Origin of the sequence: Marinobacter sp. SS8-8 (assembly GCF_030540945.1) — a bacterium.
GTDB lineage: Bacteria > Pseudomonadota > Gammaproteobacteria > Pseudomonadales > Oleiphilaceae > Marinobacter.
In genome coordinates this window covers 1-53,708 of record NZ_JASSVN010000022.1, presented here as the reverse complement: position 1 = coordinate 53,708, position 53,708 = coordinate 1, and the positions used below count along the sequence as shown (strand labels likewise).

At 57.5% G+C, this 53,708-nt stretch carries 55 protein-coding genes and 1 pseudogene; 31 read left to right on the top strand and 25 right to left on the bottom strand.

Features of this window, described 5'->3' with window-relative positions; translation table 11 throughout:
* Nucleotides 1–122 precede the first annotated feature (122 nt).
* Nucleotides 123–524 (bottom strand): hypothetical protein, encoded by a 402-nt coding sequence (locus QPL96_RS17205; protein ID WP_303288544.1) that lies wholly within the window; start codon nt 522–524, stop codon nt 123–125.
* A 131-nt stretch (nt 525–655) separates the two neighbouring features.
* On the opposite strand from QPL96_RS17205, the pseudogene QPL96_RS17200 reads away from it, so the two are divergent.
* The 3 genes and pseudogenes from QPL96_RS17200 to QPL96_RS17190 form a co-directional block, all read left to right on the top strand.
* Nucleotides 656–1,123, top strand: a pseudogene (locus QPL96_RS17200) (transposase); the annotation flags it as partial.
* A 178-nt stretch (nt 1,124–1,301) separates the two neighbouring features.
* Nucleotides 1,302–1,658, top strand: a complete 357-nt coding sequence (locus tag QPL96_RS17195) for a helix-turn-helix transcriptional regulator (RefSeq protein ID WP_303288543.1) — start codon at nt 1,302–1,304, stop codon at nt 1,656–1,658.
* Complete coding sequence (locus QPL96_RS17190; RefSeq protein WP_303288542.1) at nt 1,648–2,916, top strand: type II toxin-antitoxin system HipA family toxin; 1,269 nt, start codon at nt 1,648–1,650, stop codon at nt 2,914–2,916. Before QPL96_RS17195 ends, QPL96_RS17190 begins: the two co-directional genes overlap by 11 nt.
* Nucleotides 2,917–3,528: 612 nt before the next feature.
* Here the strand turns inward: QPL96_RS17190 and QPL96_RS17185 are convergent.
* Nucleotides 3,529–4,056 carry a GNAT family N-acetyltransferase gene (locus QPL96_RS17185; RefSeq protein ID WP_303288541.1) on the bottom strand — a complete coding sequence of 176 codons (528 nt, stop codon included), beginning with the start codon at nt 4,054–4,056 and terminating at the stop codon, nt 3,529–3,531.
* The gene (locus QPL96_RS17180; protein ID WP_303288540.1) at nt 4,031–4,330 is read right to left on the bottom strand and encodes a DUF1778 domain-containing protein; all 300 of its coding nucleotides are present in this window, start codon (nt 4,328–4,330) and stop codon (nt 4,031–4,033) included. Before QPL96_RS17180 ends, QPL96_RS17185 begins: the two co-directional genes overlap by 26 nt.
* 481 nt (nt 4,331–4,811) lie before the next feature.
* Here QPL96_RS17180 and QPL96_RS17175 point away from each other — a divergent pair, with 481 nt between their 5' ends.
* The 17 genes from QPL96_RS17175 to QPL96_RS17095 all read left to right on the top strand — a co-directional run bounded on the left by QPL96_RS17175 (nt 4,812) and on the right by QPL96_RS17095 (nt 21,514).
* Entirely contained in the window at nt 4,812–6,572 is a 1,761-nt protein-coding gene (locus tag QPL96_RS17175; RefSeq protein WP_303288539.1) for a PAS domain-containing sensor histidine kinase, read from the top strand.
* Entirely contained in the window at nt 6,547–7,905 is a 1,359-nt protein-coding gene (locus tag QPL96_RS17170; RefSeq protein ID WP_303288538.1) for a sigma-54 dependent transcriptional regulator, read from the top strand. Before QPL96_RS17175 ends, QPL96_RS17170 begins: the two co-directional genes overlap by 26 nt.
* 218 nt (nt 7,906–8,123) lie before the next feature.
* Nucleotides 8,124–9,491 carry an ABC transporter substrate-binding protein gene (locus QPL96_RS17165; protein ID WP_303288537.1) on the top strand — a complete coding sequence of 456 codons (1,368 nt, stop codon included), beginning with the start codon at nt 8,124–8,126 and terminating at the stop codon, nt 9,489–9,491.
* A gap of 45 nt (nt 9,492–9,536) precedes the next feature.
* Nucleotides 9,537–10,862, top strand: coding sequence for an ABC transporter substrate-binding protein (locus QPL96_RS17160; RefSeq protein ID WP_303288536.1), 1,326 nt, complete (start codon nt 9,537–9,539; stop codon nt 10,860–10,862).
* 65 nt (nt 10,863–10,927) lie between these two features.
* Nucleotides 10,928–11,827, top strand: a complete 900-nt coding sequence (locus tag QPL96_RS17155) for a branched-chain amino acid ABC transporter permease (protein WP_303288535.1) — start codon at nt 10,928–10,930, stop codon at nt 11,825–11,827.
* Entirely contained in the window at nt 11,824–12,768 is a 945-nt protein-coding gene (locus QPL96_RS17150) for a branched-chain amino acid ABC transporter permease (protein WP_368388922.1), read from the top strand. The genes QPL96_RS17155 and QPL96_RS17150 overlap by 4 nt, the downstream gene beginning before the upstream one ends.
* On the top strand, nt 12,765–13,550 hold the full coding sequence (locus tag QPL96_RS17145; RefSeq protein WP_303288534.1) for an ABC transporter ATP-binding protein: 786 nt from the start codon (nt 12,765–12,767) through the stop codon (nt 13,548–13,550). Before QPL96_RS17150 ends, QPL96_RS17145 begins: the two co-directional genes overlap by 4 nt.
* Nucleotides 13,540–14,214, top strand: a complete 675-nt coding sequence (locus QPL96_RS17140; protein WP_303288533.1) for an ATP-binding cassette domain-containing protein — start codon at nt 13,540–13,542, stop codon at nt 14,212–14,214. Before QPL96_RS17145 ends, QPL96_RS17140 begins: the two co-directional genes overlap by 11 nt.
* A gap of 33 nt (nt 14,215–14,247) precedes the next feature.
* A complete protein-coding gene (locus QPL96_RS17135; protein ID WP_303288532.1) occupies nt 14,248–15,378 on the top strand; it encodes a zinc-dependent alcohol dehydrogenase family protein in 1,131 nt (376 codons plus the stop codon).
* A gap of 118 nt (nt 15,379–15,496) precedes the next feature.
* Nucleotides 15,497–15,916: a thioesterase family protein gene (locus QPL96_RS17130; protein WP_303288531.1), complete on the top strand. Its 420-nt coding sequence runs from the start codon at nt 15,497–15,499 to the stop codon at nt 15,914–15,916.
* 83 nt (nt 15,917–15,999) lie between these two features.
* Nucleotides 16,000–16,695, top strand: coding sequence for an ABC transporter permease (locus tag QPL96_RS17125; protein ID WP_303288530.1), 696 nt, complete (start codon nt 16,000–16,002; stop codon nt 16,693–16,695).
* Between the two features lie 55 nt (nt 16,696–16,750).
* Entirely contained in the window at nt 16,751–17,398 is a 648-nt protein-coding gene (locus QPL96_RS17120; RefSeq protein ID WP_303288529.1) for an ATP-binding cassette domain-containing protein, read from the top strand.
* 9 nt (nt 17,399–17,407) lie between these two features.
* Nucleotides 17,408–18,205 (top strand): substrate-binding domain-containing protein, encoded by a 798-nt coding sequence (locus QPL96_RS17115; RefSeq protein WP_303288528.1) that lies wholly within the window; start codon nt 17,408–17,410, stop codon nt 18,203–18,205.
* 65 nt (nt 18,206–18,270) lie between these two features.
* Nucleotides 18,271–19,140: a formate dehydrogenase accessory sulfurtransferase FdhD gene (gene fdhD, locus QPL96_RS17110; RefSeq protein ID WP_303288527.1), complete on the top strand. Its 870-nt coding sequence runs from the start codon at nt 18,271–18,273 to the stop codon at nt 19,138–19,140.
* 12 nt (nt 19,141–19,152) lie between these two features.
* The gene (mobA, locus tag QPL96_RS17105) at nt 19,153–19,740 is read left to right on the top strand and encodes a molybdenum cofactor guanylyltransferase MobA (RefSeq protein WP_303288526.1); all 588 of its coding nucleotides are present in this window, start codon (nt 19,153–19,155) and stop codon (nt 19,738–19,740) included.
* Entirely contained in the window at nt 19,737–20,240 is a 504-nt protein-coding gene (gene mobB, locus QPL96_RS17100; protein ID WP_303288525.1) for a molybdopterin-guanine dinucleotide biosynthesis protein B, read from the top strand. The genes mobA and mobB overlap by 4 nt, the downstream gene beginning before the upstream one ends.
* Entirely contained in the window at nt 20,237–21,514 is a 1,278-nt protein-coding gene (locus tag QPL96_RS17095; protein WP_303288524.1) for a molybdopterin-binding protein, read from the top strand. Before mobB ends, QPL96_RS17095 begins: the two co-directional genes overlap by 4 nt.
* On the opposite strand, the gene QPL96_RS17090 is transcribed toward QPL96_RS17095, so the two are convergent.
* Genes QPL96_RS17090 through QPL96_RS17075 form a run of 4 tightly spaced genes read right to left on the bottom strand, consistent with a single transcriptional unit; the run spans nt 21,515 to nt 25,534 of the window.
* On the bottom strand, nt 21,515–21,991 hold the full coding sequence (locus QPL96_RS17090) for a DUF6505 family protein (RefSeq protein WP_303288523.1): 477 nt from the start codon (nt 21,989–21,991) through the stop codon (nt 21,515–21,517). It abuts the gene before it with no gap.
* Entirely contained in the window at nt 21,988–22,692 is a 705-nt protein-coding gene (locus tag QPL96_RS17085; protein WP_303288522.1) for a biotin/lipoate--protein ligase family protein, read from the bottom strand. The genes QPL96_RS17090 and QPL96_RS17085 overlap by 4 nt, the downstream gene beginning before the upstream one ends.
* On the bottom strand, nt 22,689–23,537 hold the full coding sequence (locus tag QPL96_RS17080) for an Mrp/NBP35 family ATP-binding protein (RefSeq protein ID WP_303288521.1): 849 nt from the start codon (nt 23,535–23,537) through the stop codon (nt 22,689–22,691). The genes QPL96_RS17085 and QPL96_RS17080 overlap by 4 nt, the downstream gene beginning before the upstream one ends.
* Before the next feature lie 17 nt (nt 23,538–23,554).
* A complete protein-coding gene (locus QPL96_RS17075; RefSeq protein WP_303288520.1) occupies nt 23,555–25,534 on the bottom strand; it encodes a 4Fe-4S binding protein in 1,980 nt (659 codons plus the stop codon).
* Between the two features lie 141 nt (nt 25,535–25,675).
* Between QPL96_RS17075 and QPL96_RS17070 the strand changes: the two genes are divergently transcribed.
* The 9 genes from QPL96_RS17070 (at nt 25,676) to QPL96_RS17030 (ending at nt 32,998) form a co-directional block, all read left to right on the top strand.
* Entirely contained in the window at nt 25,676–26,254 is a 579-nt protein-coding gene (locus QPL96_RS17070; protein WP_303288519.1) for a DUF3305 domain-containing protein, read from the top strand.
* Nucleotides 26,254–26,853, top strand: coding sequence for a DUF3306 domain-containing protein (locus QPL96_RS17065; protein ID WP_303288518.1), 600 nt, complete (start codon nt 26,254–26,256; stop codon nt 26,851–26,853). Before QPL96_RS17070 ends, QPL96_RS17065 begins: the two co-directional genes overlap by 1 nt.
* Nucleotides 26,854–26,944: 91 nt before the next feature.
* Nucleotides 26,945–27,556: a molecular chaperone gene (locus tag QPL96_RS17060; RefSeq protein ID WP_303288517.1), complete on the top strand. Its 612-nt coding sequence runs from the start codon at nt 26,945–26,947 to the stop codon at nt 27,554–27,556.
* Between the two features lie 41 nt (nt 27,557–27,597).
* Nucleotides 27,598–27,789, top strand: coding sequence for a hypothetical protein (locus QPL96_RS17055; protein ID WP_303288516.1), 192 nt, complete (start codon nt 27,598–27,600; stop codon nt 27,787–27,789).
* An 87-nt stretch (nt 27,790–27,876) separates the two neighbouring features.
* A complete protein-coding gene (locus QPL96_RS17050) occupies nt 27,877–30,762 on the top strand; it encodes a formate dehydrogenase subunit alpha (protein WP_303288515.1) in 2,886 nt (961 codons plus the stop codon).
* A 15-nt stretch (nt 30,763–30,777) separates the two neighbouring features.
* Nucleotides 30,778–31,386, top strand: a complete 609-nt coding sequence (fdh3B, locus tag QPL96_RS17045; RefSeq protein WP_303288514.1) for a formate dehydrogenase FDH3 subunit beta — start codon at nt 30,778–30,780, stop codon at nt 31,384–31,386.
* An 85-nt stretch (nt 31,387–31,471) separates the two neighbouring features.
* Complete coding sequence (locus QPL96_RS17040; RefSeq protein ID WP_303288513.1) at nt 31,472–32,644, top strand: formate dehydrogenase subunit gamma; 1,173 nt, start codon at nt 31,472–31,474, stop codon at nt 32,642–32,644.
* Nucleotides 32,641–32,766: a hypothetical protein gene (locus tag QPL96_RS17035; protein ID WP_303288547.1), complete on the top strand. Its 126-nt coding sequence runs from the start codon at nt 32,641–32,643 to the stop codon at nt 32,764–32,766. Before QPL96_RS17040 ends, QPL96_RS17035 begins: the two co-directional genes overlap by 4 nt.
* Entirely contained in the window at nt 32,744–32,998 is a 255-nt protein-coding gene (locus tag QPL96_RS17030) for a sulfurtransferase TusA family protein (protein ID WP_303288512.1), read from the top strand. The genes QPL96_RS17035 and QPL96_RS17030 overlap by 23 nt, the downstream gene beginning before the upstream one ends.
* 138 nt (nt 32,999–33,136) lie before the next feature.
* On the opposite strand, the gene eutC is transcribed toward QPL96_RS17030, so the two are convergent.
* The 9 genes from eutC to QPL96_RS16985 all read right to left on the bottom strand — a co-directional run bounded on the left by eutC (nt 33,137) and on the right by QPL96_RS16985 (nt 43,139).
* Nucleotides 33,137–33,991 carry an ethanolamine ammonia-lyase subunit EutC gene (eutC, locus tag QPL96_RS17025; protein WP_303288511.1) on the bottom strand — a complete coding sequence of 285 codons (855 nt, stop codon included), beginning with the start codon at nt 33,989–33,991 and terminating at the stop codon, nt 33,137–33,139.
* Nucleotides 33,984–35,396 carry an ethanolamine ammonia-lyase subunit EutB gene (locus QPL96_RS17020; protein ID WP_303288510.1) on the bottom strand — a complete coding sequence of 471 codons (1,413 nt, stop codon included), beginning with the start codon at nt 35,394–35,396 and terminating at the stop codon, nt 33,984–33,986. Before QPL96_RS17020 ends, eutC begins: the two co-directional genes overlap by 8 nt.
* 280 nt (nt 35,397–35,676) lie before the next feature.
* The gene (locus QPL96_RS17015; RefSeq protein ID WP_303288509.1) at nt 35,677–35,964 is read right to left on the bottom strand and encodes a hypothetical protein; all 288 of its coding nucleotides are present in this window, start codon (nt 35,962–35,964) and stop codon (nt 35,677–35,679) included.
* Between the two features lie 157 nt (nt 35,965–36,121).
* On the bottom strand, nt 36,122–36,499 hold the full coding sequence (locus QPL96_RS17010) for a RidA family protein (protein WP_303288545.1): 378 nt from the start codon (nt 36,497–36,499) through the stop codon (nt 36,122–36,124).
* 29 nt (nt 36,500–36,528) lie between these two features.
* Entirely contained in the window at nt 36,529–37,296 is a 768-nt protein-coding gene (locus QPL96_RS17005; protein WP_303288508.1) for a DUF3726 domain-containing protein, read from the bottom strand.
* Nucleotides 37,293–39,023 carry a hypothetical protein gene (locus QPL96_RS17000; RefSeq protein WP_303288507.1) on the bottom strand — a complete coding sequence of 577 codons (1,731 nt, stop codon included), beginning with the start codon at nt 39,021–39,023 and terminating at the stop codon, nt 37,293–37,295. Before QPL96_RS17000 ends, QPL96_RS17005 begins: the two co-directional genes overlap by 4 nt.
* A 3-nt stretch (nt 39,024–39,026) precedes the next feature.
* Nucleotides 39,027–40,646: a BCCT family transporter gene (locus tag QPL96_RS16995; protein ID WP_303288506.1), complete on the bottom strand. Its 1,620-nt coding sequence runs from the start codon at nt 40,644–40,646 to the stop codon at nt 39,027–39,029.
* 37 nt (nt 40,647–40,683) lie between these two features.
* Nucleotides 40,684–41,685, bottom strand: a complete 1,002-nt coding sequence (locus tag QPL96_RS16990) for a membrane dipeptidase (protein WP_303288505.1) — start codon at nt 41,683–41,685, stop codon at nt 40,684–40,686.
* Between the two features lie 11 nt (nt 41,686–41,696).
* Nucleotides 41,697–43,139, bottom strand: a complete 1,443-nt coding sequence (locus QPL96_RS16985) for an aldehyde dehydrogenase family protein (RefSeq protein WP_303288504.1) — start codon at nt 43,137–43,139, stop codon at nt 41,697–41,699.
* A 125-nt stretch (nt 43,140–43,264) separates the two neighbouring features.
* On the opposite strand from QPL96_RS16985, the gene QPL96_RS16980 reads away from it, so the two are divergent.
* Nucleotides 43,265–44,152 carry a LysR family transcriptional regulator gene (locus QPL96_RS16980; RefSeq protein ID WP_303288503.1) on the top strand — a complete coding sequence of 296 codons (888 nt, stop codon included), beginning with the start codon at nt 43,265–43,267 and terminating at the stop codon, nt 44,150–44,152.
* Between the two features lie 144 nt (nt 44,153–44,296).
* Here QPL96_RS16980 and QPL96_RS16975 read toward each other — a convergent pair whose 3' ends face one another.
* The 6 genes from QPL96_RS16975 to QPL96_RS16950 form a co-directional block, all read right to left on the bottom strand.
* Nucleotides 44,297–46,099: a long-chain fatty acid--CoA ligase gene (locus QPL96_RS16975; RefSeq protein ID WP_303288502.1), complete on the bottom strand. Its 1,803-nt coding sequence runs from the start codon at nt 46,097–46,099 to the stop codon at nt 44,297–44,299.
* Nucleotides 46,096–46,905 (bottom strand): ABC transporter ATP-binding protein, encoded by an 810-nt coding sequence (locus tag QPL96_RS16970; RefSeq protein WP_303288501.1) that lies wholly within the window; start codon nt 46,903–46,905, stop codon nt 46,096–46,098. The genes QPL96_RS16975 and QPL96_RS16970 overlap by 4 nt, the downstream gene beginning before the upstream one ends.
* 8 nt (nt 46,906–46,913) lie before the next feature.
* Nucleotides 46,914–48,122 carry an ABC transporter substrate-binding protein gene (locus QPL96_RS16965; RefSeq protein ID WP_303288500.1) on the bottom strand — a complete coding sequence of 403 codons (1,209 nt, stop codon included), beginning with the start codon at nt 48,120–48,122 and terminating at the stop codon, nt 46,914–46,916.
* Nucleotides 48,123–48,205: 83 nt separating this feature from the next.
* On the bottom strand, nt 48,206–49,249 hold the full coding sequence (locus QPL96_RS16960; RefSeq protein ID WP_303288499.1) for a branched-chain amino acid ABC transporter permease: 1,044 nt from the start codon (nt 49,247–49,249) through the stop codon (nt 48,206–48,208).
* A 1-nt stretch (nt 49,250) separates the two neighbouring features.
* Nucleotides 49,251–50,129, bottom strand: coding sequence for a branched-chain amino acid ABC transporter permease (locus QPL96_RS16955; protein ID WP_303288498.1), 879 nt, complete (start codon nt 50,127–50,129; stop codon nt 49,251–49,253).
* On the bottom strand, nt 50,129–50,944 hold the full coding sequence (locus tag QPL96_RS16950; protein WP_303288497.1) for an ABC transporter ATP-binding protein: 816 nt from the start codon (nt 50,942–50,944) through the stop codon (nt 50,129–50,131). The genes QPL96_RS16955 and QPL96_RS16950 overlap by 1 nt, the downstream gene beginning before the upstream one ends.
* A 251-nt stretch (nt 50,945–51,195) precedes the next feature.
* Here QPL96_RS16950 and QPL96_RS16945 point away from each other — a divergent pair, with 251 nt between their 5' ends.
* Nucleotides 51,196–51,990 carry an enoyl-CoA hydratase-related protein gene (locus tag QPL96_RS16945; RefSeq protein ID WP_303288496.1) on the top strand — a complete coding sequence of 265 codons (795 nt, stop codon included), beginning with the start codon at nt 51,196–51,198 and terminating at the stop codon, nt 51,988–51,990.
* A 195-nt stretch (nt 51,991–52,185) separates the two neighbouring features.
* On the opposite strand, the gene QPL96_RS16940 is transcribed toward QPL96_RS16945, so the two are convergent.
* The 3 genes from QPL96_RS16940 to QPL96_RS16930 all read right to left on the bottom strand — a co-directional run bounded on the left by QPL96_RS16940 (nt 52,186) and on the right by QPL96_RS16930 (nt 53,429).
* On the bottom strand, nt 52,186–52,761 hold the full coding sequence (locus QPL96_RS16940) for a CopG family antitoxin (protein ID WP_303288495.1): 576 nt from the start codon (nt 52,759–52,761) through the stop codon (nt 52,186–52,188).
* 117 nt (nt 52,762–52,878) lie between these two features.
* Entirely contained in the window at nt 52,879–53,160 is a 282-nt protein-coding gene (locus tag QPL96_RS16935) for a type II toxin-antitoxin system RelE/ParE family toxin (RefSeq protein WP_303288494.1), read from the bottom strand.
* Entirely contained in the window at nt 53,157–53,429 is a 273-nt protein-coding gene (locus QPL96_RS16930; protein WP_303288493.1) for a CopG family ribbon-helix-helix protein, read from the bottom strand. Before QPL96_RS16930 ends, QPL96_RS16935 begins: the two co-directional genes overlap by 4 nt.
* Nucleotides 53,430–53,708: the final 279 nt, after the last annotated feature.

Here is a 53,708-nt window from a genome sequence, read left to right as displayed (position 1 = left end):
AAGGGTGACGCAGGCCTGCAAACTGCGATGCAGTCGGCATAAAGTCGGCGAAAATAGACAAATTGACTCACCTGGCTGGGTGGGTCACCTTGAAAACACGCCGTTTATGGACGGAAACTAAGCTAGTTTCCCCGAGCAGTGGCGTCGGCCAGGCCCCGTATGTTCAGTAAGTATGAGCGGTAGCAGACGAGCAGATCCTCTGCCGGATCGCGCTCGATCTCGGACTCAGCCAATGTGAATCCAAGATCACACCAGTAGCCGAGAAATGACCTCAACGCCTTGGATGACCGCCACAGCCTGTAGCCCTGTGCGCGTCGGGTCGACAGGAAATTGCCGAGAATCGGGCGGGTCAATGTCTCGGCATCAATGCCTTGGGTGGCGAGCCACCGACTCAGGTGAGCCATCAACTGGAGTTGGTTCGCAGCGGCGTTCGGCCGGTAGCCCTGTCGGGCCAACTCGGCAGCGAAGCCCTGGGCATAGGGTGTGAGCGGCCCGGTCATGCGGACCCGTGATGGGTTGGACATCGAGGTTTCTCCTTCCACGGTTGTTAGGATGGAGAAGAGTCGCTTGGATTATGCCGACCTCACGAGCGCGATCTCCGCCCCAGGCAAGGTTGAGCCACGCAACATCGGCATAATTCGGAGGTAGGCATAAGGTCCACAAGACGGCTAACGTGTTGGATAAATTGCCCAAATCGGTACAGCAGAAGGTGAAGTCAGCACTGCATGAGATCTATTTAGCAGAGACCCGTGACAGCGCTCACAAGGCTTTTGACAGTACCCTGCGGCGGTTCCGGGACAAATACCCAAAAGCCATGGAAAATCTGGAGAAGGACCGTGACGAGTTGCTGGCCTTCTACGATTTTCCGGCGATTCACTGGATTCACTTGCGGACCACCAACCCGATCGAATCCACCTTCGCCACAGTACGGCTGAGAACCAAACGGAGCCGATCCTGCGGCTCCCGCGACACCACGTTATCGATGGTGTTCAAACTGCTCCAGTCCGCCCAGAAACGCTGGAAGCGGATCAAGGGGTTCGACCGACTGAGGCTGGTCGTGAACAATGTACAGTTTCGGGATGGAGAACGGGTGGATGATCAATCTGACAGGAACGCTGCCTGAAGCCTCATAACCAGATTTGACAATAACTCCGCCAGAATAAGCACGCAAACATTCATCAGTGAACGATAAAGCAGCCTAAACATTCAACAGTGAATGGAAATTGTCATCAAAAGAAATAGAGACTAAAATCGTTCAACAATGAATGACAAGCTCAGCTCACGCGCCATAGGTGAATGGAATGCCCCGGAAAAAAGTCAGAAATTACAGCCTTTATACGAAAGAAGCCTGCCGCCTGCTGGGCATGCTCATTAGGAACGCACGAAAAGAAAAACGCATGTCCGTTGAAGAGCTGGCCGAGCGGGCAAGCACCTCGCCCAATTTTGTCCGCCGTGTCGAAAAAGGGGGATTAACGGGTGAAATCGGCGTGGCGTTCGAACTCGCGTTTATCGTTGGAGTGCCGCTTTTCCAGCCAGAGAATGCAGACACTCCAAACCCGAAGTATCTGAAATACAAGATCGGTGAAGCCCTTCAAAAAGAGGCACTTCTTCCACAATCCGCCCGGAAGCCAAAGGAGACCGTAAAAGATGACTTCTAAGAACTCTCGGCACGAACTCTACGTCTGGGTCTGGCTGCCCGGCGAAGTCGATCCGGTAGCGGCTGGCCGAATCTATCGGACTAAACAGGGCAGCCTGTATTTCAATTATGGCAACAGCTATTTGCAAAATCAGAAAGCAATCTCACTAAACCCGGACGAATTGCCCTTGCGAAAAGGCTCACACCGCCCAGTGAACGACATGACTATGCCAAGTTGCCTCAGAGATGGCTCGCCTGACGCCTGGGGACGCAGGGTCATCATTCATCGAATGATGGGTAGTGATGCCGACACTGCTGAATTGGATGAACTGACTTATTTAATCGAATCCGGCAGTGATCGAATCGGCGCTCTGGACTTCCAAGAATCTCCGAATACCTACGTACCAAGAGAGACTGACAGTGCGTTGATCGCAGAACTCCTGGAAGCTTCTGATCGCGTACAAAAAGGCCTCCCTCTGACGCCAGAGCTGGACCGGGCACTGAACCACGGCACGTCGATTGGCGGTGCCCGCCCAAAGGCTTTGGTGCAAGATGGCAAGAAGAAGTACGTCGCCAAGTTTTCATCAACCACGGACACCCAGAATGTCGTGAAGGCCGAATATGTGGCAATGCGTCTGGCGGAACTCGCCGGAATCAACGTCGCTCCGGTGCGGATGGAGTCGGCTGCTGGTCGGGATGTGCTGCTGGTTGAACGCTTCGACCGCATCCCCAAGGATGATCAGTTTCAACGAAAGCTCATGCTCTCTGCCCTGACTCTTTTTCAGTTGGACGAAATGTACGCCCGCTATGCCAGTTACGAGGAGCTTACGGACTTGATTCGCCAGAAATTCCACAACCCAACGCAAACCCTCCAGGAACTGTATCGTCGCATGGTGTTCAACATACTGTGCGGCAATACGGACGACCATGCTCGAAATCACGCGGCATTCTATGATGGCAATGCCCTGGAGCTCACACCCGCATACGACATCTGTCCGCAGAATCGATCAACAGGCATTGCCAGCCAGGCTATGGCACTCATTGACGGCAATAACCAAAGCACCTTGGCTCTGTGCAAGAAAGCAGCTCACAAGTTCAATCTCACCGAGGTTCAGGCCAATGAGAACATTGAATCATTGCAAGAGACGATCAGAGCTCACTGGGATCAGGCTTGTGAAGAAGCAAAAATGACCGAGCTGGAAAAGAAATTCTTCTGGAAGAGGCAATTCCTGAACCCCTCCATATACGAGGGAGGAGATCATAACGAAAATCCGCTGTAAAACGCCTCGTGCCGTGCAGCTGAACTCGAGAGAGCTACCCAGACGCCTGACCAGATGGGGCATCACGCGTTAGTACCATCGCCATATAAGGCCTTATATGGCATTCAAAGACGGCGCTCCAGCCTTCGCACCCGAGAAAACTTTACAATACTGCTCAAGGCCAGTTGGCCTGTATAAAGGCTTGCTGATCTTCGCTCTGGTCGAGCTTATCACCCTCTCCCCACCCAATAGCAATTGCAATCAAATATAGCCAAAGCCTGAATCCCCAATCGCCTGGCCGACTGTTTATTCTTTTAGTGTCGCTCCTTGCAGGCGATCTGCCCTTGTAAGCCAATATAGAGAGTTCTATTCGCCCCATCTGTCTGAGCGCCGCGGCCACCTCGTCTTTCATTTGGAGCGGATAGAAAGAAAACCCTCTTCGCCAAAAATCCCAAGCTGCTTTCCGTTCAGCAGAATCCACAGATGACGGCATAACCAGTTTCAATCGAAAACGTGGAATGGGTGGCAACCTTCAGCGGTTTACGCAAAATCACCGAAAAGCGTTCATTTTCGACCAGAATGACTGTTCACGTTAAGCCAGAATGGGTGTTCACGTTCGTCCGGAGTGGGTGTTCATAATGGGCCGGAATATGCAGCAAGGTCTACAGCCTCAATGCATTGATCGATTGGGAGCCAAAGTGCTAATGGATCGCCGTCAACATTATCGATGGGGATGAAACCATACTTTTCATAGAATCGTTTTGAATCATCGTCCTTGGCATCCACCGCGCAGCCGATTCCGCCGACAGATAGGGAGGCGTCAACAATTCGCTCTAAAGACTCAATTAGAAGATATGCACCCAAGCCATATCCTTTTGCGGAATTATCAATGGCCAGGCGAGCTAGACGATAAACAGGGGGATCTGTCGGATACCTTTTCTGAAGAGGATGCCCTTCAGGAAAGGCCACCGTACTGGGGAGGAGGGTGTAATACCCAAGAATTTCTGTTGGGTCATCCTCAATGAGGACATAGGTACGAGTTGCCATTTTTTCATTGCTCTGCCGAGCAATTTTCTTCAGAAACTCGTTTAATGCCTCTTTGCCGCAATCAAACTTCCGGCGGTTGTGTTTCTTATTAATTTCTTCTGTCTTTAAAGTCACGCGCTAACTTCCTGTGTTTAAGCGCAGCAGCCCGGAGTTCCGGGTTAATCGGCTCTGGATTGTCCAGAAGTGCCAGCATTCTATCCGCACTTTTTCGTGAGACTCGAATTTGAACAGCCTGGCGCTCGGCTTCCATCGCTTCTTTCTTGGCTGCATAAATCAGGAACTGACTTAGGCTGCGCCCCGTCAACTCCGCCGCATGCGCAATGAATTTTTGGGTTTCTTCGTCGACACGCGCCACTAAGCGTGTGTCTTTGCTTTGCATATTCATCATATTTTTTATCGATGCGTGGAACTGGACTGGTTAGGTCCCTACTGCATCGTCTCCCCTTTGGTTTACTGTATCGATCCGCATTGCCCCTATTTGTTCGGGTTACGGCGTTGTTCGGGTTACGGCGTTTAACGCATTGCCCTATTTCTAGAGTTACGTTTTTGTATCCAAAATATACCTGCTACTTAACCTATTCTATGGTGCCATAATGGCGCACACGAAAATTCGAGTCAACAATAAGTGCCAAATTGGCACACGCCTATAAGACACAACAAACGGTCGTTTTCTGGACTCTAGGTTAGTACTGTAAAAAATCCTGCTTTTATTATTCCTGAATCCGCGACTTCGCGCGGCTTGCATTGACCTCAAAGCCTGCAACAGCAGGGTCTCAGGCGGTATAATGGCACCGGCGGTACTGTGCTACGACCTACAGAATCTGGAACTATGATTGAAACTATCGCTGCCTAACAATAATGAGGTTGCCATGAAACCCAGATTCAGTCTGGTAGGCCGTTACACTTTTCTCTCGCTAACACTGATGGTTGGTTCGGTTGCGTTGCTCAGCGCGCTTTACGCCACAGTCTCGGACTTGCTGACTGAGCGTCTCGCCGGGGAGCGCCTTGAGGCCCAGGTCGCCGGCAATGTCAATCGTTTGACCAATTTTATCGAGAACCGGATCTACCAGCTTGAAACCCTGTCCACCCACCCCTCTACTCCCCTGTATCTTTCATACAACGATGCGGTGCCCGAAGGTGTCAAAGAACTGGTACGGGTGGAGGCGGATTCACCGGACCTCTACGGCGTTCTGTTTTTCGACGGCAATGAGGAACTGACCGATGTTATTCCGGGTCAGGCCGCATCTGGCAGCCCCTACTGGAGCCGTGAGAACTGGTCACTGGAGGGCCTGCCCACCGTCACTTTTGGCAGCAGTGAGATCATCGGCCCCTACCTGCCCGATGGCGACGGCCCCGCTTGGCTGTTAATCCGTCAACCTTTGAGGAACAGTGCCATTCAGGCTATTGAGGGCTCCATTGGCCTGCATGTGCGGTTAGCGTCTCTCACCGAATTGATGCGCACCGAAAACCTGGCCGGCGTTCTGAAATCCTTTTTGCGCACCCCCGCAGGCGACCTGCTCGATGCCACGGGCAACCTGCAGACAACCGCGCCGGAGGCTCTGCGTACCGGGCCGGAAGTGCTGCCCGGCTGGCGTATTGATTACGTGGTTTCCACGAGTGAAATCCTGAGCCCGTTGCGAGATGCCCAGCTCGGACTCTATGCTTTGGCCAGCGTAATGGTCCTGGGCACGGTGGCCTTATTCTGGGCACTGGCGAGGAGTCTGCGTCGGCGGGTTGCCCGGCTGACCGAAGGCGCCGAAGCCTTTGCCTCCGGTGACCTGAAATTTCGTCTGCAGGCACCAAGGAACGATAAGGATGAGATCGATGTGTTGGCACACGCCTTCAACGCCATGGCAGACCGCCTGCAAGAAATGATCCAGCGCACGGTTCAGGCGGAAAATCTCGCTGTGCTGGGGGAGTTCGCCACGGGGGTCGCCCATGAGGTGCGCAATCCGCTGGCTACCATCAAGCTGACGGTTCAGGCACTGGAAAAAGGGGAAACCGATGACCAGCGACGGGATCTGCTGATCTCCGTGGAGGATGAAATTGATCGCCTCAACCGCGTGGTCGGTAACTTGCTCGATTACGCCCGTCCGGTCGCCGGGGCCCCTGAGCAAGTCGATATCAGACGGGTATTCCGCCATACCTCCGTACTCACCACCGGGCTGGCAGAAACCCATGAGGTGACGGTAAGCGCCAGCGGCGATGCACGACAGTCCATTTACGCCAGCCCCGACCAAGTCATCCAGTGCCTGGTCAATCTGGTAGCCAATGCCATTCAGGCCTGCGAACCCGGGGGCGTCGTTCAGCTGCGGGCATTCCGCCACGGGGACCGGGTTACCGTAGATATCAACGATAATGGCTGCGGCATGCATGAAAGCGTCCTGCAGCGGGTCACGGAACCCTTCTTCACGACCCGGCAGGAAGGTATCGGCCTAGGACTGAGCATCACTCGCCAATTGATTGAGCTTAATAAGGGCGATTTGCTGATCCAGAGCACCGAGGGAGGGGGCACCACAGTTTCCGTCACCCTGCCGACAGCAAACAGTGATAACCTTTTACTACAGCAGAAAACACAAAAACAACGAACTACTGACAACCAACATGCGCTCACAGATTCTGATCGTTGATGACGAACAACGCTTTGTCCGCTCACTCACCTTCGCCCTGAACCAGGCCGGTATCCAAAGCCAGTGCGCCTACACCGGTGAAGCGGGCCTGGCAGCTCTGGCGAAAAATCTGCCAGACTTGATGCTGCTCGATTTGCGGCTTCCAGAAATGAGCGGCATGGATGTCCTGTACGAAGCTGTCCGGCTGTATCCTGAACTACCTGTGGTGATGATATCCGCCCATGGCGATACCCGGGCGGCGGTGCAGGCAGTAAAGGCCGGCGCTACCGACTACCTCACCAAACCCTTTGCACTTGACGAACTACTTCACCTGATACAGAACATCACTGAGCGCACCCGCATGCAGGAAGAGCTCACCTACCATCGCACCCGAGGGGCCTCCTCGTCCGGCCTGATAGGCTCAAGTGAGGCCATGACCCATCTTTGGCAAACGATCCAGCGCGTTGCCAGCAGCAGTGCAGGCAGAATTCTGCTGCTGGGCGAGTCTGGCACCGGCAAGGCCGTCGTGGCCCGAGCCATCCATGAACAAAGCGCGCGATCCTCCGAAGCCTTTGTTGAGATCAACTGCGCCGCACTGCCAGAACAGCTCATCGAAGCGGAATTGTTTGGTGCCGAGAAAGGGGCCTACACCGGCGCTCACCAAAAGCGCTCCGGCTTGGTGGCTATGGCCCACCGGGGCACCCTGTTTCTGGATGAAATCGGAGAATTGCCTCTCCCACTGCAGGCAAAGTTTCTGCACTTTCTGGAAAACGGTGACTACCGGCCGGTTGGCGGCGGCGGCAGCAACCATATCGCGGATGTGCGGGTCATTGCGGCCACCAATCGATCCCTTGAAGATGAAGTCCGCCAGGGTCATTTCCGGGAAGACCTCTATTTCCGGCTAAATGTCATTGCAATGACGATCCCGCCGCTTCGCGAGCGAGGCGATGACCTTCATGAATTGCTGGACGCCTTCATTGACTCACAGGCCCGGGAAGAAAGCTGCCGTCCTATCAAGATACCCCTGGAGGCCCTGAATTTAATGCTGGCCTACAGCTGGCCGGGCAATGTTCGTGAGTTACGCAATCTGGTGGAGCGCCTGACCATTCTCTACCCCGGCCAGTTGATCCAGCCGCAGCACCTTCCCGCCGAATTCCACGCAGCCAGCGTGTCTACGGGAGACAACAAGCAGTTGAGGGAATCCTCCCTTGACCAGCACCTTCAGCGTGCGGAGCGTCAGCTGGTGCTGGAGGCCCTGGAAAAAACCGACGGCCACAAGGGTAAGGCGGCCGAACAGCTGGGGCTTTCCCGGCATGCCTTCAAACGCCGTCTGCAACGCTTGGGGATTACCTGAATAATTGAGCGAAGAGCGCTCACTGCCGCCGCCCGCTCTGAGCGCTTTGCGCTCACAACGCCGCCTGATGTAGAGACGGGGAAGCCTCATTCGTCTTGCGCCCCGCCTGAATGCGCCTTTCACGTACATTGGCACCCGTTTTGCGTTCTGTCCTGCCAGTTGGTTCACAATAAAAACACATAACCACACGCCGGATATGTTCGGCTCGGGAGACTGAGTTGCCGGGACTGCTGGCCCGCTTGCGCCAAGCTCTGTTCATTGATTGCACAGCGACCTGCCTGGGCAGCTTGCCAGTCTATGCGGGTTTGGCTGCCGTTATACTGCTCGGCGTGAACTCGAGCCAGGCCGCAGTCCGGGTGCCGGCCACACCACTGGTGGGGCGGGTCGAGTTGGGTGCCGCTAAAAATGCAGCCGACGCCACGGTTGCCTGCATGTATCCCATGACCGGTCGCTCCGCCAGTTATAGCCGGGACAGCATTGTCGCCATAAAACTCGCCCTTGAAGAACTCAGCGCTGATCCTGCTGCGCCCAGGCTGCGGGTGATCGTCGACGACTCCCGCTCCAAGTCTTCGTTTGCCGTTCGCATGGCGGAAGACTTTATTCGCCAGGATAACGCCAACATCCTCTGCGGCATGGTTAGTTCGGGTGTGGGCATGGCTGTCAGCCGCCTGGCGAAACAACGAAAGATCATTCTGATCGGCACTGACCATGCCTCCTCAAGAGCAACTCTTGAGGAGGGCCACGAATACTACTTCCGGGTCTCCAGCGACACCTGGTATTCCCATGCCGCTGGCGCGCGTTACCTGCAGGAACTGCAACAGAAAACCGGTTGGAAGAAGCTGGCTTTTCTTGGGCCGGATTATGAGTATGGCAGGGTCGCCTGGCGCGACCTGCAGCAGGCGCTGGAACTGCTCGGGGTGGACTATGAGGTAACGGGCACATACTGGCCCAAGCTCTACGAGCCGGATTACTCACTTTATATCCAGGCTTTGCTTGAGTCGCAGCCGGACGTACTCGTGGTGGCTCTGTGGGGTGGCGATTTTACGGCCTTTATCGCTCAGGCCCGCACAACTCGACTGTTCCTGCAGATGCGCGTCGCCAATTTTGATGCCGGCGGCGACTACGAAACCCTGGTCAGTCTGGGCCCGGAAGCCCCGGAAGGGCTCATCCTGTCCGCCCGACACCACGTAAACTGGCCCGACACCAAACTGAACCACCAATTCGTCAACCGGTTCCACGCCCTGTCGGGACGCTATCCCAGTTACTCCGCGCAAGGGGCCTACGCAGGCATGCTCATCATAGCCAGCGCAATTCGCCAGGCCGGCAAGGCCTCCGACACAGACGCCATGATTTCGGCACTGGAAGGATTGCACATTCGTCTGCCCAAGGATCCCGAGGGTTATGTCTCCTATATCGACCCGGACACTCACCAAATCGTCCAGGCGCAAGTGATCGGCATACCGGTACCCAACACACACTATCCGCCGGCCCAAGTCATGCTGGGCAACTGGCGTATTTACGATGCTGAATCCCTGAAACCGTCCCCCGCTCTCGTCAAGAAGCGACGCGGTGAATCCGGCAACTGACCTCTGGCCAGCTGCTTTTTCACAAAAACAATGAAGGAGAAGACAATGGGACACTCCCTGCAACCCAAACCCTGGCAGCGGAAGCTCCTGGGCACCGCCACCTCGCTGGCCATAGCCTCTGTCGGTGTCATGGGCTTCACGGGTTCCGCCAGCGCCCAGGAAGACACCTTCAAGGTCGGACTGGTGACTTTTCTGTCCGGCGGTGCATCTGGCCCATTCGGGGTCCCGGCGGCGCAGGCCGCTGAGACAGTGATCAAGGCAATTAACGAGGGCACCCTGCCGGCGCCCTACAACACCAAGGGTATCAACGGACTGCAGTTGGAGTCGGTGGTCATCGACGAAGCCGGTGGCCCCACCAAACAAGTTGAGGAATACCGGAACCTGGTCCAGCGTCAGAATGTTGATGCGGTGATCGGCTATATCTCCAGTGGTGATTGCCTGGCGGTCAGCCCGGCCGCCGAAGAACTGAAGACATTTACCATCGCCTTTGACTGCGGCACGCCGCGCCTTTTCCCGGAACTGGACAACCCGCAGTACTTTTTCCGGACCGGCCTTGATGCCACCGCGGATAACGTTGCCGCCGCCCACTACCTGAAAGAAACCCGTCCGGACATCAGGCGAGTGGCCGGTATCCAGCAGAACTATGCCTGGGGTCAGGATTCCTGGAATGACTTCCGGGAGTCCATGAAGCAGTTGATGCCAGATACCGAGTTTGTGGATAACCAGACGCCCCAGATTTTCCAGGGCAGTTACGGCACCGAAATTTCCGCCCTCCAGACCCGTCGTCCCGAAATCATTCATTCCAGTATGTGGGGTGGCGACATGGAGGCGTTCGTAGCACAGGCCAATGTGCGCGGGCTTCTCGAACAGGCAACGGCTGTGCTGACTACTGGCGAATCCGGTTTTAACCGGTTTAAAAACCAGGCACCTGACGGCACGATCATCGGTGGTCGTGGCCCCTTCGGTGCGTTCATGCCAGACAACGACCTGAGTGACTGGTTCTCGAAAGCCTATGAAGCGAAGCACGGCGTACCGCCCAGCTATCCTGCGTCGAAGATGGCCCAGGCTCTGCTGGCGCTGAAGTACGCAGCTGACAATTCCGGGGCCAAGGGCAAGCCGTCGGACGAGCAGCTTGCGTCTACTCTTAAAAACGCAACCTTCGAATCCGTGAGTGGCAAGGTTCGGATGGCACTGGCCAATGGCCATCAGGCGTTGCAACCGATGTACTACGGCGAATACTACTATTCACCGGATTCCGGGCCGGAGTTGCGTAACGTTCGCTCCTATGCCGGTGAGTGTGTCTCTCCGCCCGATAATCACGATGCCCAGGAGTGGATCAAGGCAGGCTTCCCTGAAGCCAAGTGCGACTGATCCATCACTCGGGTTCCGGTGCTTATTATAAGGTACCGGAGCCCTTCCAGCAGGAGTAGACACAGATGTTAACCATCTGGGCGATTCTGATAGACGGCCTTATCTACGCGTCCTGGCTGTTTCTTGTTGCAGCTGGGCTGACCGTCATTTATGGCGTTATGCGCATCCTGAACATGGCCCACGGCAGCCTATACGCTCTCGGGGCATACGCGGCGGCTTCATCCATAGGCTGGTATTACGCCAGTGGCGGGGATCAACTGTGGATTGCCTTCGCGCTCCTTGCCGGCTGCGCCATCGCCATCGGAGCAGCAGCCGGCCTCATCATGGAACGGGGAATCCTCCGACTGATGTATGGGCGTGACGAAGTACTGATGCTGATCGTTACCTTTGCCCTGCTGTTGATCCTGGAAGACCTTATGAAACTCGTCTGGGGAACGACACCCTATTTCGCCTATCAGCCTTACACTGCCCTGGGCCGCTTCAATATTGGTGTGCTGACGGTATCCGGCTACCAGATCATGGTGATCGGCGTATCCGCAGTTGTTGGCGCCATCATGTGGTTCTGGCTGGAGCGTACGCGTACCGGAAAGATCCTTCGCTCCATTATTCATGATCGCGAAGTGTCCGAGGCCATGGGTGTGAATGTCCGCCGCATGTTTACCATGACCTTTGTGATCGGTGCCGGCCTCGGCGCGATTGCCGGTGGCTTTACCGCACCCATTATTTCGGTGGTTCCCGGCATCGGCGTTGAGGTCATTGTCGTGGCCTTCGCGGTCGTCGTTACCGGTGGGCTGGGCAGCATTACCGGTGCCGCCATCGGGGCACTGATCGTCGGTCTGGCCCGGGCGGCCTCGATCCATACCATGCCGCAACTGGAACTGTTCATCATTTATGCGGTGATGGCTGCAGTACTGATCTTCCGTCCCCACGGGCTGTTTGGCCGGGCCACGGCGAGGAAAATATGATGCGTCTGCAAAAAACAGAAATGTTGCTGATAGTGGCAGCCCTGTTGCTTGGGCTTTCATCGCTCATCAGCCCTGACTGGCTGGTCTTCACATCGACCCTGGCGATTGCCGCCGCCCTCGTCGTCATGGGTGTGGTCATGCTAATGCGGGCAGGCCTGATTTCCTTTGGCCAGGGGCTGTTCTACTCCATGGGTGGATATGCGGTCGGTCTCGGTGGACGCTTTCTCGGTGTGACCGATGCGCTGGCCCTCATTGGCATGGGCATCATCGCAACGGTTGCCCTGGCCATGGTGTTGGGGCTTTTGTTGACGCGATATCGGGAAATCTTTTTCGCCATGCTCACGCTGGCTTTTTCCATGATTCTCTACGGTATTCTCGTGAAGAGCCAGGGACTTGGCAGCACGGACGGCTTTGGCGTGGTGAAGTGGTCAATCCTGGGTTACCAACCCGGCCAGGGCCTGGAAAGCACCACAACTCTCTGGCTGGCGGTCGTCCTGGCTCTCGCCGCGGCACTGTTCCTGAACCGCTACTTCCAGTCCAGTATCGGGCTGGCTTGCGAGGCGATCCGTGAGAATGAGGTGCGCGTTGAATACATGGGGATCTCGCGGCGCCAGGTGCTGTACATCAATTACGTCATTGCTGCCGCCCTGGGGTCCGTTGGCGGTTCACTGACGGCCCTGACGGCAGGGCATGTTGATCCCACCATGGCTTACTGGACGATTTCCGGTGAGTTTGTGTTCATTGCACTGCTTGGCGGGACGGGCCACGTTGCTGCGCCGTTTATTGCTGCGTTCATCTTTATCCTGGTGAGGACCTACGCGGTCGAGCTGTTTCCCAATTCCTGGCAACTCATATTGGGCATAGTTCTGCTACTGATTATCCTGTTCCTGCCCAAAGGTATCTGGAGTCTGTTCATCCGAAAGCGGGGCGCTGAAGCATGACCGACATACTGAAGACGGAAGGCCTTTCCCGCTATTTTGGTGCCGTGGTTGCCGCTGATGATATCAATGTCACCATCACGGACGGGGAAATCGTCGGGGTCATCGGCTCGAACGGGGCGGGCAAGACCACCTTTATCAATATGGTAACCGGTTATCTGCCGCCCTCCTCCGGTGTCATCAACTTTGATGGCCAGCCCATCAGAAATCTCGGCCCCCGGAAACTTATGCGCCGTGGCTTGGCTCGCTCGTTCCAGGTTCCACAGCTTTTCCTGGAACTTTCCGTTCTGGACAATCTCGCGATCGCCCTGTCCGCTGCTGAAGGCCGGCAACTGAACATGACACGCCCGGTGCGCACGCCGGAACGTATTTCGGCAGCGGACGAGATTCTGGAGCAGATGAATATCACTCAGTACAGGGATGGAATGGTCACGGCCATGCCCCAGGGTGCCCGAAAACTGCTGGATATTGCGATTGCCATGCTGGGCGAGCCGAAGATGCTGCTGCTGGATGAGCCCACCAGCGGCGTCAGCACGGAAGAGAAGTACAATCTGATGGACACCGTAATGGAGGTGGTTCGCCGGCGGGGCCTGACCGTGCTTTTTGTCGAGCACGACATGGAGATCGTCCAGCGCTATGTTACCCGGGTTCTGGCCTTCGCCAGCGGCGTTGTCATCAAGGATGGCGTCATCGACGAGGTCCTTGCGGATGAACAGGTCCAGGAGTTGGTGACCGGTAAACGCCAGCCCCAAACCGAGCAGGGAGACGTCAGACATGAGCCTTAACATCACTCACCTTGACGTATTGATCGAAAAAATCGGTATTCTGCGGGATATAAACCTGACCATTCCCGGCGGGGAGATGGCGAACCTGATCGGCCATAACGGCGCCGGCAAGACGACGCTGATCAAGGCCATCATGGGCCTGCTGCCATCGGCCGCCGGCAAGATCGAGTTCAAGGGAGAGAACCTGACCCGCCATGCGTCCCATAGCCGCGCCAGAATGGGCATCAGCTATATGCCAGAGGATCGCCGTCTGATCCCGGAACTGACCGTTAGCGAAAATATGCTGATGCCGGCCTGGGCAAACAAAATCAAGGACGGTGAAGATCGCCTGAAATGGGTTTACTCCCTGATGCCGGAGATCGCCGATTTCGGAGAGCGCAAGGCCCTGCAGCTCTCCGGTGGTCAACAAAAACTGGTCGCCCTGGGCCGCGCCCTGATACCGGGTCGGGAGCTGATCCTGCTGGACGAGCCATTCGAAGGCGTGGCGCCGGTACTGGCCATGCGACTGACGTCTGTCATTGCAGACCTGCGCGGGGAAGGCCTGACGGTATTGATCGCAGAGTCGGACGACACCCACTCTGCGGATCTGGTAGACGCCACCTGGCGCATCGAACGCGGCTCCGTTTCGGCGGGTCGTGAACACGCATCGGCGTCAGTGGACTGAGCCTCGAACAACGATTGACCGAGGAGAAATGCAATGAAAATTCGTGCAGCTGTTCTGCAAGCCATTGGTGCCGAACGCCCTTATCAGGACACCCAACCACTCGTCATTGAAGAACTGGAACTGGACCCGCCTGGCGATAATGAGGTGCTGGTGCAAATCAAAGCCGCCGGCCTGTGCCACTCCGACCTGTCGGTGATCGACGGTAACCGGCCGCGCCCGGTGCCCATGGCCCTGGGCCACGAAGCGGCCGGGGTTGTGAAATCGGTCGGCAACGGGGTCCGCGACCTGAAAGAAGGCGATCATGTGGTTGCCGTATTTGTACCCAGCTGTGGCCACTGCGCCCCCTGCGCGGAAGGCCGGCCGGCCCTGTGCGAGCCTGCTGCGAAAACCAATAACGCCGGCACCCTGGTCAGCGGCGAACACCGCCTGCATCGGGCGGATGGCACCGCCATCAATCACCATCTGGGGGTTTCCGCCTTTGCCGATCATGCGGTGGTATCGCGGGACTCCCTGGTCAAGGTCGATCCAGCGCTACCCCTGCATCACGCCGCACTGTTCGGTTGTGCGGTACTGACCGGCGTCGGTGCCGCCATCAACTCCGCAGGCATCAAGGCGGGGCAGACCGTAGCCGTCATTGGTCTCGGTGGGGTCGGCCTCAACAGCGTACTGGGCGCCCTGGTAGCCGGAGCTGGCGAGGTGTTCGCGATTGATCTGGACAACGACAAGCTTGCGCTGGCGAAGGAACTGGGCGCGACCCACACCTTCAACTCCGGTGAAGATGGTTGCGGGGACAAGATCAAAACCCTGACCAGCGGCGGCGTGGACTGCGCGATTGAAATGGCCGGCTCCGAAAAGGCCCTGGAGTTCGCATACCAGATCACCCGCCGTGGTGGCACCACCGTCACCGGCGGCCTGGCCCATCCGGAAAAGAAAGTCGCCATCCAGCAGGTCAGCCTGGTTGCCGAAGAACGCACCCTGAAAGGCAGCTATGTCGGCAGTTGCGTGCCCGTACGTGATATCGCCCGCTACGTCACTCTGTTTCGTCAGGGCAAGCTGCCGGTGGACAAACTGCTCAGTGGTACGCTAAGGCTGGACCAGATTAACGAGGGATTTGAAAAGCTGGCCTCAGGCAAGGCAGTCCGCCAGGTTGTCCTGTTTGATTAGTCGAAGCGGTCGGGGGCCCTGTTTCCCGGAACGATTTCCGGACCGGTTCTCTTTATGTGAGAAAACTGTGCTCTTACAGTTGAACAATCCGGCCTAACCCAGATTCAGGAGCCCGACATTGGAACGAGAAGACTTCACCATTTTTTACCCCATCACCACGCGATGGATGGACAACGATGTGTATGGGCACATCAATAACGTCACCTACTATTCCTACTTCGACACTGCCATAAACCAGTATCTGATTGATGAGGGAGGCCTGGATATCCACAACGCCCCCATCGTCGGATACATTGTCAGTTCAAACTGTCAGTTCCGAAAACCGGCAGCCTATCCCGAGGCCATCGAGTCGGGGCTCCGCGTGGTAAAAATCGGCAGCAGTTCGGTGACTTACGAGGTTGGCGTTTTCAGGAAAGGTGATCGAAAAGCAGCCGCATTCGGGCAGGTTGTGCATGTGTTCGTGGACCGCAGGAATAATGCTCCGACCTCCATCCCCGGCGAAATCCGGGCGGCACTTGAGCGGATACTGGTGGACTGAAACATAAACCCGCTAAAAACCTTGCGAATCCGCAGCAAAGAGGATTGAATCTTCGATGAACTAATTCAGGACTATCCTTATAAATGGATGCTTTGTCTGAAGCCTTTCGACTGATTATCACGCTGGACTCAGATCTGTTCGAAATTCTCTGGCTGTCCATTCGGGTGAGTGTCACTGCACTGGTGATATCCGCGGTCATCGCTTTGCCCCTGGGGACCTGGCTGGCGATCACCAGATTTCCGGGGCGCAAATTCTGCATTCTTTTGCTGAACGCGCTGATGGGCATTCCCCCGGTGGTTGTGGGGTTGATTGTGTATTTGCTGCTGTCACGGTCCGGTCCGCTGGGCTGGCTGGGCCTGCTGTACACACCCTCTGCCATGATTATTGCGCAAGTGGTGCTGATTACCCCGATTATTGCGGCGCTGTCGAATCAGGTGATTGAGCACCTTCATCAGGAGTACAGGGATACGTTCTACTCCATGGGTATCACCGGGCGCCGCGCGGTGGCGGCCTACATGGTGGATGCGCGCTATGCGCTGACTACCTGCATTCTGGCGGGCTTCGGCCGGGCTATTGCCGAGGTTGGCGCCGTTATTATCGTCGGCGGCAACATTGATCATTTAACCCGTGTAATGACCACCGCCATTGCGCTGGAAACCTCCAAGGGCAACCTGACTCTGGCTTTGGCCCTGGGTGCTGTGTTGCTCACACTGTCACTGCTGGTCAACGCACTGGTGATCGGCATCCGTGAATACGCTGCGAAGCGCCAATATGCCTAGCTCACTCTTGCCCATATGTATCAGTGATCTGCGCCTTATTAAAGGCAATCGGGCCGTGTTGCAGGGTGTAAACCTGCGGATTTATGAGCCCGGCATCACGGTGATTATGGGCCCGAACGGCGCGGGTAAAACCATGTTCCTTCGCTGTTTGCACGGGCTGATCATTCCGGATCAGGGCGTGATTACACTGGGCCCCCTGACCGTGGCCAATAGCCGAGATGAGCAGGCCATGGTCTTTCAGCAACCGGTACTACTGCGCCGGACTGTGTTACAGAATCTGGCCTTTGCGGCCCCCGGGATCGCCAAAACCGATCCCCGGCGTTTGATTCAGGCTCTGGAGTCTGTCAACTTGACTGACCGGGCCGGCCAACCGGCCCGGATGCTGTCCGGTGGAGAACAACAACGACTGGCCCTGGCACGAGCCCTGTTGAATGAACCTGCTTTATTGCTGTTGGATGAGGCAACGGCTAGCCTGGACCCGGCATCGGTGCTATTAATTGAATCCCTGGTCAAAGCCCAAAGCGCCCGGGGGACCAAGGTCATTCTGGTCAGTCACGACCAATGTCAGGCTAGACGTCTGGCTGATGAAATCGTATTTATAGCCAATGGGCAGGTAGCCGAGCAAAGTCCGGCGGAGCAGTTTTTTACCGCGCCCCAAACTCGGACGGCCAAAGCATACCTGGCGGGCGAAATTCTGTTCTAGAGGGCCATTATGAAACGTTTTTTCACCTGCGTTGCGCTGGCTTTCAGCGCTCACACCCACGCCGATACCATCATCGTTCAATCCACCACCTCAACCCAGAATAGCGGCCTGTACGAATACCTCTTACCGTTAGTGGAAAGGGATACCGGTGTTCAGGCCAATGTGGTCGCCGTGGGCACGGGGCAGGCGATCAAAAATGCAATGCGCTGCGATGGCGATGTGCTTCTGGTTCACGCCAGGCCAGCTGAAGAAAAATTCGTCGCTGACGGCTATGGCGACTACCGCCGCGACCTGATGTACAACGACTTCGTCATCATCGGCCCCAAAGCCGATCCCGCAAATCTGGCACAGGCCAGCGATGTTGTTGATGCCATGCAGCGAATCCAGCAAGCCGGGGCCAAGTTTGCCTCACGGGGTGATGACTCGGGCACCCACAAAAAAGAACGTACACTGTGGCAGGCGGCGTCTGTCGACCCCACCGAAGGATCCGGTCAATGGTACCTTGAAACCGGCAGCGGCATGGGCGCAACCCTGAATACCGGTGTGAGCCTGGGCGCCTATGTGTTGACTGACAGAGCCACCTGGATCGCATTTGCCAACAAACAGGACGGCACCCTTTTATTCGAGGGAGACTCTTCCCTGTTCAATCAATACGGTGTTATTCCCGTCAGTCCTGACAAGTGCCCCAACGTGAATCGTGAAGCGGCGGAAACCTTCGCACAATGGTTGCTCTCCGAAACCGGTCAAGCGGCCATTGCCGGCTATCGGGTTGACGGCAAACAGCTGTTTTTCCCAAACGCCAAATAGGCTGATCACTGTCGCCGTTTGCCGAGATTCAATCCAGTAACGCTGATGTACGGAACGGAACCATAATGATGATTGCACCCCTTCTACCCGATCCCAAAGACCCCCGGCTGTCCCGCACCGTCGAGGGTGTTGATGAAGCCGGCCAGGGGAAATCGATCAGCGTGATCGAGGAGCGCCCCCTGACCATCTACCTGAACAGCCAGGAGATCGTCACGGCCATGACCATCGGCGATCACCCGGAGTACCTGGCCCTCGGTTTCCTGCTCAATCAGGGTATGCTGAAAGAAACCGATCAGGTCACGAAGATTGAATTCGACGAAGAGCTGGAAGTCGCTGTAGTCCGTACCGCGGATGTTACCGATGTAGAGTCCAAGCTGGAAAAGAAAACCCGGACCTCCGGCTGCGCCGTGGGCACCGTGTTTGGTGACATGATGGCGGGGCTTGAAGGGCTGTCACTACCGGATACGCCGGTGCACACCAGCACCTTTTATGATCTTTCCTACCAGATTAACCACACCCCCAGCCTGTACATGGAAACCGGTGCCATTCACGGCACTGCCCTGTGTCAGGGCCGTGAAATCCTGGCTTATATGGAAGATGTCGGGCGTCACAACGCGGTCGACAAGGTTGCGGGCTGGATGCACTTGAACGGCATCCCGGCGGCCGATAAAGTCCTCTACACCACGGGTCGTCTGACCTCCGAAATGGTGATCAAGACGGCCCTGATGGGAATCCCGACGCTGATCAGCCGGTCGGGCTTTACCGCATGGGGTGTCGATATTGCCCGACAGGTCGGGTTGACGCTGGTCGGAAGGATGCGGGGCCGGAAATTCACCTGCCTCAGTGGCCAGCACCGCCTGGTGTTCGATCAGGACCTTTCGCAGGTTCCGGAGGAGGACAAAAAAATGCGGCGCAAAGGCGCTCAGCATGATTGACGGAGGCTCAGCATGACTGATTGCGCAGTGATTCTGGCAGGCGGCCAGGCAAGCCGAATGGGTGGCGGTGACAAGGGGCGATTGATGCTGGGTGATCAGTCACTGATCCAACGTGTCATTGATCGAATCACGCCGCAGGTCGACGCTGTGGTGTTAAACGCCAACGGGGACTTGAGCCGTTTTGATGATCTGGGTCTGGCGGTGGTTGCCGACTCTGTCGCCGGCCATGCAGGCCCGCTGGCGGGTGTGCTCGCGGGCATGGATTGGGCGGCCGAACAGGGCCATGAGTGGCTGATCAGCGTTGCCGCGGATACTCCGTCGTTCCCTCGGGATCTGGCTGCAAGGCTGGCCGAATACGATACCCCGGTGGTGCTGGCAGCCACGCCGGATCCGGAGCGCGGCCGGCTTCCCCAACCAACCTTTGGCCGCTGGCAGGTTGCGTTGCGGCATGATCTGCGAGCCGCCCTGAACGACGGAGTACGCAAGATTCGTCAATGGACCCAGGCCAAGGGTGAGACGCTGGTGATGTTTGGTGAGGACGACTTTTTCAACATTAATACGCCGGAAGACCTGGCCTGGGCGGAGCAGCATCTGAAGTGAACGTCATCGGCATCGTGGGCTGGAAAAACTGCGGAAAGACCACCCTGGCCGCCGCCCTGATTCGTGAGCTGTCCGGCAGAGGATTAACGGTTAACTCGATCAAACATGCCCATCATGGGGTGGATGTGGACCAGCCAGGCACCGACAGTTACCAACACCGTGATGCCGGTGCTCGCGAGGTCATTCTGGCAGGGGGGCAGCGCTTTGCCATCATGCACGAGTTGCGCGGCGCCGAAGAACCGACGCTGGATGAATTGCTGGCACGGCTTGGCCCCTGCGACTGGGTTGTGGTCGAGGGTTTCAAGACCCATTCACACCCCAAAATTGAGGTGCACAGGCGGGAAAGCTCCCGTGCGCCCCTCCACCCGGAAAACGCCAGTATTATTGCTGTGGCAACGGACTATGCCTCGGAGTTTGCGGGCCCCTGCTTTGACTTGAACGATGTATCCGGAATCGCTGACTTTATTCTGAACCCTGAAAAACCACGGGGAAAACCATGAAAGGTACAACCATGAACGGGAGAGCCATGAACCCGCTTCGTAACGACTGTTTTGCCCTGCCCCCCGGGGTGAACTGGACGCCGGTAGACGAGGCCCTGGAACGGTTACGTTCACGCTTGCACCCTGTGGTGGGCGTGGAGCAATCCGTTCCGCTGTCACAGGTCAATGGCCGGATACTGGCGAGCGACGTCCATGCGCCTCGCGCCCATCCCCCCAGCGACAATTCCGCAGTCGATGGCTATGCCTTTGCCGGCCCCCTGACGGATGCCCCCTGCACCCTGCCTCTGGTCGACGGTCGCAGCGCCGCCGGGGAGCCCTACCGGGAGCTTGTACCTGAGGGCCACGCCATCCGGATTCTGACCGGTGCAGTCATTCCCGCCGGCACGGATACCGTGGTCCTGGAAGAAGACTGCGACGTCATCGACGGACACCTGCATTTGAACGGTACGCTAAAAGCGGGAGCCAATGCCCGCAAGGCTGGCGAGGACATCCAGGCGCAGGATCGGATTCTTACCGCCGGTACCCGCCTGACGCCTACCCAGATTTCCGTCCTCGCCAGCGTCGGTATCGAGTCGGTGGATGTGTATCAGCGGCTGCGAGTGGGCGTCCTTTCCACGGGTGATGAGGTAAAGCCGGTTGGTTCCGCGGTCACCGACTGGCAGATCTATGACGCCAACCGCCCGATGCTGAGTGCCCTGGTGGCGAGACTCGGCTATGAACTGGTGGACCTGGGCCATGTGCTTGACCGGGCGGGAGACGTCAAAGCGGCCCTGGAGCGCGGCGCTGAGCAGTGCGACCTGATCCTGACCAGTGGCGGCATTTCTGCCGGTGACGAGGATCATGTGTCGAAAACGCTGAAGGCCCATGGCGACATCAGCAACTGGCGCATCGCGATCAAGCCGGGCCGGCCCCTGGCGCTGGCCATGTTCCAGGGCACACCCATAGTCGGTTTGCCGGGCAATCCGGTTGCCGCCTGGGTCTGCGCGCTGCGCTTTGGCGCTCCTGCGATGGCGCTGTTGGCAGGGGGTGAATGGTTCGTACCCCAGGGCTATGCCATGCCCGCTAATTTTTCAAAGAACAAGAAGCCGGGGCGCAGCGAGATGTTGCGCGCCCGGGTCCGTGATGGGCAGGTTGAGGCCTTCGGCTCGGAGGGATCGGGCCGGGTGACCGGTCTGGCCTGGTCCGAAGGTTTGGTGGAACTGGATGAGAGTGCTCAGCAGATAGAGCCGGGGACCCCCGTCCGATTTATTCCCTACGGCAGCTTCGGGCTGTGATTATTCGTAGCTGCCGTGCACGGCGAAGGCCTCGAGCGATGCATCCTGCGGCGCGCGGCTCTGGTAGGTTTCCTCAACACCCAGTTCGGTCAGTGCGCGGCTGACCATCAGCAGGGTGTTGTCCTCGAAATCCTCACACATGCTGCGCATCTGGTCGATTTCGTTGCAGGCGACCGGGTAGGCGGCGTCGATATCCGGCGCGCCGTAACACTCAACAAAGGTTTGCGCCAGGGTCTGGCGCAACTGCTCCAATTCCGCTTCAGTGATATTGCACACGCCAACAAAACTGGCGCGGCCACCGGATTCGATGCTGTACCAACCGTTGCTGAAGGCCTGACGGGCCTTACCCTTCAGATCCGCTTCTGTCCAGTTGGAAAATTCAAATCCACCAGAGATGGCCCACTCACCGCTGGGGGCTGGCATCTCAAACACATTGTCATCGGATATATCCAGTCGCAGGGTTCGGGCCAGTTTCATAGGTGCTCCGCAAATTCAATCAGACTCACTGTCTCAGTCATCACACCCTGACGCAACAGCATCCGGCCCTTTTCATCCAGTCCGACAAAGATGCCGGGCTTTGGCCGGTCGATCATTTTGCCCAGGGTGTCGCAGCGTGGCCGCCACTCGTTGTGTATGCGCTCAAATCCGCTGTCCAGGAAGTAGGTCAGCCACAGCAGGGTATGTTTGGACCAGCTCTCCAGCAGCGCCATGGGAGTGATATCGACGCAACCTTCCTCATACAGACAGGTTTGATTCGGGTTTTCGCCCGGCTCGCCGCTCAAATGCATGAAGGGCACTTCGATGCCAATAACCAGCCAGTTGGGGTGGGCTTTAGAATCTGACACGTCCGCTGCAAAGCGAACACCACCACAGACCGCGCCGTTGACCTTGATCCGATCAGGCCATACAAAGTGCACAGGCACTTCCGGTGGGGCCAGCGCGCCCAGACTCTCGGCCAGACCTATCTGGGCAACGTAGACGGCCTGGATGGCCTCCTCCAGGGGTGTTTCCGGCGCCAGCACCAGGGCCGCACACAAGTTGTCACCGGTCTCGGAGTAGAAAACTGTGCCCGAATCGACACCCGCCATGGCCCGGCTGACAGCCTTATCAAAGGGATCCGTGTGCCTGGGCACCACTTCTCCCGTGAGTAACGGCGGGAACAGGGGTGACTCGATCACAGGATGGCCCGGGCGTAGACGTCAGAGGCGACAATTTCATCGGCGATACGCTGGAAGGCCTGTGCCTGGGAGCTTTCCGGTTTTGATACCACAATGGGGACACCACCGTCCGAACCCACACGGATGTCGAGGTCCAGCGGGATCTCACCCAGAAAGGGCGCGCCCAGCTTTTCCGCTTCCGCCCGGGCGCCACCGTGGCCAAACGGATGATGCTCCTTACCGCAACCATCGCACACAAAGGAGGCCATGTTTTCAATCAAGCCAAAGAGCGGCACGTCCATCCGGTTGAACATATCTATGCCTTTGCGAGCGTCCATCAGGGCAATGTCCTGTGGTGTCGAGACCACAACCGCACCAGCAACGAAGAATTTCTGGCTCAGGGTCATTTGAACATCACCGGTACCCGGGGGCAGATCCACCAGCAGCACGTCCAGCCGGCCCCAGTCCACCTGGTTCATCATCTGTTGCAGGGCGCCCATCAGCATGGGCCCGCGCCAGACGATGGCCTCGTCATCCGGGGCCATCAGGCCCAGGGACATCAGGGTTACGCCGTGATTGCGCAAAGGCAGGATGGTATGCCCGTCGGGGCTGGACGGGCGGCCCGAGACACCCAGCATGCGGGGCTGGCTGGGGCCGTACACGTCGGCATCCAAGAGGCCAACCTTGAGACCTTTTGAGGCCAGCGCAACAGCCAGGTTGGACGACACAGTGGACTTGCCCACGCCGCCTTTACCCGAGGCAATGGCGATGATGCGATCAATCCCCTTCGGATTTTTGTCTTGCGGGCGGGGCGCGTCGGTACCGATCAGGTTCGGCTTTTTTCCTACTTCGGTGTACTCAATCATGTCGTGTCCCGTTGTTTTCAGCTGTCCAGATAGTCGTCACTGGTGCGCACCCGGGGACGTGCTCCACCCGCCATGGGCGCGTTATCGCCGTGGAACTGGGCTTTGACCCGGCAGTCGTCACACATCTTGATGAGCTGGACGTTATCCGAGTTCTTATACATCCAGTGCTGGTTTTCCAGTTTTTCAACGATCCGGTTAATGGTGCTGGCGACGCCAAACGGAGTGCCGCATTTGATGCATTCGAAGGGGTCCTCGCCATGCAATGTCCGGGCACTCAGGGCATCCTTCGACAGGTCCAACTGGGGCTTGAGAGTAATGGCCGTCTCGGGGCAGGTGCTTTTGCAGACACCGCATTGAACGCAGGCGTTTTCTGTGAACCGAACCTCTGGCCGGTCCGGATGGTCGCCAAGAGCACCGGTCGGGCACAGTGATACGCAGGCCAGACAGAGGGTGCACTTGTCGGAATCAATTTCTATGGCGCCATAGGGTGCACCCACGGGCAGCGGAATCGGCGCTTCGATCCCGTCCGCCATCGCGGCAACGGTAACCCGTATGATGTCCCGGCGCCCCCCGACCAGCAAAACCGGCTCACTTACCCGCCCGGCGTTGTCGCCGGCGTCGCAGAGTTCAATGGCGGAAATAATCCGCACCCGGCTTGGCGAATTGCGGGTGCCTTTAAGCATGGCCTGGGCCAGTTCAACTTCCGGCGCCACCGCCCGGCGGTCTATCTCGTTGTCGGCAAGGATCAGCACTTCGGCGTAGCCCGCCCCCAACGCGGCCATTATCTCGGCATGGCCGACCCGGTCTGTATTCTCCAGTCCCAGCGGAATCAGATCATCCGCCAGCCCATCGTCGTATCGCGCCAGGTAGGTGATGGCATCACCACCCGTTTTCAAGGTGTGAAAAACCAGTCTCGGGGCTTCATGGGTATGTTCGCGATAAACCCTCGCCATCACATCCATGGCTTTGACCAGGGCCTCGAACGGGGTTTCGTTCATGGTCACCGCGGACGTGGGGCAGACCGCCGCACAGGACCCGCAACCAGCGCAAATATCCGAATCGATCTGGATGTGGTCCCCGGCGGAAAAAATAGCCTCGGTGCAGCAGGCGTCCAGGCAGCGGGTACACCCAGTCTTGTTTGCCCGGGAGTGCGCACACAGGGATTCTTCCAACCTGAAATACACAGTTTTCTCGAACTCACCGACCCGCTCTCTCGCCGTCAGTGCTATACGCTCTAATTCCCCGGCTTTGACCGGATCAGCCCAGAAATAGCCGTTGCGCTTCTGATGGCTGGGAAACGCGGGACCGACACCTCGCAGGTCAATGAATACGTCGCACTCGCTGCGGGCGGTGGCCTTCACCTCACCGTAACCCAATTCACCCCGGCCGGCGGGATTCAGGGCCTGCAACCGGGCAAATTCCAGTTTGAAGTTGCCCAACGCCCCGTAGGCCCCGGTCAGTTGCCCCCTGGCCACGTCGTAAGCAGCGGAGGGTAGCTGTATCGGGCCTGCATCATTAACGATACAGGTGACGCCCAGCTCGTCCTGCACCAGCTCGGCCATCCGGATGGCCTGCTCGGTGGGGCCGACAATGCAACAGACGCCGCTGGACTGAATGGTTTTGGCCGGCGCCTTGGGAGCCGGAAGCTGAGCCGCTGCGATCAGGGCTGCCTGTTTGGCGTGCAAGCGCTCGGGCCTGGCGCCGGAGGCGCTCCAGCCGGCGCGATCCCGAATGTCGATGGTACTGAACGGCGCGCAGTGCTGAATCTCAGCGTATACGTCCTCACCCAGACGCTCGAATAAAGCGGCCTGCTGGCCACAGGCTATGAGCAATTCGTTACTGGCGCCCAGGTGGTCAGCGGCAGTCTTCATATCTTTGCCGCACAGTTGATCTACCGCGATCACCTGCCCGGTTGACGCCGCCGTCCGCAGTGCCTCTGGATCGAAGGACTGTGTTTTGTCGCAGGTACATAACAGTAGGGTCTTGTGTGCCGTCATCAGGAATTCGACTCATTTCGTTGTTGTTATGCGTGTACGTATCAGTTTCGCTTTCTGAGCATGCCACAGCCATTTACTTTTGGACAATTGGATAATCGTTCTGGCCCTGCTAGTTTTAAGCTATAACAGAAGAGAGATGCCATGAGTAGTCATACCGATCATTGGAGACGCGAATTACAGGTCGGCGCCATTGTTCGCCGGTCGCCAGGCGTAACCCGCTGGGCGCGGGATATCTGGAAGCCCGTCGCTGTTATACCGGGGGCACCGGAAGCGTTCTGGAAAGAGCTGGTCCGCGAGGGCGAGGTGGTCGATTATCACGCGGACACCGTCACGATGGAACTGTTCCGCGCTGATGTTGAGGGTTACCTGGTCTCCCTGAACATGACCGTTCCCTCCGTCTGGGTCGTAATGGATAAGGATCAGACCAGCCGGTCCCCGTCCGGATGGACTGTCAGCGCCATTACTGCCAGTGCCCATGAGGCGCTGGATGCCCTGGATAGTGGCGAAAACATAGTCGAGGCGGTTCCGATTCCCGAGTCTCTGGCGGCCTGGATCAAAGAGTTTATCGATATGCACTATATCGAGGAGCCTTTCAAGAAACGCCGTCGTGACGAGATCCGTGTGGATGGTATTGAGGACGCCAAAGGCGACCCGCGTATCCGTCAGGAGAGCGACGTTTACCGTGCACCTTCCAATATCAGAAAACCAAGGGTGCAGTGATGACTGAGTCACGTTTACAGCGCTGGTCGCGCAGAAAAACCGAAGCCGACAGAAAGGCTGAGCCTGCCTCCCCTTCGACTGTTGAGTCCGCGCCATCTCCCGAAGCACAGGAGCTCGCTCGCAATGAAGCCTTGCCGGAGCAGGAGGTGCTGGAGAAGTATGGGCTGCCTGATCCGGACACCATCGAACTGGGCACCGACATCACAGGGTTCATGCGAAAAGAGATTCCTGATTTGCTGCGCCGCAGGGCCCTGCGGGTGCTGTGGAAATCCAACCCCGTGCTGGCGGTTCTGGATGGCCTGAATGACTACGACGAAGATTTTACTGACGCCGGCACCGCGGTTAGCGGCGCAAAGACGCTGTACAAGGTGGGCCAGGGTCTGATTGATAAAACCGCGAAAGCTGATGGGCAGTTCGACAATCCTATCGAGGCGTCAGCCGAAGACCCGGAACCGGTTGAGCCCGGGGGAGGCGCCGGGAGATCAGAGCCCGAAACTGCTGTTAAGCCATTGCCCGATGCGAACAGTTTCGAACCGATAGTGAGCGAAACTGAAGCGGAACCCGTACCGCGCTATCGCCCCCGGATGCGTTTTGATTAATCGTGCCCCGGTGCATAGTTGCGCCGGCGGTGGATCGGCGCTATAAAGGTTAATAGTGCAAAATTCAAACAATAAAGCTAAGGACTGAGACTTGGTCAACACTGCTGAAGTTCAGTGCCCCCGCTCGATCACCAACGAAGATCGCGCGCGTGCCCAGATCTACCGGTTACTGGGTGTCTTGCTCGGCAACCCACCGTCGAGTGACCTGCTCGGAGGATTGGCTTCCCTGCAGGGTGACGACACCCTCCTGGGGCGCGCCTCGAAGAATCTGGCCGCCCTGGCCCAGCGCACCACGCCTTTTAACCTTGAAAAGGAGTACAACAACCTGTTCGTTGGACTCGGTCGTGGTGAACTGTTGCCGTACGCCAGCTATTACCTCACCGGTTTTTTGAACGAGAAGCCCCTGGCGGATTTACGTAGCGATCTGATGGCCCGGGGCATCAAAACCCGCAGCGACATCAAAGAACCCGAAGATCATATAGGTACGCTGTGTGAAATCATGGCGGGCATCATTGCCGGTGAATTTCCGTGCGACAGCGATCTGCCTTCGCAAAAAGCCTTTTTTGACGCGCACCTGGCAAAGTGGGCGGCACTGTTTTTTACCGATCTGGAAGAAGCGCGAAGCGCCATCTTCTACGCACCTGTGGGCTCGCTGGGGCGGGCTTTCATGACCGTAGAAACGGATGCCTTTGCAATTCAGTAACCGGGATCTGAACGATTCCTTAACCCAGGGGGAGGTATCCCATGGACAACCCGAAGCCTGAAAACAGCCGTCGCCGTTTCTTGCGGCTGGCGGCGGCCGCAGCTCCGGCTGCCGCTGCCATGGCAGTTGCACCGAACGCCGCAGCCGAGGCCGTCACAAAAGACGCTGCTAAAAGCCGCGGGCTCCGTGACACTGAACACACACGTAAATATTTCGAATCGGCTCGCTTTTGAGGACGCGTGAATCATTCAAGGTTGCGCGATGCTCTTGGATGATCACACCTCCAGAAAAACGAGAATAAAAAGAGAGAGGTATGTGACATGTTACGAAAGAAGACCAACGGGGTAGCGAAAGGCCCCCGTGCGGGATCTTTACTTTCATCCCTCGCTGCCAAGACTTTGGACCGCCGTGAGTTTTTAACGGCCTCCGGTGTCGCAGTGGGTGGCCTGGCGGCATTGTCGCTGACGTCTGGGCGGGTTGAGGCTGCGGCTCCGTCGACGGCGGGCGGCGAAGTTGTTCGTAAAAAGTCAGTGTGCCCCCATTGCGCGGTCGGCTGCACGGTCGAGGCCGAAGTCCAGAATGGTGTCTGGACGGGCCAGGAACCTGGCTGGGACAGCCCCATCAACATGGGCGCCCACTGCGCCAAGGGCGCAGCGGTGCGTGAGAGTGCGCACAATGAGCGCCGCCTGAAGCACCCGATGAAAATGGTCGGCGGCCAGTGGCAGAAGATTTCCTGGGACCAGGCGATCAACGAAATCGGCGACAAGATGTTGCAAATTCGTGAAGAGAGCGGCCCCGATTCGGTCTATTGGCTGGGCAGTGCGAAGTTCAGCAACGAACAGGCTTATCTCTATCGTAAATTCGCGGCCTACTGGGGCACCAACAACGTCGATCACCAGGCCCGGATCTGTCACTCAACGACGGTAGCCGGCGTAGCGAATACCTGGGGCTACGGCGCGATGACCAACTCGTTCAACGACATCCACAACTCCAAGGCGATCTTCATTATCGGGGGCAACCCCGCCGAAGCACACCCGGTGTCGCTGCTGCACGTCCTGAAAGCCAAGGAAGAAAACAACGCGCCGCTCATCGTCTGCGATCCGCGTTTCACGCGCACCGCGGCCCATGCCGATGAGTTTGTTCGCCTCCGGCCGGGTACCGATGTCGCGCTGATCTGGGGCATCCTGTGGCACATCTTTGAAAACGGCTGGGAAGACAAAGAATTCATCAGAACCCGGGTGTGGGGTATGGAGGACATCCGCGACGAGGTCAAGCGCTGGCCCCCGGCGGAGGTCGAGCGTGTAACCGGTGCACCCGGAGGACAGCTTGAGCGCGTTGCGCGCACCCTGGTTAATAACCGCCCGGGCACTGTGATCTGGTGTATGGGTGGCACCCAGCACTCCAATGGCAACAACAACACCCGCGCATACTGCATACTGCAGCTGGCGCTGGGCAACATAGGCGTTGCTGGTGGCGGCACCAACATCTTCCGCGGACACGACAACGTGCAGGGTGCCACTGACCTGGGTGTCCTGGCCGATACCCTGCCCGGCTACTACGGCCTGAGTGCTGGCGCCTGGGCTCACTGGGCAAGGGTCTGGGAGGAAGACCTGGACTGGCTCAAGGGTCGGTTTGCCGTGTGGGACAAAAACGGCAAGTCCAAAGCCATGATGAACGAGAAAGGGATTCCGGTGTCACGCTGGATCGACGGTGTCCTGGAAGCCAAGGAAAACCTGGAGCAGCCGGATAACACCCGAGCCATGGTTCTATGGGGCCACGCGCCCAACTCGCAGACCCGCATGCTTGAAATGAAAGACGCCATGGAAAAGCTGGACATGCTGGTCGTCGTGGACCCCTTCCCAACTGTTTCAGCGGTGCTGCATGATCGCAAGGAAGGCGCCTACCTGCTGCCAACAACCACCCAGTTCGAAACCTATGGTTCCGTAACCGCTTCGAACCGGTCGATTCAATGGCGCGAAAAGGTTGTCGAGCCACTGTTCGATTCGAAAGTTGATCACGAGATCATGAAGCTGTTTGCGGACAAGTTCGGTTTCACGGATCGCATGTTCCGCAATATTGCCATTGAAGGCGACAAGCCGTCGATTGAGGACATCACTCGCGAATTCAACCGCGGTATGTGGACCATCGGCTACACCGGCCAATCGCCCGAACGCCTGAAGAAGCACATGCAGTACCAGCACCAATTCGACAAGACCAGCCTGCGTGCGGTAGGTGGACCCTGTGATGGTGATTTCTACGGTTTGCCGTGGCCATCCTGGGGCACGCCGGAAATGAACCATCCGGGAACGGCGAACCTGTACGATATGTCCCTGCCGGTGTCCCAGGGCGGACTCACCTTCCGTGCCCGGTTCGGCGTCGAGCGCAACGGCCAGAGCCTGCTTGCTGACGGCGTTTACTCGAAGAACTCCGAGATCAAAGACGGGTACCCCGAGTTCACCATGCAGATGCTGATGGACCTGGGGTGGGATAAGGACCTGACGGCCGAAGAGCGCGCCACTATTGATGCAATTGCGGGCCCCGAAACCAACTGGAAGACCGATCTTTCAGGCGGAATCCAGCGTGTCGCCATCAAGCACGAGTGTGCACCCTTTGGTAACGCCAAGGCGCGTACCGTGGTCTGGAACTTCCCGGACCCCGTGCCAATTCACCGCGAGCCGCTCTACACCCCGCGCCGGGACCTGGTCAAGGACTACCCCACCTATGAGGACAAGCACTTCTGGCGCGTGCCAACCTTGTACGAGTCCATTCAGAAAAAGGACTTCAGCAAGGACTTCCCCATCATTCTGACGTCAGGCCGACTGGTTGAGTATGAGGGCGGTGGTGATGAATCCCGTTCAAATGCCTGGCTGGCGGAACTGCAGCAGGACATGTTCATTGAGATAAACAGGCGCGACGCGAACAACCTTAACATTCGTGACGGCAAAGACGTTTGGGTTTCTGGCCCGGAAGGCGGAAGCATCAAGGTGAAGGCAATGGTAACCGAACGTGTTGGCGAGGGAGTAGCCTTTATGCCCTTCCACTTCGGCGGGCACCTGGAGGGTAAGTCGCTGAGGGACAAGTATCCCAAGGGCTCTGACCCCTATGTCCTCGGCGAATCCACTAACACCATTCAAACATACGGGTACGACTCGGTCACGCAGATGCAAGAGACCAAGGCCACCCTGTGTTCGATCAGGCCGGCATAACGAGAGGTGTAGACCATGGCACTTGAAGGAAAAGCACGCGCAAAATTCCTGGTCGATGCCGAACGCTGCATCGAATGTAATGCTTGCGTGACGGCCTGTAAGAATGAGAATGGAGTCCCCTGGGGCATCAACCGTCGACGCGTGGTGACCATCGAAGATGGTAAGCCTGGCGAGCGTTCGATCTCGGTCGCTTGCATGCACTGTTCAGACGCGCCTTGTATGGCCGTTTGTCCGGTGGATGTCTTCTACCAGACCGAAGACGGCATAGTGTTGCACTCCAAGGATCTGTGTATCGGTTGTGGGTACTGTTTTTACGCTTGCCCCTTCGGCGCGCCCCAGTTCCCGCAAGCGGGCAACTTTGGCAGCCGGGGCAAGATGGACAAATGCACCTTCTGTGCAGGCGGTCCTGAAGAAGACAACTCAGCAGCCGAGTACTCCAAGTACGGGCGCAACCGCATTGCCGAGGGCAAGTTACCGCTCTGTGCCGAGATGTGCTCGACCAAAGCGCTGCTGGCCGGTGATGGCAGCGAGGTGGCGGACATCTATCGCCAGCGTGTGGTGAGCCGCGGTTTCGGTTCCGGCGCCTGGGGATGGGGCACGGCCTACGGGAAGAAGGGTGCATAAGCTGGCCTGAGTATTCCGGGGCTCTCGGGCCCCGGAATATATCAAGACAACGAACTCTTCTTGTTGATTCCGTTGGAGTGCTGTCATGAAATCAAAACTATTTAGTGCCGCCGTCTTCGCGCTGGCGACACTGTATTTTACCCCTGTCTGGGCGCAAGAGGCCCCTGCGGTTGATCGGACAGCTACGGGGGGGGCGCAAACCCTCGAAGACATCATGCGTCGTCAGGAACAGTTGAAGATCGACGACTCATTCCGGTCTGAAAACCTGGGTAACCCAGCCAATGCCGCACCCATCGGCGGCCAACTGGGTACCCTGGGAGGGCGCTCGGATTCCGACATCTATCGAGCCATCCGATACAACAGCATTGACCCCAGCACCCAGGTCCGGGGGCCTGCCGCTGACGTCCTGATCCAGGACGAGGGCATAGCCTGGTACAAGTTACGAGAGGGGCCAGTCATCACTTACGGTGGCGGTGCACTTCTGGCTATCATTGCGCTGCTGGCAGTGTTCTATTTTGTGCGCGGAAGAATCAAGATTGAAGGCGGCCCTGCCGGCACCAAAATCGAGCGATTCAAAGCCATCGAACGGTTTGGCCACTGGCTCCTGGCCGGCTCGTTTATCGCACTGGGCTTAACCGGGTTGACTACCCTGATGGGACGCAGTTTCCTGATTCCTGTTATGGGGCCCGAGGCCTTTGCCACCCTGGCTGCCGGCTCCAAATGGCTTCACAACAACATTGCCTGGGCCTTCATGCTGGGGCTGGTACTGACCTTCTTCATGTGGGTGGCGCACAACATCCCCAGCAAGCTGGACTGGCAATGGATTAAAGTGGGCGGCGGCATCTTCACCAGCGCCCATCCGTCAGCGAAGAAATTCAACGCCGGTCAGAAAATTGTGTTCTGGACCGTGATGGTGTTGGGTTTCTCCGTCTCTCTGTCTGGCCTGTCGCTGCTGTTCCCGTTTCAAATGCCCATGTTTGCCGAGACCTTCAGTGCGATGAACAGCGTCCTCGGAACGGGTTTCCCCACCGATCTGACTCCGCACGAAGAGATGCAGTATGCCAATATCTGGCACTCGATTATGGCATTCGTGTTGATGGTGGCCATCATTGCACACATCTATATCGGTTCAGTCGGTATGGAAGGCGCATTCGATGCCATGGGTAACGGCAAGGTTGATCTGGAATGGGCCCGCCAGCACCATGATCTGTGGGTTGCCGAGGTCGAGGCCAAACAAGGCAAAGGAGAGTCATCGTGAAGGTTATGATTTCCGCATTTGTCGCAGCTCTGGTAATCGCCTTTGCCGCCCCGGTTGTTCTGAATCAGTTCGGCTGGTCCTCAGCCGAACTGACCCGCAGTGAGAGCGTGCGCCTTGACTGATCAGTCCGAGGTATACCAGATCGATGCCGTTGGTCTGGTATGTCCCCTCCCAATCTTACGCTTTAAAAAGCGCACTCAGGGCTTGGCGAGCGGAACGCAGGTCGAGTTCCTGGCCGATGACCCCACCGGCCGTCGGGATTTACAGGCGTTGTGCGAGATAACCGGCCACAGGATTGAATGGGTTCGAGAAGAGGACGCGGGCGTCCTGCGTTATCGTATCTGCTTGGCATAATTGATGCCCGGGAAAGCTAAGGCGATGGAGGAGCAAGTGCCGATTTCACAACGCAGTACCTGTTGTAAGCGGCCAAGGCGGCCGTGCCCTTCTTCAACTGGCGTTTCGCCAGATAATCATCCTCCACAGTATTAGTCGTCATTTGCATTCTCCAGAGTTGATTCCATTAGTAAGAAAGTTATTGTTGGTTTGCTGGTTTTCGATCACCACCTCTTCTGTTCTGTCCTTGAGACCTACCCCTGAAAGCTTCAGGCGGTCGGCTTCACGAATCAGGTAAAGGAGGCGTTGGCTGGCATGTTCAAAATCAAGACCGGCAGGCCGGACGTTGGATATACAGTTCCGTCGCGCGTCGGACAGGCACGCCTGAGGCGCAAACGTGAGGTAGATCCCAAGGCTGTCGGGCGAGCTAAGACCTGGACGCTCACCGATAAGCACCACCACAATGCGGGCTTTGAGCAACTCCCCGACCTCGTCGCCAATGGCCACCCGGCCCTGCTGCACGATGGTCAAAGGCGCCAGTTGCCAGTCTCTGGGTTCGTGAGCCAACGCATCGAGAAAACGGGCAAGAAACGGAGCGACATTGCGCTGAACGGCAGACGAGGACAGCCCATCAACCACAACAATCGCCAGATCCGGCGCCGGCGCGTCCGGATCGAGCCTGGCCGTTAACCGTTCACGATCCGGCTCGGACAGACGCCGGCCCAAATCGGGCCGCTGAAGGTAGGTGAAGCGATCCTCGGCCTGGCTATGCAACAACAGCGGTGTGTTTGCGGTGATCGCTGCGTCCCGAGTGTTCAGATCGTCAACCAGGCGGTTTACATCTAGTGGAAAATGCACGGCATCCCGCGCCTGTGCGTGTGCCAGCTGGAAAGTCAGCAGTTCCGAAGTCGGGAGGCTGATTCCGGCCCGCCCCAACCCGATCCGGGCGTCGGTATAACGGCGCAGCGACCGCCAGGCATTCTCAGTCACCAGGTTTTTGTTGCGATCAGTCATTGCCGCTCTCCCGGGCCAGGCCCTTGAGACTGTTCTGAAAGACGGCCGGCAGTGCGACGCTGGGCTCGTATCGGGCGGTGTCCTGGAAAATGTTCATGCGCTCAAGCCAGGCGTCAAACTCCGGCGCAGGCTTCAGATCCAGCACACGTCGCGCATACAGGGCGTCGTGAAACGATGTGGTCTGGTAGTTCAACATGATGTCGTCCGAACCGGGAATGCCCATAATGAACGTGCAACCGGCCACGCCCAGCAGCGTCAACAGATTGTCCATGTCGTTCTGATCAGCCTCTGCGTGGTTGGTGTAACAGATGTCACACCCCATCGGGACGCCCAGTAACTTCCCGCAGAAATGATCCTCCAGACCCGCTCGGATAATTTCCTTACCGTCAAACAGGTATTCGGGGCCGATGAAACCCACCACCGTGTTCACCAACAGCGGATTAAACCGGCGGGCAACCGCATAGGCACGGGCCTCGCAGGTTTGCTGATCAAGGCCGTGGTGGGCGTTGGCAGAAAGCGAGCTGCCCTGGCCGGTTTCGAAGTACATCACATTCTGGCCGACTGTCCCCCGCTTGAGGGAGAGAGCTGCCTCCCGGGCTTCCTGAAGCGTGGACAGATTGAAACCAAAGCTGCTGTTGGTGGCTTCGGTGCCGCCAATGGACTGGAACACCAGGTCGACCGGCGCGCCCTGTTCAATCGCTTCGAGGGTGTTGGTCACATGAGTCAGCACGCAGGACTGGGTTGGTATGTCGTATTTGCGAATCACCTCGTCCATCAGATGCATCAGCTTTGTGGCCTGCGCCACATTGTCGGTCGCCGGATTGATTCCGATCACGGCATCACCGCTGCCGTACAGAAGACCGTCGAGAATACTCGCGGCAATACCAGCTACGTCATCCGTGGGGTGATTGGGCTGCAGTCGGGTCGACAAATGCCCGGGTAAGCCAATGGTGTTCCGGAAAGCTGTCTGAACCCGGCATTTGCGTGCAACCAGAATGAGGTCCTGATTGCGCATCAGTTTACTCACCGCGGCCACCATTTCCGGGGTCAGGCCGGGCCGTAGGCCGAGCATCACCTCGGGTGTGGCGTGATCACTGAGCAGCCAATTCCTGAAATCACCAACCGTGAGGTGAGCGACGGCTTGAAAAGCACTGGCATCGTGCTCATCCAGAATCAGGCGTGTCACCTCGTCCTGCTCATAAGGAATCAGTGCTTCTGACAGAAACGTTTTCAAAGGTAGCTCGGCCAGGCACATCTGCGCGATCACACGTTGTTCGGCGGATTCGGCAATCACACCCGCCAGCCGGTCACCGGAGCGGGCCGGTGTCGCCTTCGCCATCAGGTCTGCCAGGCTTCGAAAGTGCCAGGTCCGCTCACCCAGCCGGTATGAGTATTTGTGCTGCATGCCTTCACTCCAACAGATCGCCCCGGCATCACTGATACACCGCCGGAAGGAATGGGTATTGCCCACTCTTTCATTCTAACCGTGCGGCCGATGAACGGTTATCGAAATTCGGCAAACCCCAGTCGGGACGAAAGTAGTATGAAATCAGGCGATTTGTTCAGTTGGCAGGACTCGGAAATACAGAGGAAATTCCCAGGCGATGCGGATAACCCGATTCGGATGACCCAGTCAGAGATTTAGTAATAAAACGACTGCGCTGTTACACCCAATATCAATAGCTTTAACGTGTATCGCCCGGCCCGACAAGATCCGACAGCTTTTTGCGAAGCGAATCCATATTGTCTTCCCCGCTCTGCTTCAGTTCATCCAGCTTTTTCCGGCCATCGGAGATTTTCTCCTCCACAGAACGCAAGGCATCGGATGCGCTCTGCTGAATGTCCGCACTGGCCTTCTCATTCTGGGCCTCGGCTTCTTTTGCCTTGGCCTTGGCTTTCAGGGAATCGGCTTCCTTTTCCCATGCCTTCAATTGCGCTTCGGCTTTTCTGATAAGTTTGTCTTTCAGTGACATAAATGCCCTCCCTGAAGATGTTGATGAGTGTTAAGTAATTCCATGTTCGGAAAAGCCCACTGAAAATACAACCCGTATTACCAGTACACAGCGGGTTCAGCGGCCTTTATTTCGGAAATCCACGAGCTGGTCCCAACTTATTCCCCATTCCAGTCGCTCAGCCTGCCGTCGCCGCATAAGCCACAATCTCTACCAGCATCTCTTCCCGTGCGAAGCCCGAGACAATAATAGCGGCCCGGTTGGGATACGGTGAATCCACATACTCAGCATAAACCTGATTAACCGCGGCAAGATGATTTCGATCAGTCACGTAAATCAGCACCTGAGTCAGGCTGGCCATGCCGCCACCTGCGCACTCCAGGGTGTGTTTGAGGTTTGCCATGGTTTGGCGGGCCTGAGCTTCGATACCGCCAGCAACGACCTGACCACTGGCGTTGATCGGAATCTGGGCGGTAAAGAGAACGCCATTCGCACTTACAGCCCACTCAAGGGGAGCTTTTGAGCGCGGAAGCTGGGTGGCAATGGGCTTAATCATGCTGGTTGCTGTCATGGTTGACTCTCTGTTCAGTCGTTGTCGCTGGTACCTGCACCAGCACCGCTTCGGGAAGTATCAGTTGCCTCAACCAGAAGCCGGTCGGCCAGGGATTTAAGGTTATTCCAAAGCTCGTCATCGATATCCATGCCCTCGACCAGCGCTCTGTCTTTCTGTCTTTCAAGATCCTCTTCGGTCTGCCGCATCAGGTTGGTCAATTCGTACTCAGAGCGAAGGCTTGGTAGTAAATCAACGTGGTTCGCCATAATCAGGGTGATGCCATCGTTCTTCTCGGTGTCATCCGGAGTATTTTCCAGACTGTACAAGCAGATCTCCGGTACCGGATGGCCCGCCTTGAAGCCAACCACCAGTTCTGTCAAAGGATCATGGGCATTGCGCCAGAAGGCCGTGACATTCATGCCCCGGCGGGCAAGTCGCGACAAATAGCCGATAATCAGGATGCGATTGTGGCATTGGCGTATCTTGGTAACCGACAGCCCCCGGCCCCGGGCTCGCGCGTAACCCAGCTCCACAGCAAGGCTGGCGTTCCCGAGGATGCTATGGTTATGGGCATCCAGGACACTGAAATCGGCATCCTGGTAGATCAGTGTCAGCGGCTCATCCAGATCCTCTGTCAACAGATACTTCAAGCCCTTCTTCAGCGCTTCGACGCCTCCCAGACCATGGACCTCCATCCACGCCACCATTTCCGCGGCATCAATCGCATCGCCTTCGGCAAAACCGATACCGACAAATGCTTTTCTGCCAATGCCCTGAAGTTCATTGAATGAGACTTTCATAATGCGTCCAGATCCGGTTCCACGGGAAAGCTCCAGTCGTCCAACTCGGCGAGGCGGGCCTTATCGGCGCCATGATCACTGAAGAGTTCGCAAAACAGTGGCGCGCCCTGGAACAGGGTCACCCTCACCCAACGGTCCGATTTGGGGTCAAACCGGCTGGCACCGAAAAACGATAACTTGGTGCGCAGAAGATACATGGGCTTCATCTCCCGATGCCATAGGTTGGCCTGTATCTCGCCGTAGGGTGTGGCAGACATAGTCTGTATACGCCGGACGCATTCCTTCTGGCGGGGATGGGCCATGAGAAACTCGACCACGGAACCCCGCGGGCACCGGTCCAGAAACGCATCCAGCAACTGGTGCGTGCGATAAATCCGCGGTCCTACGGCAAGTGGCATTTCCTTCTCCGAACCAGGTTCAGAGGCACGCACGCCGAGCCTCGGCTCCTCTTTCTCCGCAGATCGGTACCAGAACCAGTGCCGGTGGTCGGGGTCTTTGGGGTCATAGTCCAGCGCCCAGGCAAACCGGGCCTCGATCTCCTGCTTCAGCGTTGCCGCCCGCATTTCTGGCTGCAGTTCCAGCATTTCCTTGCAACCGAGGTCGTTTTCCATGGCATCGATAAGGTCCGGGGACAGCTCAATCAGCAGTGTATTAATCAGTTCCTGGCCCTCCAGTGAGCAGTGTTCGTCGGCCCACGCCAGCAAGTCAGTCCAGAGGCTGGGCGTGGCCTGTGTCCTTTCCAGCCATTCAATAACCGCATCAATCGAGACAACAGTGGCCTGGTTACGCCGGGTCTGCTCGGCGTCCTCCGTCACCGTTTCCGAAAAATGCCGGTGCGCCCGCCTCAACAACGTCAGAAGTTGATAACGACTGGCCGCATCGGGCAACTGCGCGCGGGCATGAGCCAGGGCCCGCTCCCGGCAGTAAACCCATTGCTGGATCAGTTGCGGGTGATTGATCAGAAAGGGGGCCATACCAAGCCCGGTGGAATTACCAACTCCCAAGTACCGCTGTAATGCCGGATTCAGGGCGACCGCGTGCTCCGGTGAACGGCATTGGGCCAAGTGCTCTACCTGTTGCACCGAAAAGTGGCGCAACAGGTAAACCGCAAACATCTGTGCCGAAAATGGCCGGTTGAAATCTGGGTTCTTCTGCAGGCGAGCATAATCCGCAATCCCAAATTTGCCATTGCCGTAAACGGCCGTCGTCCGATAAAGATAACCCACCCGGGTTAACCAGGCAGGGCCTGGCTGTTGCCCGGATGCCAGCGCATCAACAAAGTGACCGAAGTTTCTGAGGCTCTTGTTGGCACGCGAGAGCACCAACAGCCTCGGATGTTGGCGCCCCGCCTCCTGCAACGGCACATTGGTCGCCATCTGGTCGAGAAGACTGTCCTCCACCTCTCCTTCCACTAGAGCAAACGTGACGTCCCAGGCTTCTGCAATCACCCGGTCAGACCGACGCTCGGGATCCAGATGCTGAGAGAACACCACGCCGTGATAGGTGTGGTTCGGTGTGCTCAGGCGGTAGATCACAACCCCGTGGCCATCGGCATCGAGATCAAAGCGGACCTTGGTGACCGTCCAGTCTTCGCGGGCCATTTGACGAACCAGGCTGCGGCAGAAACTCAGTCGGCTGGCGTGAAGACTCCCGAGCCGCACCAGGTTCATCACCTGGCAAGCGGGGCGCAACTGCAGTTCAGGATTTGCGTTTAGCGGCGTTGCCATGCTTCAGCCTCCTGAATTCTCGGGCGAGCCCGTCGTTGCGCCAACCAGAGCGACTTCGCCCTTGGGCGGCACGATGCCCTGCTCACGAGCCATTTCGTAGGCCGATTTTGGGCCGATGTAGAGCGATGGCAGTAGTATCAACGAAACCGGGATCGCCGTAATCACAATGAACTGCTGCAGGGCACTGATCTGACCTGCCCCCATGTATAGTAGCACTGCCGCCATCAATGCCATGGCGACGCCCCAGAAGGCGCGGACGATTCGCTCGGGCTCGTCATGACCGGCGCTCACCACGGCAATGGCATAGCTCATGGAATCACCGGTGGTCGCTACAAATATGGTGGTTAGCAGCAGAATCGCCAGAGCCATCATTGCACCACCCGGCAGGGCTTTGGCAATGGTGAGTGTGGCAACGTCGAACTGGAAGTTGTTGAGTGCCTCAGCCAGATCGATCACGCCGGTAATCTGGTAGAAAATCCCCGAACCACCAAGCAGCGTGAACCAGATGGTGGTGGCAATCGGCGCCATGACGCCAACGGCAAGAATCATTTGCCGGATGGTGCGCCCCCGGGAGATCCGGGCGACAAAAATCGCCATCAACGGTCCATAGCCCAGGAACCAGGCAAAGAAGAACACTGTCCACCACTGCATCCACCAGCCTTCAGCGGTGACCGACGTCACGGTGGCCATCGCGAAAAAGGAGCTGATGTATTCACCAAAGCCCTGGGTGTAGGCATTGGTCAGAAACAGGGTCGGGCCGAAGATAAAAATAACGGCGGCAATGACCAGTGCAAGAAACACGTTAAAACGGCTCAACAGCTGAATTCCCCGATGAATACCGGTCATGGCCGAGGTTACATACACAGCGGCAAGGACTGCGAGAATGAGCAGCTGGGTGCCGTAACCTTCGGCAAAGCCAAACAGCTCGTGCAGCCCAAAGCTGACCTGGGTCGCGAGAAATCCTATCGGGCCAACAGTGCCGGCAACCACCGCAATTACGCAGGCCGCGTCAACGCAGCCGCCAAACCAGCCCTTCATCACCCGATCACCAAAAACGGGATACAGCAGAGTTCGCGGTTGCAAAGGCTGGCCCTTCACATAATGGGCATGGGCCAGAACGATGGCAGACAGGGTCCCGAGAATGGCCCACGCCAGAAAGCCCCAATGCATAAAGGACTGGGCCAGGGCCGGCGCTACTGCCTCTGCCGTGCCTGCCTCAGTGTTGAATACCGGGGGCGTGACGACGAAGTGGTACACAGGCTCGCCCGCTGCAAAGAAGACGCCACCGCCAGCAAGAAGGGTGCACAGGATAATGGACAGCCATTTGAACGTGCTTAGCTCCGGCGTGTCCCTGTTACCGACTTTGGCACTGCCGGCAGGCGAAATTGCCACACCCATCGCTATCAAGAAGGTGAGCAGCAACAGTAGCTGGAAGTAAGAGCCGAGATACTTGGCCGTCCAGGCGAAGCCGTCGCTGATCAGCCCGGCCGTCCATTGAATATCATACAGAGAGAGCCCCAAAAAGAGCAGTATGAATCCCACACTCAGGCCTAATACAATCGGATCGCCAAGGCGCTTGATACCCGTTTCCGGGATAGCTTGGGAACTGGCTGAGTTTATCATGACGATTACCTGTTGTTGTTTTTGGAACAGTGTGTAATCAGAACGCGGCATCCGCAGCAGGCCGCGTGCCCTCGGTTAATTGCCTGAGCCAGTTTCGGCCCATGATCTTGTCAATTTCCTCGTGTTGGAAGCCCTTCTGACGGAGGCCTTCCACAATAGTCGGAAAGTGACGATTGTCGCTGAACCAGGCCAGCGGAGAAGGCCAGCCGGCATTCGACTGGCTGCCCTCGCCGTAATCCATGGCCTTGGTCCAGCGGCCGTTTCGCATCCACGTGAGCACCGACTCGGGCTGGGCCTGGCAAAGATCCGTTCCCATACCGATGTGATCAATCCCCATCAGTTCTGCGGTATCGGCAACCATGCCGCAGAACTCATCCAGCGTGCAGTCGGGCCCGTTTTTCAGATGAAATGGATACACTGAGAAACCCAGAATGCCGCCGCTTTCGGCGATGGCGCGCAACACTGCATCGGACTTATTGCGCTTGGCCGGATGAAAACTGGCAGGATTTGCATGGGAGATGATGACCGGCCGCTCTGACAGATCAATAGCCTCCAGCGTGGAACGCTCCGCGCTGTGGGACATGTCGATCAGCATCCCGACCCGGTTCATCTCCCGGATCGCCTGCCGGCCGAACCGAGTAATGCCGCTGTCTTCAGCTTCGTAGCAGCCACAGGCCAGAAGACTCTGGTTGTTGTAGGTAAGCTGCATGATCAGCAAGCCCAACCGGCGCATGATGGCCACCAGGTCGATATCGTCCTCAATCGGCGAACAGTTCTGGGCCCCAAAGAAAACGCCAACACGGCTCGTTTCCCTGGCCAGCTCTATATCGCTGGCCTCAAACACCGGCATGATCAGGTCGGCATGTTCCTCGAAACGACGCTGCCACTCGCCGAACCGCAGAAGGGTTTCACGGCAATTTTCGTGATACACAAGCGTAGCGTGCACCGCATCAACGCCGCCCTCCCGCATTTGCTCAAAAATGGCTCTCGACCAGTTGGAATACTGCAGGCCATCGATAGTAAGCACAGACTTTGACATGGCTTCAGACCTCAGGCCCTGGTGTAACAGGTTTTGATCACCGTGTAGAACTCCCTCGCATACTGGCCCTGCTCCCGGGGCCCGAAGCTGGAGTCCTTTCTGCCACCGAACGGCACGTGGTAATCGGTACCAGCTGTCGCCAGATTGACCATCACGCAACCGGTCTCGGCCCGGGCCTTGAAGTCGGAGGCACGTTGCAGGGAACGGGTAATCAGGCCGGCGGTGAGCCCGTAATTGGTATCGTTCAGGGTGGCCAGGGCACTTTCGTAGTCCGGCACACGAATGACACAGGCAACCGGGCCAAACACTTCGTCGCGGTTGATGCTCATGTCGTTGGTGGTGTTCGTGAATAGCACCGGCTGCATGTAGTAACCGTCCGAACCCACGCTGACCTGATCGCCCCCAAACGCCATGGTTGCCCCCTCTTCCAACGCGACGCCAACCCAGCACTGGTTAGCCTCGAGCTGGCTCTTGCTGGCAATGGGGCCGATAACGGTGTTTTCTGCCAGGGCCGGGCCAACGGTTGCACTGGACAGCTTAGCGGTCAGCTTCTGGACGAACTCGTCGTGCACAGCATCCACAACAATCAGTCGGGAAGACGCCGTGCACTTCTGCCCGGACCCTGAATATGCGCCGGCAAAGGCGGCCTCCACCGCCAGATCCAGATCGGCATCGTCGAGCACTATCAGCGCGTTCTTCGAACCCATCTCCAACTGACATTTCACCAGGTTGGCAGCGGTGGCTGAGGCTACCCGCCGACCGACCTCAAGGGATCCGGTAAAGGTAATCGCCGGCACGTGGGGGCTGGTGATCAGTGCTTCGCCGGCTTCACGGCCACTGCCGGTCACCAGATTGAAGGTGCCGGCTGGCAGATTCTGGCGGCTGATGATTTCTGTCAGTGCCCAGGCACTGGCCGGCACCAGGTTCGCCGGCTTGAACACCACGGCGTTGCCAAAGGCCAGGGCGGGAGCAATTTTCCAGACCGCAGTGGCCATCGGGAAGTTCCAGGGGCTGATCACGCCAACCACACCCAGCGGCTCACGACGGGTTTCTATTTCAACGCCCGGCCGCACAGACGCGACCCGATCATCAATCTGCCGAAGCACTTCTGCAGCGTAATATTGGAAAAACTGTCCGGAGCGATAAACCTCACCCTTGCCTTCGGCCAGGGGCTTGCCCTCTTCCCTGGACAAGAGTTCGCCGAGCTCATCCTTGCGGGCAATCAGCTCATCGCCAATCGCCATCAACACGCTGTAACGTGATTCCAGCCCGGACTCGGCCCATACTTTCTGGCCGGCTTTGGCCACCTTGATCGCTTGTCTGACTTGCTCAGGGCTTGCCTGATCATAGTAGCCGATGATGTCGCTGAGGTCTGATGGGTTCTGATTGGGTAGGGCAGCATTGGCGCCCTCAACCCACTCTCCGCCGATGTAGAGTGCGTATGATTCTGGCATGGGTTCCTCCTCGAATGATTACCCATAGCCTAGACGCCTGAACCCAATAAGGATAATCAAAAATATCGTGTTTTTTATAAGTTTTTCTTATATTTTATAAACGAACAGGTTTGAGCGAGTACGGGATGTCGATCGAACTCAAGATTCAACCGCTTCGCTATGTACTGGCCGTGTGGGAAGAGGGCAGCTTTCATGGCGCAGCTCTTAAACTGCATCGCAGCCAGCCTGCGCTATCCATGGCGATTCGTGACCTGGAAGAACGGCTTGGGCAACCGTTGTTCGAAAAGGCTCACAAGGGGCAGTTGACACCTTTCGGCGAATACTGCCTGCCCAGATTCCGGGAGCTGATCAAACAGCATGACCGGCTGGCCAGTGAGTTACAGCGTATAGCCGAGGGGCATCAGGGGCGGGTAACACTGGCGACAGTACCGTCCGTTGCCAGTCGGTTGATGCCTGAGTTCCTCGCGGCCTTTGTTGCCGAGTATCCGAACATCAACATTAACCTGCATGACGAAAACGCAGAATTTGTATGTCGCCTGGTGGCCAGTGGTGAAGTCGATCTTGGAATAAGCAGTATGTGGGTTCCGGACGAAAGTCTGAGCTTCACCTTCCTGTTTGAAGATAACGTGGGAGTGGTAATGCGCCGGGATCACCCCCTCGCAAGCCGCGCCAGCCTCAACTGGCAGGAACTGACAGAGGAACGTTTTATTGCCAACGGCACTTCCCGGCTACTCAAGCATACGGCTGCCGCCAGCCTGGTCGATAACAACGACTTCTTCATCTCCAACATGATCTCCCTGCTTGCGATGCTTGAAGCCGGCAGTGGTATCACCACACTCCCCCGCCTTGCGTTTCCGGTGGACAATGAAAGATTGTGCTTTGTGCCATTGAGCAAACCCAGACTGGTTCGCCGGATGGGCATTATCAAACAGGCTCATCGCTCTCTTTCTCCCTCCGCCCAGGCCCTGGAAAAGAAGATACTTGCACGGTTGGCGGGAATGGCTATTTCATGAAGGCAACCTTTCGCTTACCGGTCTGGTGGATCACCGGTATAACTACCTCGGTTGCCAGCGATTCCGGAGCGGCGGTCAACCTGATGCTGACCCATTGTCCGGGGTGGCCTGGAAGCGGGCGCCCGCTTCCAGGCCACCCCGTGCTCAGGCATACAGCGACTCGATCACGTCGGTGTATTTCTCATGGATATTGCTCCGGCGCACTTTCATGGTGGCCGTCACTTCGTCGTCGTCGTGGTCCAACTCCTTGGTGAGCAGGTGGAAACGCTTGATCTGCGCCACCTGGGGCAGCTGTTCATTGCCCTTGTTCACCTCGGCCTGAACCAGTTCGTTCACCCGTTCCTGCTCGGTGAGGCTGCGGAAGGTGGTGTAGGCAATCCGCTCTTGCTCCGCCCATTTGGCCACCGTATCAAAATCAATCTGGATCAGCGCGGACACATACTTCCTGGCCTCACCAATAACGATGCATTCCTTGATGTAGGGGCTGGCCTTGATGGTGTTCTCGATCTCCGTCGGCGAGAGGTTCTTGCCGCCGGCGGTGATGATAATGTCTTTCAACCGGTCGACAATCTTGAGCTGGCCGTCCTGCCATTCGCCCACATCGCCGGTGTGCAGCCAGCCATCTTTCAGGGTTGAGGCGGTGACCTCGTCGTTCTTGTAGTAGCCCGTGAACATGCTGCCGCCGCGCATAATGATCTCGTTCTGCTCCCCGAGCTTGACCTCTACACCGGAAATAGCCACCCCAACCGTTCCCAGATGCACATCATCAACGGGTTGGGCCGTGGCAACGCCGGTGCTTTCAGTCTGGCCATAGACCTCCACAAGCGGGATGCCGATGGTCCGGAAGAATTTGAGAATACCGGTGGAAATCGGGGCTGCACCGGTGAGGGCAATGGTGCATCGGCGCAGTCCGATAAAATTCTGCAAGGCGCGAAGCACCAGCCAGTAGCTCACGCAATACAGACATCGTTCTTTCAGGGTCCATTGTGGCCGCGGCTTGGTGGCCATGGGTGAACACACCCGGATAGCCCAGTTGAACAGCGCCTGCCGGAACCGGCCGGTTTCCTGGATCTTGATATATATGGACGAATGCAGCTTCTCCCATATTCTGGGCACCCCCAGGAAAAAAGTCGGCGCAATTTCCCGCAAATCCTCCTGGATTGTCCGCAGACTCTCGCCAAAGCTGACCGCACTGCCCACGTATACCGGCGCAATGTTGGTAACCGCCTGCTCCGCCACATGGCATAGCGGGAGGTAGGAAAGACTGGAACCGTGCTCGTCTGCCTGCAGCAGCTCAATGAGACCGGGCGCTGCCGCATGGAGATTACCCCAGGTAATCATCGCTCCCTTGGGTCGCCCGGTAGAGCCGGACGTATAGATCATCAGCGCAGTGTCGCCCATCTGCTGGCCATCCAGCAGTTCATCCACCAGACCGGGTTGCTCTTTTTCAAACTCCCGGCCTCTGGCTTCGATATCCTCGAACGCCGCCGGGGGCTCCGGATAGTAACGAAGACCCTTCCTATCAATGGCGATGGTATACTTCAGCGTTGGCAGCTGGGGCCAGGCTTCAAGCACCTTGTCGGTCTGTTCCTGGTCCTCGCAGACCACAAACTCCGCGTCACTGTGCTCGAGAACGTAGGCCACCTCATTCCAGGGACTGGTCGGATAGACGCCAACGCAGATGCCCCGAACCAGGCCGATACCCATCTGGGCGATGACCCATTCCACCCGGTTTTCCGAGATGATAGCCACATGGCCGCCCTCCTTCAGCCCCATGGCTCGCAGTCCCAGTCCGAAATGCCGGGCCCGCTCGTAGTAATCCTGCCAGGAATAGGCCTGCCAGATACCGAAGTCTTTCTGACGCAGGGCCAGGGCATCCGGCCGCTCTTTGGCGTGGGCCCTCAGCATCTGGGTCAGGGTCAGGTCAGGCAGGGAAGGTGTTGTCATGACAGCCACCGTTTACGGCGTTTGTAGTGCTTGATGTCGCGATAACTGCGGGCTTCACCTTCCTTGCCGCCCACACCGAGATAGAACTCCTGAACGTCCTCGTTGGCAGTGAGCTTGTCCGCCGGCCCGTCGATCACGATCTTGCCGTTCTCCATGATGTAACCGTAAGAGGCAATCGCCAGAGACACAGCCGCATTCTGCTCCACCAGCAGGATAGCTGTGCCCTGCTCGCGGTTGATCCGCGCCACAATGGTAAAAATCTCCTCCACCAGCAGCGGCGCCAGGCCCAGTGACGGCTCATCCAGCAGGATCAGCTTCGGCTGGGCAATCAGCGCCCGCCCCAGGGCCAGCATCTGCTGTTCACCACCGGACAGGTAGCCGGCCAACTGCTTGCGGCGTTCCTTCAGGCGCGAAAAGTAGTTATAGACCAACTCGTAGCTGTCACTCAGGGAGGGTTTGCTGCCGCTGAGCGCGTAGGTGGCGGCAATCAGGTTTTCCTCCACCGTGAGGTCTTCAAACACCCGCCGGCCTTCCATCACATGGAACAGACCGTTGCGCACCAGCTTCTCAGGGGGAACGCCCTTTACATCCTTTCCCCTGAAACGCACTTCACCGGCAGTCACTTCGCCATCTTCCAGGGTCAGCAGGCCGGAGATGCTTTTCAGGGTGGTGGATTTACCGGCACCGTTGGAACCGAGGAGCGCCACAATGGCGCCCTCCGGTACCCGCAGTGACAGGCCCCGAAGGACCTGCACCGACTTGTTGTAAACCACCTCTATGTTATCGATTTCCAGTAAGGCTTCCATACAGCCCCTCAGTCGAGGTGAATCCAGTCCGATACCGGCTCGTAACGGCCCGCCTCGGCATTCACCCGCCAGATACGCCCAACCGGGAAAGACATGTCCCGAACGGTTACCGGAATACCGATGATGCCGCCGGTGTCCCAGTCCTCAATGGACGCCAGGGAGGCGGCCATATTGTCAGCCGTCAGTTCCTTGCCAGCATCCAGGGTACGCTTGACCACTTCGGTCCACACCATGGCGTTGAACCAGGCCTGCATGTAGCCGGTCGGGCGGTAGCCGGCCTCCGGGTCGCTCTTCTCAGCCTGGGCACGAAGGGCATCCAGCATGGGGCCGCCCTCCTCGCTGTCGTAGTAGTTGTAAGGCATCACGCCCATGTAGCCATCGGCATCCGCACCCATTTTGTCGATGATCAGCTTGTCCGAGGACCAGAAGGTGCCCATGAACTGGGTATCCAGACCCATCTGGCGCATCTGCACCATGAACTCGTTAATCGGTGACAACACATAGCCGTGGAACACCACGAAATCCGGGCGAACGCGACGCAGCTTCAGGACTTCTGCCGACACATCCACACTGCCAGGCTTGGTGACAATGTCCTCAACCACTTCAATACCCAGCTCGGCGGCCCGGGTCTTGCCGTTTTCGATTGGATCCTTGCCAAACTCGGTATCGCTGTACACGAAGGCAACCGTTGGCATGTCGCCGTCCTTACCCTGGTCTGCGATGTACTCCAGGATAATTCCGAACATCTGGCTGTAGTTGGGTCCCGGAATGAACTGATAGGGATACTGCTCGTTATCGGTCAGCGCAGTGGCAAAGGAGGCACCACTCATTAGCGTGGTGCCCCGGCTGTTCAGCTCCGAGGCGATGGTTTTCATGAAACCGGTGCTGTCACCGTAATAGGTGGCCGGCGAGCTGCTGCCGGAAATCTTTTTGAAGGCGGCCACTGAACGGTCCACCTCATAGGCGGTGTCTTCCATCACATACTTCACCGGGTGGCCATTGATGCCGCCCTGGCTGTTGATCCAGGCCGTGTAGTCCGTGAGTCCGGCGTGGATATGAATGCCGGCAAAGGCAAACACACCGGACAGTGGGATGGAGCCACCGAATACGATGGGTTTCTTGTCCTGAGCCATGGCCGGGGCGGCTACCGCTAATGCAGCAACCAGACTGCCAAGCCCGGCAAGCCGGCGACCTTTTTCGAGGATGTTTCTGAACATGTTTCTTCTCCTTGCTGCTTCTTGTTGTTGGTGTTGCACGATTTCTCGGTGAAAAGCCCGTTGAAAGGCTCGTTGAAACACGATTAATTCCGGAACGGCCACAGGCGGAAAAAACGGCGGATACGGTGCCATATCTCCGCCAGGCCATGGGGTTCAAAGATCAGGAAGCCCACGATCAGGGCGCCAAAGATGATTTCCAGCATCGGCGACATGAACACCGGGGCGTTGGGGTAGAAAGGGGTCAGGGCGGCGGTCAGCAGCTTCAGGGCTTCCGGGACCAGGGTCATGAAGGCCGCCCCGAGTATGCCCCCCAGCATGTTACCCATGCCACCCACAATGACCGCCGCCAGATAGAAAATCGACATCGACAGCGGAAAACTCTCCGGCGTGACTACCCGGAAGAAATACGCAAACAGGCCACCGGCCACTCCGGCATAGAAGGAACTGAGCGCGAATGACATCAGCTTGTAGCGAAGCAGATTAATACCCAGAATCTCGGCGGAAATATCCCGATCCCGGATAGCGATAAACGCCCGGCCAATCCGGGTCCGGAACACATTCCGGGCGGCAAACACCATCAGTACCGCCAGCGGCACGATGATGAAGTACATCAGGAAATCGCTCTGGAAGGTCCACCCGAACAGATGCGCCGGCTCCAGGCTCAGGCCGCCCATGCCCCCGGTGACCGATTCCCACTCGGTGAAAATGAAATGCAGGAACACGCTGGCGGCCAGGGTGGCTATGGCCAGGTACAACCCCTTGACCCGCAGCGATGGCAGGCCCACCAGAATGCCCACGGCAGCAGCCATGAGCCCCGCCAACAACAGAGTCGCGGGGAACGGCAGGCTGGTATGGCCCGAGAGCCAGGCAACGGTGTAAGCCCCCACGCCCATGAACCCTGCCTGGCCGAGAGAAATCAGGCCGGTAAAACCGGTCAGGATGTTCAGCCCGGTGGTGCTGATCACGGCAATGCCGACAAGGCACCCCAGGTACAGCAGATACGAATCAGCCATGAACGGGAACAACAGCAGGGTCAGCAGAAACAGCCCGAACCAAAATTTCTGGGTATGGCTGGTCCAGATCGCCTCATCGGCCTCGTAGCTCTGTTTTGCGTCACCGATGCGCATCTTACACTCGCTCTATTTCGTGGGTGCCAAAAAGGCCGTAGGGGCGAATCACCAGAATCACCGCCAGCACCAGAAAGGTCGCCGGCATCCGGTAAGCGCCACCCAGATAGGCGCCGGCCACGGTTTCCAGCCAGCCAATGAACACGCCGGCGATCAGGGCACCGAGAATGCTGTCCAGGCCGCCAACAATCACCACCACCAGCACGCTCAGCCCGATGATCCCGAACTGGGGGCTGAGGCCGCCGGTCGCCGCTACCAGCACGCCGGCCAGTGACGCCGCCAGAGAACCGAATACCCAGGCCATATTGAACACCCGGCGCACGTTGATGCCCATGGAATAGGCTGCGGCCTGATCCGAGGCGGTCGCCCTCAACGCGACACCACCCCGGGAGAAGCGGAAATAGAGCAGGTAAATAATCAGCAGGGTGGCACCGATCAGGAAACCGTAGGCAATTTTAGGAGCGAGATAGAGCGGGCCGATAAAGACCGGCTCCCGGGGCAGGAAGCTGGGCAGCAACTGCGGATTAGCGGTCCAGATGAACTCCACCAGACCCACCAGGATACTGCCGATGCCGATGGTCACCATCACTACCGAGATCGGGGACTCACCCAGCATTGGCCGGATCATGGTTTTTTCAATCACCCCACCCAGGATGCTGCCGCCGATTACCGCCATCGGCAGCGCGATCCAGGCCGACAGCTCCATGCCGCCGGCAAACGCCAGGAACAGGTAGGCTGCAAACATCATGATTTCGCCGATGGCGAAATTAATCACCCGGGTCGCCTTGTAGATAATCACAAAGCCCAGGGCAATCAGGGCATAGAGCCCGCCCATGGCCAGGCCAGCCAGGCTGATTTCGCCGAAGAACAACCAATCCATCAGGCAGCCTCCCCTTCCGGATTGAGTTTCCTGCGCAGACTGTCGATGTCACTGTTGCCCAGGTAGGCCCTGATCACCTCAGGGTTTTTCTGAACATCAGCCGGTAAGCCCTCGGTAATGACCTGGCCAAAGTTGAGCACCGCAATGTGGTCGGAAATATCCATGACCATGCCCATGTCGTGCTCCACCATCAGCACGGTTATGCCCCACTCTTCCCGGATATCCAGGATGAAGCGGGCCATGTCCTCTTTTTCTTCCCGGTTCATACCGGCCACCGGCTCATCCAGCATCAGCACTTTCGGCTGCATGGCCAGTGCCCGGGCCAGCTCAACCCGCTTTTGAAGCCCGTAGGAAAGACTCGCCACCGGCTGACGGCGGATATGGTCGATTTCCAGGAAGTCGATAATCCGCTCTTCAACATTCTTGCGAACGGTCATCTCCTCACGGCGGGCCGGGCCGAAATAGGCCAGTGCGCTGAGCAAGCCGCTCTTCATGTGGACATGGGCGCCCAGCTTGATGTTGTCGAGCACGGTCATGCCCCGGAACAGGGCAATGTTCTGGAAGGTCCGGGCCAGGCCAAGTGAAGCACGGCGCGGCGGTTTGATACCGCTTGAAAGCACCTGGCCCTGGTAGCGGATCGCGCCCTGCTGGGGTTTGTAGAACCCGGAAATGCAGTTGAACAGGGACGTCTTGCCGGCGCCGTTCGGGCCGATAATGGTCGTGATGGTGTGTTCGGGCACACGGAAACTGACATCCTGCAGCGCCTTGACACCACCAAACGACAGAGACAGGTTACTGATCTCGAGGATGCTCACATTACCTCCCGGCACCCCTGGCGCCAGGTGCACAGGCGCGCGAACTCGGTCTGCCCGTACCCATTCCACGCCCGAAGATGATTGTAATTTTTGTTATTTCTTGTCGCCGGAGGTTAACCCCGGTCCAGATTTAAAGTAGTCCATTCAGGCAACATTAGGCAAACCTGCCTATGCTGTTACCTGACAAATAACGGCAATAAATACGCAGGGCTCAGGCCTTCAGACCTGCAAAAGTGACAGGGTACTTTTCAATGACAGACAGTCTGGTAAACACGGCATTCGACGCCAAAACCGGTGTGGCAACACTGACCTTCAACCGGCCAGAAGCCCTGAACGCGGTCAATGTACCCATGGCAGAAGCCTTTCTCGCCGCTGTCCGGGAGCTGAAAACGCACTCAGGCTTACGCTGCGTGGTGCTGACAGGGGCGGGGCGCGCGTTTATGGCCGGCGGTGACCTATCCAGTATGGCCGGCACACCGGAGCAGGCCGGCAATGCAATCAGCGCCATCCTGGATGCCGTCAATCCGGCCATCCTGCTGTTGCGCGGCATGGATGCCCCGGTAATCGCAGCGGTGAAGGGCGTAGCCGCCGGAGCAGGGCTCAGCCTGGCATTGATGGCGGACCTGGTTGTGGCCCGGGAGGATGCAAAATTCCTGGTGGCATACAACGGCATTGGCGCCGTCCCCGACTGTGGCGGCAGTTGGTTCCTGGCGCACAAGATCGGCGCGGGCCGGGCGGCGGAACTGATGCTGCTGGGGCGAACCCTCAGTGCAGCGGAAGCGAAAGCCTGGGGCATGATCACCGAGTTCGCCCCGGAGAAAGAGTATGACAACCTGCTGGCCGGGGTTATCGAAAAGGTCGCCAACGGGCCGACCCGAGCATTTGGCGCTTTCCGACAGCTTACCGACCGGGCCAACGGCGACCAGCTGGCGGCGCACCTGGAAGCCGAGCGGGCGGCGTTCCTTGAAATGACCCGGACTGAGGATTTTGCGGAGGGTGTGTCGGCGTTTATTGCCAAGCGGCGCCCACAATTCCGCGGTTACTGATCAGGCCGGGCCGGGGCTGAGGTTATCCTGTATTCGGCATGTGCCTGGGCTACCCGGATCAGAATCCCGAGGTGAAGCCCGGCTGCCAGTGGAGGCAATTTCCAGGGAAGATGTTTACACCGGTGCCAGGGACGAGGAACTGGTTGAGGTAGCAGGGTTCGACCGCACCATTAACGCAGAAGGCAGCGGCGCGCGTTAGCGCGTCCGCTGGCCTGACTTGTTAGCAGAGATGTCCTTGAGGCCGCCGGAAACATACTTGTGCAAGACACTGGAAACCAGGGACTGGTAAGGAAGCCCCTCTTCCAGTGCCCGACGTTGAAGTGCCTCCAAGTCGCGACTGGAGATACGGATATTGATCCGTTTATCTTTCCTGAAGGTTTCCTCCGCGGCTTTTGTCAGGTACTCCCGGCGATCAGCATCCAGATCTGACTCGAACTCTCCGGATTCGTAAGCCTCCAGCAGCTCTTGCTCTTCGGGATCTAATTTGGTCTTGGCCATGCTACCCCCTAAAAATTTCTTGGTGGCCTTGCGACTAGGGATGACCGTCTTGAGAAAGATTTCTCCATCATTCTCGACGTACGGCACCAGCCAGGCGTAATCGTCAATCCGAACCACAAGCAGGCGTTGATTCGGATACTTGTCCCTATTGGGGTGGAGCCCATCATCAAGTAAACCACCAGACTGAAGAGCAAACAGGACATCTTCGAAGGAAACTCCGCGCTCGCTCATCAACTGCTGGTTCTTTTCAGCGTTCCAGTTAATTTGCTTCATGGGACGAGTCTAGCAGAGTGTGTGCCTATTGGCATCTTGCTAACACCGCGCACAACGGCGGCTTTGACGTAGCGAAGCGGAGACAGAGGCATCCGAGTGCCGCGCCTGGTTAAATTACTATCGTTTACCTTCAAGGCCATGCCATACCCGGAGAATAATGATGGCACTGCCATGAACTGAATATCGAACGACGTATTTTCCAAAAACCATATCACGAACAGACTCAGGCACCGGTGCCATGGCAACGGGCGTACCCATTTTTGGGAAATCTGGAAGTAATTCGATTTTACCAACCAGTTCGGTGGCAACCCTGGCCGCTGCCGGTGGATTATGGACTGCAATAAACTCCCTGAGGCGCTTCAAATCTTCAATGGCTTCATCCGTGTAAACCAGTTTCACTTACCTGACCTCGGTGCATCCTGCTCGTTGTCGGTTCCCCAACTATTAAGCCAGCTATGAACCTCACTGGCATCAACAACCTTGCCTTGGGCAGCAGATTCCATTGCCTCTAAAGTTTGTTTCCAGCGCTCTTGCTCAAGTTGTTGCTTTTCTATGTATTCCGCCAATGCCTGGTTTATTACCCAACCTTTGCTTCGGTGCAACCTGCCGGCGATTGCTTCCAGACGTTGTTCAACTTCTGCTTGAAGGCGAACTGTGGTGACGCTCATGACTATACCCTCGAATTTGACGACTACAACGTATTACAGCATAGTCGATGAGGATGCGGCAAAAAATTTAACGCCGTTGTTCAGCGGCAGCCTTGGCAGAGCGAAGCGGCGACAAGGCTGTCCGGTGGAGGGTCGCCAGGCCCGGAACGAACTGGAACTACTAATCCGAAATAAAGTAAGCGAACATTAATTTAATATGTAAGCCAGGTCAGGATGCCTAAAAAATGATTTCAATAGTGCTGGTAACTTCTGTAAACGTCGCAGTTGCCGGTAAACAAT

Bases quoted from the DNA above. Each gene is read 5' to 3' on its own strand.
- QPL96_RS17205 (WP_303288544.1), bottom strand. From the start codon at position 524: ATGTCCAACCCATCACGGGTCCGCATGACCGGGCCGCTCACACCCTAT.
- QPL96_RS17195 (WP_303288543.1), top strand. From the start codon at position 1,302: ATGCCCCGGAAAAAAGTCAGAAATTACAGCCTTTATACGAAAGAAGCC.
- QPL96_RS17190 (WP_303288542.1), top strand. From the start codon at position 1,648: ATGACTTCTAAGAACTCTCGGCACGAACTCTACGTCTGGGTCTGGCTG.
- QPL96_RS17180 (WP_303288540.1), bottom strand. From the start codon at position 4,330: ATGATGAATATGCAAAGCAAAGACACACGCTTAGTGGCGCGTGTCGAC.
- QPL96_RS17175 (WP_303288539.1), top strand. From the start codon at position 4,812: ATGAAACCCAGATTCAGTCTGGTAGGCCGTTACACTTTTCTCTCGCTA.
- QPL96_RS17170 (WP_303288538.1), top strand. From the start codon at position 6,547: ATGCGCTCACAGATTCTGATCGTTGATGACGAACAACGCTTTGTCCGC.
- QPL96_RS17160 (WP_303288536.1), top strand. From the start codon at position 9,537: ATGGGACACTCCCTGCAACCCAAACCCTGGCAGCGGAAGCTCCTGGGC.
- QPL96_RS17155 (WP_303288535.1), top strand. From the start codon at position 10,928: ATGTTAACCATCTGGGCGATTCTGATAGACGGCCTTATCTACGCGTCC.
- QPL96_RS17150 (WP_368388922.1), top strand. From the start codon at position 11,824: ATGATGCGTCTGCAAAAAACAGAAATGTTGCTGATAGTGGCAGCCCTG.
- QPL96_RS17145 (WP_303288534.1), top strand. From the start codon at position 12,765: ATGACCGACATACTGAAGACGGAAGGCCTTTCCCGCTATTTTGGTGCC.
- QPL96_RS17140 (WP_303288533.1), top strand. From the start codon at position 13,540: ATGAGCCTTAACATCACTCACCTTGACGTATTGATCGAAAAAATCGGT.
- QPL96_RS17135 (WP_303288532.1), top strand. From the start codon at position 14,248: ATGAAAATTCGTGCAGCTGTTCTGCAAGCCATTGGTGCCGAACGCCCT.
- QPL96_RS17125 (WP_303288530.1), top strand. From the start codon at position 16,000: ATGGATGCTTTGTCTGAAGCCTTTCGACTGATTATCACGCTGGACTCA.
- QPL96_RS17115 (WP_303288528.1), top strand. From the start codon at position 17,408: ATGAAACGTTTTTTCACCTGCGTTGCGCTGGCTTTCAGCGCTCACACC.
- fdhD (WP_303288527.1), top strand. From the start codon at position 18,271: ATGATGATTGCACCCCTTCTACCCGATCCCAAAGACCCCCGGCTGTCC.
- mobA (WP_303288526.1), top strand. From the start codon at position 19,153: ATGACTGATTGCGCAGTGATTCTGGCAGGCGGCCAGGCAAGCCGAATG.
- QPL96_RS17095 (WP_303288524.1), top strand. From the start codon at position 20,237: ATGAAAGGTACAACCATGAACGGGAGAGCCATGAACCCGCTTCGTAAC.
- QPL96_RS17090 (WP_303288523.1), bottom strand. From the start codon at position 21,991: ATGAAACTGGCCCGAACCCTGCGACTGGATATATCCGATGACAATGTG.
- QPL96_RS17080 (WP_303288521.1), bottom strand. From the start codon at position 23,537: ATGATTGAGTACACCGAAGTAGGAAAAAAGCCGAACCTGATCGGTACC.
- QPL96_RS17075 (WP_303288520.1), bottom strand. From the start codon at position 25,534: ATGACGGCACACAAGACCCTACTGTTATGTACCTGCGACAAAACACAG.
- QPL96_RS17070 (WP_303288519.1), top strand. From the start codon at position 25,676: ATGAGTAGTCATACCGATCATTGGAGACGCGAATTACAGGTCGGCGCC.
- QPL96_RS17065 (WP_303288518.1), top strand. From the start codon at position 26,254: ATGACTGAGTCACGTTTACAGCGCTGGTCGCGCAGAAAAACCGAAGCC.
- QPL96_RS17055 (WP_303288516.1), top strand. From the start codon at position 27,598: ATGGACAACCCGAAGCCTGAAAACAGCCGTCGCCGTTTCTTGCGGCTG.
- QPL96_RS17050 (WP_303288515.1), top strand. From the start codon at position 27,877: ATGTTACGAAAGAAGACCAACGGGGTAGCGAAAGGCCCCCGTGCGGGA.
- fdh3B (WP_303288514.1), top strand. From the start codon at position 30,778: ATGGCACTTGAAGGAAAAGCACGCGCAAAATTCCTGGTCGATGCCGAA.
- QPL96_RS17040 (WP_303288513.1), top strand. From the start codon at position 31,472: ATGAAATCAAAACTATTTAGTGCCGCCGTCTTCGCGCTGGCGACACTG.
- eutC (WP_303288511.1), bottom strand. From the start codon at position 33,991: ATGACTGATCGCAACAAAAACCTGGTGACTGAGAATGCCTGGCGGTCG.
- QPL96_RS17020 (WP_303288510.1), bottom strand. From the start codon at position 35,396: ATGCAGCACAAATACTCATACCGGCTGGGTGAGCGGACCTGGCACTTT.
- QPL96_RS17015 (WP_303288509.1), bottom strand. From the start codon at position 35,964: ATGTCACTGAAAGACAAACTTATCAGAAAAGCCGAAGCGCAATTGAAG.
- QPL96_RS17010 (WP_303288545.1), bottom strand. From the start codon at position 36,499: ATGATTAAGCCCATTGCCACCCAGCTTCCGCGCTCAAAAGCTCCCCTT.
- QPL96_RS17005 (WP_303288508.1), bottom strand. From the start codon at position 37,296: ATGAAAGTCTCATTCAATGAACTTCAGGGCATTGGCAGAAAAGCATTT.
- QPL96_RS17000 (WP_303288507.1), bottom strand. From the start codon at position 39,023: ATGGCAACGCCGCTAAACGCAAATCCTGAACTGCAGTTGCGCCCCGCT.
- QPL96_RS16995 (WP_303288506.1), bottom strand. From the start codon at position 40,646: ATGATAAACTCAGCCAGTTCCCAAGCTATCCCGGAAACGGGTATCAAG.
- QPL96_RS16990 (WP_303288505.1), bottom strand. From the start codon at position 41,685: ATGTCAAAGTCTGTGCTTACTATCGATGGCCTGCAGTATTCCAACTGG.
- QPL96_RS16985 (WP_303288504.1), bottom strand. From the start codon at position 43,139: ATGCCAGAATCATACGCACTCTACATCGGCGGAGAGTGGGTTGAGGGC.
- QPL96_RS16980 (WP_303288503.1), top strand. From the start codon at position 43,265: ATGTCGATCGAACTCAAGATTCAACCGCTTCGCTATGTACTGGCCGTG.
- QPL96_RS16975 (WP_303288502.1), bottom strand. From the start codon at position 46,099: ATGACAACACCTTCCCTGCCTGACCTGACCCTGACCCAGATGCTGAGG.
- QPL96_RS16970 (WP_303288501.1), bottom strand. From the start codon at position 46,905: ATGGAAGCCTTACTGGAAATCGATAACATAGAGGTGGTTTACAACAAG.
- QPL96_RS16965 (WP_303288500.1), bottom strand. From the start codon at position 48,122: ATGTTCAGAAACATCCTCGAAAAAGGTCGCCGGCTTGCCGGGCTTGGC.
- QPL96_RS16960 (WP_303288499.1), bottom strand. From the start codon at position 49,249: ATGCGCATCGGTGACGCAAAACAGAGCTACGAGGCCGATGAGGCGATC.
- QPL96_RS16955 (WP_303288498.1), bottom strand. From the start codon at position 50,129: ATGGATTGGTTGTTCTTCGGCGAAATCAGCCTGGCTGGCCTGGCCATG.
- QPL96_RS16945 (WP_303288496.1), top strand. From the start codon at position 51,196: ATGACAGACAGTCTGGTAAACACGGCATTCGACGCCAAAACCGGTGTG.
- QPL96_RS16940 (WP_303288495.1), bottom strand. From the start codon at position 52,761: ATGAAGCAAATTAACTGGAACGCTGAAAAGAACCAGCAGTTGATGAGC.
- QPL96_RS16930 (WP_303288493.1), bottom strand. From the start codon at position 53,429: ATGAGCGTCACCACAGTTCGCCTTCAAGCAGAAGTTGAACAACGTCTG.